Below are 57,313 nucleotides of genomic sequence, written 5' to 3'. Positions count from 1 at the left end.
AAAGCGTGGCGCGTGAAACACCCAACTCGGCCGCCGCACTCGACAGGCTGTAGGCATGACGCGCAAGCGCTTCGCGTATCGCCGCGCGTTCCGCTTCGCAGCGCACTTCAGCAAGCGTGCGCCCTGCCCTCGGGCCTGCGTCCGGGAGCCCGAGATCGGCAGCGGTAATAAACCGTCCCTCGGCCATGACCACTGCCCGCCGCACGCAATTGATCAACTCACGCACGTTGCCGGGCCACGCATAATTGAACATCGCCGCCACGGCATCGCTCGAAAAACCGCGGATCTTGCGCGCGCCGTCGCGCTTGTGCAGCGCGAGCGCATGGTAGGCGAGCAGCTTGATGTCGTGTCCGCGCTCGCGCAACGGGGGCTCGTCGAGCCGCAACACGCACAAACGGTGAAAAAGGTCGGTGCGGAACCGGCCGTCCTCCATGGCCTGATTCAGATCGACGTGCGTCGCCGAGATGATCCGCGCGTCGACATGGACAGAGCCGTTGCCGCCTAGCCGTTCGATCGTCCCTTCCTGGAGAAAGCGCAGGAGAACGGCCTGGCACTCGTGCGGCATATCGCCGATTTCATCGAGGAAAAGCGTGCCGCCGTCAGCCGCTTCGATGCGGCCGATTTTCCGTTGCAATGCGCCCGTGAACGCGCCACGCTCATGGCCGAACAGTTCGGATTGCAGCAGCGATGGTGGAATCGCCGCGCAATTGATTGCCACGAACGGCTTGCCCGCGCGGGCCGAGCGTTCGTGAATCGCGTGAGCCGTCAACTCCTTGCCCGTACCGGATTCGCCGGCGATGAAGACGGGGGCATCGTTGCGCGCGCACTTTTCGACGCCGCGATAAAGCTGCTGCATCGGTGCGCTGCTCCCGACCATCGTGCAGCAACCGGCCGCGGGCGGAGCCTCCGTCGCTTTCAGACGCAATGTGGATAACCCGTGCGCATGGCCCAGAACGATGGCCAGCCGCTCGTCGCCGCACGGCATCGTCACGAAATCGAAGCAGTAATCGACGATGAACCGTCTCACCGACGGAAGATCGGCCTGCCCACGTCGGACGAGCGCAACCCACGTCGCTTCGGTATGGCAGACGCAGCTTTCGAGCTCGGCCAGTTGGTCGTCGGTGACATCAGGCGGTAACGAGACCACCCCCACCCGGACCGCACCCCGTTCGAGCAGCCGCTCGACCTGCGGTGCCGCCTTGGCATGTACGACGTGCCAGCCCGCCATCACTAGGCCGTCGACGCTGAGCGGATCTGACTTCAGCGAGACGAAAAGAACCGTACGTTCCGCCTTCAGCGGATTCACAACGTCAGGCATGGTGCTGCTCCCCGGTATCGATGCGCATGCGCCTCGCGAGCCCAAATCTAATTGGTTCGCATCGATGCAATATTGACGACGATCAACTTCGGCAACCAGCCGCTCTTGCGCTATATCCGAATTCGTTCGCCATCGCTGCGGCGAGTCGTCTCACGCGACCCTGCCTATTTCATCCCGCCTCGATTGTCGGGACGTCCGATTTCACAGATGCAAAAGCCGGCCCCGCAGATCCATTGGGACCGAACTCATGCCTGTGCCTACCCTTTTATCCTCGGAGTTCTTTCTCTCGTTCGTGCTTTGGAGTACAGCCGTCACGTCTAGAGACGCGCCGTACACCGCACGTTTCAAACCCTCATGCACTGCAACATATACGAGAGTGGACAGAATTTCCATAAGAAAATTACCGGTAGGTCAAACACCGACGGCAATTTCTACGTGTACGGTACCGGACATACTGAATTAGCCGGACTTTTTAATCTTGAAAGCGACGCCTAGGCGGTCGAAACGGCGCGAGCCAGATGGGAGGTGGTGCATGAAGCGGGAAGGGAAAGCACGAGCATACTTTTCAGCGCCTGCAGAAGTATTATTTTTCTGCTAGCTGGCTACAGATTAAAACGCCTGTAATAATGTCTTCCGCGCCGAGTGACGACGCAGTTTCACGCAGGCAAAGGAAAGTCAAATAACAATCGATTGCGGTTGGGAAAACCGGCGGATAATCGGATACTCACAGGGGTAAAGCATGGCGATCGCATCGGACGCCCATCGCGGCATAAGCCGAATAGAGCTTTACACCGCCACCGCGCTGATGGCGCAGTTGGTGCTGCTCGCGATCTGGATGACGCGCTATTTCGTCCTCGACCCATTGCACACTCCGATGGTCGGCTGGGACTTTGCGGTTTTCTGGTCAGCCGCACGCGTCGCGCTACAACACGGTGCGCCGATGGTGTTTTCGCGCGATCTCATGGCTGCGATGGAGGCGAACGTAACCAACTTGGGCGGTGTGGGGTTATGGCCCTACCCGCCTACATTCCTGCTGGCCGTCATCCCGCTCGGTCTGCTGCCATTCGCCGCTGCATATGTCGTTTTCGCAATTGCCGGGGTCATCTGCTACACCCTCGCGGTGAGATATTTGGCCCGGGGCGTCGATCGAACGCAGCTCGTCTTTCTGGCCGCGTTCCCCGGGGTTGCGGTCACGTTGCTTGCCGGGCAAAACTCCTTGTTCACCGTGGCGGCGGCCGGCTGCGCGCTCGCGTTGTTGCCAGCACACGGTTTGCTCGCCGCCGGCTGCATCGTCGCGTTCGCCATCAAGCCACAACTCGGCGTGCTCTTTCCTGTCGTGCTGATCTGCGCGAGACAGTGGAAAACCCTGATCGCGGCTGGCGCTTTCAGTCTCGCTTTCGCTGCAATCAGCGCCGCGGCGCTGGGATTCGAAGCATGGACGTCGTTCGCAGCGTTTCTTCCGGAATTCAACCGCTCCGTCGTCGAGCTAGGCGGCCGGCTCTGGAACGGTATGCCGACGGTTTTCGCCATGAGCCGCATCGCGGGCCTGTCCACGCATGCGGCGTATCTCGCCCAAGCGATCGTGGCGGTACCGGCGATCGCCGTCGTAGCGTTTCTGTGGGTGCGGCCTGCACGGCATGACCTGCGCGCCGCGGCGTTCGTCGTCGCCACGATGCTGGTCCAGCCGTATTTCATGTACTACGAGCTCTGTTGGCTGGTGCTGCCAATCGTTTTCCTGATTCGCGATGGCAGGACCGTTCCGCTGAATCGCGTGGAGTGGGCCATTCTCCTCGCGGCATGGCTCGCGCCCGCCCAGGGCATGCTCGCCGTCGCGCTAAAGACGCCCGTTCAGATCGCACCAGCCGTCATGATTGCCATGCTCGCAGTGGTCGTCCGGCGGCATGCGCTCACGGATGCTCACACTGCTTGACGCTCAACGGGCGGCGACCCGGGTTCGCAGCGAGAGGGGCTTACGCCCGTGGTCGGCGCGCGTCGCGTTGCGCATCACGGGCAGGGTGCTGATCTTCTTTCGCGCTTGATAACGTCGCCGTACGAGGTAAATCGGGCGCTCCTTCGTTTCATGGTAGATGCGCCCGACATATTCGCCCACCACCCCCACGCCGATCAGCTCGATGCCGCCGAGGAAGAGCATTACCGAGAGCAGCGACGCATAGCCGGGCACAGGATTGCCGAAGATGAGTGTCCGACCAATGACGAAGCCGCCATAGCAGAACGCGAGCAATGCAATCGCGCTACCGATGTAAGTCCAGCTGCGCAGCGGTACCGTACTGAAGCTGGTGATGCCCTCCAGGGCAAAGTTCCAGAGCCGCCACCCCGAAAACTTCGAATGGCCAACGCTACGCGCTTCCCGCTCGTACTCGACGATGACCGTCTTGAATCCGACCCAGGCGAACAGGCCCTTCATGAACCGTCTGCGCTCGGGCAAGCTGCGCAGTGCGTTGACGACTGCGCGATCCATCAAGCGGAAATCGCCGACGTTCTCGGGAAGTTTGACTTCGGAGAGCATGTTGTGAACGCGGTAGTAAAGGCCCGCCGTCACGCGTTTTGCGAACGTATCGCTGGCGCGCGAGCTGCGCTTGGCCGCAACGACTTCAGCACCGTCGAGCCAATGCTCCACCATGACGGGAATGAGTCCCGGCGGGTCCTGCAAGTCCGCGTCGATCGGAATCACCGCATCGCCGGCTGCTTCGTCGAGCCCGGCGGTCAACGCAGCTTCCTTGCCGAAGTTTCGCGTGAGATCGATCACACGCACGCGAGCGTCGCGCGCGCTCGCCCGAACGAGCTTGTCGAGCGTACCGTCGCTGCTACCGTCGTTGATGCAAACGACCTCGAAGCGTATCGTCTCGATCGTTTCGAGCACGGCAACGAGGGTGGAGAAAAACGTATCGACGGCCGGCTCTTCGTTGTAGAACGGCACAACGATCGAAACCAGCGGCTTGAAGGTTCGAAAAGACATGATTCCCCCGTCATGCGCGTGCTGTCGGCGCGCAACATTTCATTTGGTTCAACCGTGTGCACCCGCCGGCCCTTCTTCGCGCACATTCGCCCAGCACGCCCCACGCGCAGCGCGAGCCGCATGCCGCTGCGCCGCGATACTGCGAATCAGCACGAAGAGCGTCGCCGCAAGGATCAACGGGATGAACTGAATGTGCAGAATCTTGACGAGCGAGATCCCGAATATCGGCGTGAGCCAAAGCACGATCAGCCACTCGCGTTCGAGCGGCCGCCATCCACGCGCCATGCCGTACTTCGCGTACCACGCGACAACGACGCCGAGCCACGCCAGGTCGTAGTCGTAGAGATAGGGGCTCACCATTAGCGATGCGCAAACGAGCGTCGCCGCCCGTAGAGACTGCGACGCCTCGCGCGACCATGCGTACCATACGGCCGCGATAGCCGACAGCGCAGACACAGCCTGCGCCGCATTGGCCAGCATCGTCGGTCCACGCATCAGTTTCACGAGTGAATAAGCGGATGGAACGCGATGCAGCGCTGCACGCCCCGACTCGACGTATCCGGCTGCCGTTCCCATGTTGTGGAGAAAAGCGTAGAGCGTATCGATACCGAAGAGGGCAACCGAGAGCGCGAGCATCGAAAGCGCCGTCACCGCAAGCGCCCCCAAAGCCCGCCACGACCTCGCGCACAGCAGTGCAAACGGCACCAGCACGGCCAGTTGAGGCTTCATGCATAGGACACCGAAACAGATGCCGGCGAGCACGGGGCGGCGCGGCAGCAAGACGAGCCCGAACGCCACGAGCGACGCGGTCAGGAGTCCGTTTTGCCCCGTCAGCACGGCAAGTGCGGCGCCGGGAAACGCCACGGCGACGATCCAGACTTCGCGACGCCCGACGATGAGATGCATGGCCTTGACGAACGTCGCAAACGTGCCACCGAGAAAAATCGCTGCGGAGATTTTCCAGGGCAGCAAGGCGAACGGAGACACGAAAAGTAGAAAGCTCGGCGGATAAAGCCACGGCAGCACGCCCGGCTCGTGCGATAGCGCGGCGCGCTCGACCTGCTCGAGCACCGCGAAGTTGTATGCGTCGACGGCATGCCCTGCGATCGCGAGATGCGCCGCGCTCCAGAATGGAACGAAGTCGATCGCCAGCGGACTCATATGGCCCGGAGGCCCAATCATCGTTCGTGCGATATAGATCGCGTAGAAGCACAGATAGCAGATCAGCGCACCAACCGAATAAAAGTTGAGGCGGTCCGTGGTGAGCCAATGCGCCCCACGCTGGCCGCCCAATCGTTGCCAAAACGTCGATGCAATGGTTTTCGCTGTCATAGTCATGTCCCCGAACTGATACTTACCGCTCGCTCGCCGCGCCTGAGCGCGCACGCCGCAGCACCGCCCACAGCAAGACGAGCAGAACCAACGGCCCGACTTGCGGCAGCATCGCGATGCGATTGAAGTGTTCGTAGATCGGCAGCAGCCAGCCGGCGAGCCACGCCGGTTGCTCGCCGCGCAGCCAGCCCCCTTCGAGCGCCAGCGCCGCCAGGCAAACGAGTGCGACGCCTAGCCAGACGAGCTCGTAGTGCCACACATAAGGACTCGCGAGCAATCCGGCAAGCGCGACGGCGGCCGCGCGCAGACGTGGATCGGCGCAGCGTTGCCAGACATCGCAAGCGGCAACCAGTGCCACCGCAGTGACGCATGCCTGGCCGGCGTAGGCCGCACCGAGCGGCACACCGGCAAGACGCAGGGCGGACAGCGTCGTCGGCGAAGCAAACCAGAAATGCTGGCCTCCGTGGTCCAGCAATGCATCACGCAGGACACCCGCGTTGGTGAAAAATGCGGTCAACGATTGGATGCCGTACATGAGGGTGCCGGCGGCGGTCGTGACGACCGCGGTCAGTGCGGCCGCAACGAATGCTTTCCAGGCGCGCGACGCGATCAGTACGAACGGAAATACGAGAGCCACCTGCGGCTTGATCGCCAATAGACCGATGCACAGTCCCGCCACGACCGGCTTTTCCGCGACCCAGCATACTGCCAAGGCTGCGAGCGCCGCCGTGATCAGCGAATTCTGCCCAACGATGGCGGCAACGAACGCGCCAGGCAACGCTGCCACCAGGAGCACGGCGACACGCTTGCTGCCCAGGCCTCGGTGGACCTTCGATACGCTCGTTGTCGCCCACACGTAGCAGCCCGCACTAACTGCGACAAACAACAAATAGGCAGTCGAGAACGGTAATAGCCCAAGCGGAGAAACGAAGAGTAAAAACGCGGGCGGGTAAACCCATCCGAGCGAATGGACGTCGGCAAAATCGCCGAACAGATCCTTTTGCGCGTCGATGAACGCAACGTGTTCATAGACCTGCGCGGGATGACCCTGGAGTACCAAATGCGACGCGGCCCAAAAAATCGAAAAGTCGATGCCGGGACGCCCCGCGTTGCCGCTCGCAAAGCCGTGGCTCACCCACCCCCATGTGGCGAGGAATGCCACGTAGACGCAGACGATCACACCGCTGCATCCGAGAAGCCGCTGCGGCGTAAGCCAATTCACCGGGCCGCTCACAGCGCCGCCCGCCCCCCGACTCGATAAATACATCGCACCACCCTGGGTCGGCCGTTTCGCAATCCGGTCCTACGGCCTTGTCGTCGATCGTCGTTATCTGCACGCTCGGTCGTACTGCTACCGCCGCACATCACATAGGGGCATTGTTGAGATAAATCGAAGCGACTTGCAAGTCGTACTTGACCTCTAAGCGAGCCTCGATGTGCGCGAACGTACGCCACCCCACATATCGTCCTGTCGCCGTTTGGAGGTCAATGCAACACGCGTATCAAGGTTGAAACGCTTCGGATCGAATGCACCCGTGAATTGAGGCCGGTTACTGGGCCTGGGCTACGAGATGTGCGACAAACATGACGTGTCCCATAGGCAACACGAATCACGGCGAGCGCGATATGCGGCGCGCGTTTGGTCGAATTGCACACATCGCTGAGCGCGCTATCGGGCGTCTCACGTATGAGACATCTGGTGCGCCGCCGGCGTGTTTTCTCCTTCGCGGGAATCGGACATCGCTTGGCGGATAAGGCGATGACGCCCATTGGCATAGCGCTTGCGATGTGAGCCGCACGGAAATCGACGTAGCACGCCCGGTCGCCAATCGGAGTTCCCTACGAGGATCGTTGGAAACGGCGAACGGGCATAGCGCAGGGGGGAAACCCGAGTTTGTGTCGCCGCCAATCGACGCATCGGTACATGCAAGGGAAGAAGAATGCAGTCGATGGACCGTGGCGTCGTCATTCATGACGACGCCTGAAAAGCAACGATAAGCCGGGGGGCTTAAGCATGAAAAACGACATTTGGATGCGGCATCTCGCGTGCCGCAACACAGGACCGGCCGCCTCGTCACGACCCGCCGTTGGACGTGCATCGAGGCCTCGCCCGGCTCTCTTCCGTCAAGCCCCGACATTGAAACCGGCATCGCGTTTTGCGCGGGTACATCCGAGAGCCTCCGGGCTCTCGGGCGTACGCCTCTTGCATATCTAGTCGCTTTGACAGAAACGCAACGTACCCGCTGCAAGGACGCCTTTTGTCTTTTTTGCATTTCCGTGCAGTACCGGCAGTACCGGCAGTACCGGCAGTCCAGTCCCGAAACCACACGGCCAAGGGAATTTGTTTAGTTATCCTAAAGGAGATATCCAAATGAAATTCATCATCGATCAAGCCAAGCGCTTTGTACGGGAAGATGAGGGTGCAACGATGGTCGAGTACGGCCTGATGGTTGCGCTGATTGCGATCGTTTGTATCGGCGCGGTCACCACCATCGGCACGAACCTCGACGCCGTGTTCGTCGATATCGGGGGCTCTCTCTGACGAGCGGTGCGCAGACGCGGGCGGTTCGATCTTTCGATTCATCCGCGTCTATCCCGCTTTCAGGAGTTTGAAACACACAGGGATGGGAGCCCGCCATGACTCCACGGATTGATTCGCTTCTGTCACGTGTCGCTGGATCGACCGCGGGCTTCGTCCTTGAAGACGAAGGCGCGACGATGGTCGAATACGGCTTCATGGTGTCGTTGATCGCGCTTGCGGCATTTGCCTCTGTCGTCTACTTCGGCACGCAATTGCAAGCCCTCTACGAAAACATCAGCAACGAAATTACTGCCGCGCTCTAGTCAGCGCGGGTCATCGAACCAGCCGAGGCCAGCATGATGCTCCCGACTCTTCCGCATCAACCGATTCCGCTTCTCGTCGCCGTCGTCGTCGTGGCAGCCGCGAGTACGGACATCGTCGCGCGCAGAATCCCGAACCCACTGATTCTGCTGGGACTGTTAGCGTCGCTCCTCGTACATGGATGCCTGGACGGAATAGTCGCCGGCACCGGCAACTGGCTCGCGGGCGGCCTCACCGGCTTCGGATTGCTGATCCCACTCTATCTCGTTCGCGGTACGTCTGCCGGGGACGTGAAGCTGATGTTGATGGTCGGCACCTGGGTCGGCCCCGAGATGATCGTCGCGATCACGCTCGCAACCTTCGTGATCGGCGGCGTCTGGTCGATAGGCCTGGCGGTGCTGCGTCGCCGGACGCAGCAGTTGTATCTGAACCTCGCGACCATCCTTCGAGGGGGCTTCGGTCCTGCGCGAGTCGCACGAGCTGGTGTCGCTCTCGCACCCGGACAGATTGCCTCGATCGGCTCTTTACCTTACGGCGTCGCTATCGCGGCCGGGACATTGGGAATGCTGTTCATCGCTACGGCATGACGCAAAAGGTGCAAACCATGGGCTTTTGGCGGATCAACGGATTCTTGGCAAGTTCGAAACCAAGCCATCGAATCGATTGGCCGGCTCACGGTGACTCAGATGTCGAGGCGGGCAGGAGACGAAACATGAGCGACTTCAATGTCGAAGAGCAAGACGAAGTGCGGGTGACCAAGGCGTTGCGCCCGCTCTCGGCGCGGGAGGCGAAGGACACTGCACATGAGCTGCCGCGGGCTCCACGCTCCATTGCCGACACCGGGTTGCCGCCGATTTTTGTCGGCAGGCTCGTACTCAAGTCGACGATGCTGAACGGCAATTCGAGCTTTGCGGATCTCTCCCGGCGCCATTGCCTTCCCGTCTCCGTTCTAGAGGACGTTCTCGCGTTTCTCGTTCGGGAACACCTCGCCGAGATCACGCATCGCGGCGCGACCGACATCGATGTCCAGTTTCGCCTCACCGACGCCGGGCGGAGCGTCGCAGCCGACGAGCTCGCGCGATGCTCGTACTGCGGCCCAGCCCCTGTCGCCTACGAGCAGTATGTCGAAGCGGTACGCACGCACGCGATTCGCAACCAGCATGTCAGCCGCGACTACGTACGCGCAGCGTTCGCCGACGTCAGCGTCGAGCCCTCGCTGCTCGATGCCGCCGGCGCGTCGCTCAACGCAGGCCGCCCGCTGATGCTTTACGGCCCTGCCGGCAGCGGCAAGACGTATATCGCCGAGCGTCTCGGCAAGTTGTTGCGAGGTGACGTCCCGATTCCCTATGCAATCTATGTCAGTGGCGAAATCGTTCAGCTCTACGACCCACTGCTGCATCACGACGCTCCTTCGCAGCCGTACGGAACCGCTGGCGACAAGCGCTGGCGCCTGTGTCGGCGCCCCGTTGTCATTTCGGGCGGCGAATTGACGCTCGACGGCCTCGATTTGCGCTTCGACGCCTCCGCCGGCTTCTATCAGGCGCCACCGCACCTGAAGGCGAACATGGGCCTTTACATCGTCGACGATCTGGGCCGTCAACGCGTCGCCGCGCAGGACCTGCTCAACCGCTGGATCATGCCGCTCGATCGCGGGGTCGATCTCTTCACGCTGCATTCAGGCATGCGCTTTTCAGCGCCATTCGAGGTCTGGCCCGTGTTCTCGACCAACCTCGATCCGGCCGACATCGGCGACGAAGCGTTCCTGCGCCGGCTGGGCTCGAAGCTCCATATGGGACCGATGTCGCTCGAGAACTATCGAGCCGTGTTCGAAGGATGCTGCCTCACCTACGGTCTCTCCAGCTCGCAGGACACCTTCGACTATCTGATCCGCGCTCTGCACGAACTAAGCGGCAAGCCACTTCTCGCCTGCTACCCGCGCGACCTGCTGAGCCTCGTCAGCGCGTCGGCCCGGTATCGCGACGCGCCGCTCGAGGCAACCCCGGAAGGATTGCTCGAAGCCTGGCACAGCTATTTCGGCTCGAACGCCGGAATCGATCGCAGCCATCCGCCCCTACCCGCGACTCCGGCCACGGGCAAACGGCATGCCGCCGGCCAAGCGGCCGACATTTGACGAATCGTTAGGAGTCCTCTCATGAAAAATTCGCGCGCTCTCATCATGTTGGCGATAGCCATGCTGGCTGGCTTGGCCGCCGTCGTGTTCGCCTCCCGCTGGCTCATCCATACCTCATCGAATGCAGTGAGGCCTGTGGCAGTCGCCATCGACGATATCAACCTCGGTCAGCCACTGAACACCAATCTGATTCGTATCGTCGACTGGCCAAGCGGCAGCGTGCCGCCTGGTACGTTCAAGGACATCAAATCGCTTGAGGGACGCGTCGTCCGCTCGAGTCTCATGCGCGGCGAGCCGGTGCTGGAGTCGAAGCTCTCGCCCATCGGCACGAAGGGAGGGCTCTCCGCCGTCATCAACAAGGGCGATCGCGCGATCACCGTGCGCGTCAACGACGTGATCGGCGTTGCGGGATTTGCGTTGCCCGGCAACTACGTCGACGTGATCGTGAACACGCAGGAGCCCGGCGGCACCAACGATCAACGCAGCATTTCGAAGATCGTGCTCGAAAAAATTCTCGTGCTCGCGGTTGCGCAGCAGGTGAGCCGCGACGACACGCAGCCGAAAGTCGTCAACGCGGTGACGCTCGAAGTGACGCCCGACCAGGCGGAAAAACTCGACCTCGCGCGCAGCGTAGGCACGCTGTCGCTCGTGCTGCGCAGCCAGGTCGACAACGACACGCTGCTGACGAAAGGCGCGACGAAGAACACGTTGCTCGGCACACCGGCTGCGACGGTCGCGGCATCGGCGCCCGCACCGGTCAAACCCGCTCGCGTGCACTACAAGACAGCGGCCGCGCCGGTCAAGCGCGACTGCGTCGGCGTGCTGTCGGGCATTTCGGGCGGCGTCGAATGCTTCTAGTGTCGAGGGGCGCGCGTGAGGATCGGCACGCACCGCCCGGGACCCAAAACGACACGTAAAAAGCGGAACTCACGAGGTACAGGCATCACAACCGGGGGGCATCACCAAATGAATACGAAACTGAAACACTCGGCAGCCCACCTGCCGCGGCGCTGCAAGATGAGCAGCGCGATCCTGGCAGCACTGCTGGGTGCAGGCCTTGGCATTGCAGCTGCGCAAGCCGCGGCGGCACAGCCGAATTCGAACAGACAGCAGGCAGTGCCTGGTGCGCCGATGCAGATGACCATCAGCATGGCGCCGGTGCCGGCCGCCGGTGCCGCCGGCACTGCGGCAGCTGCCGCGCAACCCCTGCGTGGCCCGAACTGCAAGGGCGATATCGCCAAACAGACGAATGTCTCGGTGGCGGTCGGCAAATCCACGCTCGTTCCCCTCGCCGAGCCCGCCCGCAACCGCTCTCTCGGCAACCCGGGCGTCGTCATGGCAACGCTCGTCTCGCCGCGCACGCTCTATCTCGTCGGCATGTCCGTCGGCACGACGAACATGATCGTGCAAGGCGCGAGCGGCGCCTGCCAGATGATCGACGTGTCAGTCGGCGTGGATGCGGCGGGCCTGCAGCAATCGCTCGCGCAGTTGCTGCCGGGCGAGCGCGGCATTCGCGTGTCGACGGCAGCTGGCAACCTCGTTCTTGCGGGCAATGTCTCGAGCGCCACGGCCGCGCAGCAGGCGACGGAAATCGCGCGCGCCTATGCCAACGCGCAGCCGTCCGAGCAAACCCAGTCCACCTCGAACGCAGTGGGCAACGGTATGTCGGGCGGGAACTCCCAGGTTTCCAGCTCCGGCAACTCGTCCGGCATCATCAATATGATGACGCTCGATTCGCCGCAGCAGGTCATGCTCGAGGTGAAGGTCGCGGAAGTATCGAAGACCGTCATGGATCAGCTCGGCTCGGCGTTGAACCTCCAAGGCGGTTTCGGGTCGTGGACGGGGGCGTTGGTGACGAGCCTGCTTCAAGGCGTGAACACCATCGTGGCGGCCAGTAAATCCAACAGATTGCCGTTCAAGATTGCCGCGGACGCGCAAAAGAGCGACCAGCTCACGAAGATTCTTGCCGAACCGAATCTCGTGACCATCAGCGGTCAGGAAGCTTCGTTCCTCGCCGGTGGCAAGGTCTTCATCCCGGTGCCCCAAACCAATGTCGGAAACGTGACCACCGTCACGCTGCAGGAAGAAGAGTTTGGCGTCGGGCTCAAATTCACGCCAACAGTGCTCGGCAACGGCCGCATCAATCTGAAGGTCGCGCCCGAGGTCTCGGAGCTCTCTCCCACTGGTGTCGCGGTCAGCGCCACGGGTGTCAGCACATCGGCGATTCTGCCGCTCATCACGACCCGGCGTGCGTCGACGACGGTCCAGATGAACGACGGTGAATCGTTCGCGATCGGCGGCCTCATCAGCAACAACGTCACAGGCGCGCTGAAAGCCTTTCCGGGCCTCGGCGAAGTGCCCGTCATCGGCGCGCTGATGCGCAGCACTGATTTCCAGCAAGACCGGACCGAGCTCGTATTCATCATCACCCCTCACCTCGTGAAACCGCTGCCGGCCGGCCAATATCCGTTGCCGACCGATAGCTTCACTCAACCGAAGGATATCGACGTCTACGCCACCGGCAACATGGAAGGCCGCGGCGCGAAGGCCATGCAGCCGGCGACGGCGGCACCGTCCGCCGCGAATACGCCCGCGCAGCCGAGCCTGCCCGCAGCCCCGCCCGCTTCGCAGACTAGCGAGCCGGCCACCGCGCCCGCGCCGCGCAAGCTGGCGCCGCAGGCCGCCCCGGTCGAGACGACTTCAGTGCTGCACGATGCGCCCGCGCCTGTCTCGACGACGCCTGTTGCCGCAACGGAGATCGCCACGGCGCAGATAGCCGCGGATCCGGCGCGCACGCCGGCAGAGGGCGCGCAGGCGGCACGCGTAGCTCGAATCGAGGCCGCGGCGGCGCGCATCGCGGCTCGTGACAAGCAGGCGGTCGCGATGTCGGGCACGTCGAAAAGCCCAGTGCGGCACTGATGCGATATCAACGTACGAAAGTACGAAGGGGAAAATCTCATGAAACGCGATTACGTTACTTCGTTGCGCCGTGTGCTTGCCATCGCGCCGGTCTTCGCGGCGCTCGGCGGGTGCATGACGAGCACGCCAATCTGGGATGCGCATTTCGGCGAAGCGGCCCGCTCCGTCGTCCAGGCGCAGATCATCGATCCGCAAGCGGCTGAGCACCACCCGTCGACACAGGGTGTAGACGGCAGCGCCGCAGTCTCCGCGATGCGTCGCTACGACAAATCGTTCAGCCCCGCGCAGCAGCAGTCGGGGAACCCGTTCGTCATCGGCATAGGCGCCGGCGGCGGAAGCAATCAATGAGACAGCACCTGCGCGGGAGACGATCATGAATTGCAATGGTCAAACGGGGATGCGCGGCGCGCCGAGACGAAAAGAGCGCGGTGCTGTCGCAATCATGGTCGCTCTCGCGCTCGTCGCGCTCATCGGGTTCGTCGGGCTCGCGCTCGATCTCGGCAAGCTCTACGTCGTCAAAAGCGAGCTGCAAAACAGTGCGGATTCGTGTGCGCTCGCGGGTGCCCGTGACCTGACCGGCGCAACGATCGACCTGTCCGTGCCGGAAGCGGCCGGCATCTCGGCCGGCCACTATAACTACGCGTTCTTCCAAAAAAATCCCGTTCAGTTGTCGGTCGAGAGCAACGTGACGTTCAGCGATTCGCTGAGCAACCCGTTCTTGCCGAAAAGCTCCGTTTCGAATCCGAGCAAGGTGAAGTTCATCAAGTGCACGACCGCGCTCACGAATATATCGAACTGGTTCATCGAGGTGCTCGATATGCTGCCTGGCGTGTCGATCGCCAATGCAGACGTATCGGCGTTCGCAGTCGCGACGATCAGCCCAGCCCAGACGACCTGCGCGATTCCAGTGTTCGTTTGCAAGGCAGGCACGCAAGTGAACCCGCCCATCGCCGGACAAAGCTACTCGGTTGGACAATGGATCGCATCCAAGACGGGCTCGCCCCCCAGCTATGGCGCGGGCAACTTCGGATGGGCAGCACTCGACGGAAGCAACAACGCGGTCTCGATCAGAAACGAGTTGACCTCGAACTACTGCAGCATGCCTGCCACCGGATCGTCCGTCGGCTCGCCCGGCAACAAGCTGACCGACGACGGTGCATGGAACAGCCGCTTCGGCCTCTACCAGAACCCCTACAAGCAGGCGAGTGCAACGCCTGACTTCACGGGCTTCGCCTACACGTACCCCAAGACTTGGCCAACCCCGTCCAACGCATATCCGGACTTCGTCAAGCAGCGCGCAAAGTTCTCCGCCTATCAAGGCGATGCCATCACGGGGCTCAAAACAGCGGGTTCGTCGTCGACAACCGCCTATACGGCGGGCGCCGATCGACGGCTGGCCCTCGCACCCGAGGTGGACTGCACGCAATTGCTGAGCGGCCACAAGGCATCGATTCTCTGGTGGGACTGCGTCCTGATGCTCGATCCGATGGAAAGCGGCGGCGGCGCAGGGCCCGTTCACCTCGAATACGAGGGTAAATCGACAGACGCGAGCGTGCCATGCGCGACCCATGGCGTCCCCGGCAACAGTAATTCCGTCGGGCCTCTCGTTCCCGTGCTCGTGCAATGAGCGAGGCCGCCATGAAAGCACGCCAGTTCAAACAGAGATCCCACAAGCGCACCAGCGGCGCGGCCATGGTCGAGTTCGCCATCGTCCTGATTCCGCTCATCGTATTGGCGATGGGCGTGGCGGAGTTCGGCCACGCCATCTGGCAATACGATGCGCTGACCAAGGGGACCCGCGACGCGGCGCGTTATCTGTCGACCTATCTGCCGACCGATCCCACCTACCCGATCTCGGAAGCGAAGTGCCTCGTCGTCTATGGCAGTACGACATGTGGAGGGGCGCCGCTCGTCAGCGGCCTGACGACCGCGATGGTGACCATTTGCGATGCGAGCAGCTCGGCGGGATGCACCGATTCGACCGACCCGCCAGCGTTTTCAAACGTGCCGACCTACGACACGAACAACGGTGCTGCGGGCGGCACGCAATCGGGCAGCATCAGCCTGGTCGAGGTGAAGATCTCGGGCTTCCCGTACACCCCGATCGAGCCGTACTTCAAGCTCGGGACCTTCAATTTCGACAACATATTCACCGTCATGAGGCAGGTGTCATGAACGCGCGCGCTCATCCCCGTGCTGCATCGCGCCGCCGGCAGCGCGGTGCGGCAATCGTCGAATTCGCCATCGTCGCCGCGGTGTTCTGCACACTGCTCATCGGCATCTTCGAGTTCGCCCGCGTCCTCTATTACTGGAATACGGCCAGCGAGGCGGTGCGCCTCGGGGCGAGGACCGCAGTCGTCTGCGACGCCGATGCGACCGTCGTCAAGCAGCGCATCACTAAGCTGCTGCCACTGCTTTCCGCCGCGAACGTCGATCTCGCGTATACCCCGTCAGGCTGCGACTCCGACTCGGACACCGCGCGCAACAGTTGCACTTTCGTCACGGTCAGCGTCACCAATGTCAGCGTGCAAACCATGATTCCATTCATTCCGCTCACGCTCACCATGCCACCGCTCACCACCACGTTGCCACGCGAGAGCCTCGCCACCTCGACGGGCGGCACGGTTTGCCAATAACCCCTGACAGCTTTACATACGATCATGATCGACATACTCAGCATTTCGAAAGACGCCTCGCGCCTCACGGAGATCGTGAGATTGATCGGCACATGTGGCAGCTATCGAACCACGCGGACCGTCGGCAGCCCTTCTCAGCTTGCACAGCGCGGCGACGGCCTCGATGCGTTCGACGTTCTCATCGTCGACGCGATCTCCCTCGACGACGCGGAGCTTACCGTCATCGCGGAGCTCAACCAACGATACGACCGGCTCACGTGCGTGCTGCTGACGCCCGACGCATCGCCGCAGACGCTGATCGCCGCCATGCGCGCGGGCTTCCGCGATGTGCTCGGCTGGCCGCTCGATCAGCACTCGCTCGGCGAAGCGCTGCTTCGCGCCGAGAGCAAGCGTTCGCTCAGCGGTGGCCGCGAGACGCGCATCGTGTCGTTCATCGCGTCCAAGGGTGGCAACGGCACAACGCTGATCGCGGGCAATGTGGCTCACGCGATCTCCGCGAGCCGGCAAAAACGCGTTCTATTGATAGACCTCGATCAGCTTTACGGCGACGCGGCATTTCTCGTGACGAACGAGACACCACCGTCGACGTTGCCGCAGATGTGCGGGCAGATCGAGCGGATGGACTCAGCGTTTCTCGACGCAAGCCTGTTACGCGTAAGCGAGACGTTTCATGTGCTGGCCGGTGCGGGCGATCCCGTGAAAGCGGGTGAGCTGCACCATGAACAACTGGAATGGCTTCTCGGCATCGCCGTCCCCCGCTACGACTTCGTCATATTCGATCTTGGACAGTTGGTGAACCCCCTGTCGATGCTCGCGCTCGATAAAAGCGACGAAATCCACATGGTGCTCCAACCGGGAATGCCGCACGTGCGCGCCGGCCGACGCCTGCGCGAAATCCTGGCCTCGCTCGGCTATGGGTCCGACAGCCTACGGCTGCTGCTGAACCGCCACACGCGCGATGCCGAGCGCGCGCGCGCAACGCTCGAAGAGGTACTCGACATGTCGCCCTATCAGGTGCTGCCCGAGGACGCCGACGTCGTTCGGGCAGCGCTAGAAGAAGGCGTACCCGTTTCAAGCGTCAAGCGTTCGAGCGGCATCGCGCGCGCCCTGCAGCAACTGGCGGACAACATCGTCGATCGCGTACCCGCGGCCGCGCGCGGGCGCGTTCGCACCGAAGCGCGTTCCCTGCGTTTTTTCGGGCGTAGCGTGGCGCCGAAGCTCAAGACAATGTAAGCAAGGATGGGGAGAAGATCATGTCGTTACGTGAGCAGATATCCGGGCAATTCGTGAAATCGTTCGGCGAACGCAACGGTGCGCCGGGCAACGGCATGGCCCGTTCCGCCTACCAGACGCTCAAACGGGACGTGCACCATGCGGTGCTCGATCGCGTCGAACTGGAGCGGCTCGCACGCATGCCGACCGAACAGGTGCGCGACGAAATCGGCGCACTGATCGCTCGGATACTGGACGAGGAACGGGTGCCGGCCAACGACCAGGAACGCAAGCAGCTCATCGTCGACGTCTACGACGAAATGTTCGGCTTCGGCCCGCTGGAAGCGCTGCTGCGCGATCCGACCATCTCCGACATTCTCGTCAATACGTCCAGGCAGACTTACATCGAGCGTAAAGGCAAGCTCGAGCTGACCGATGTGACTTTCTACGACGACGCTCATCTGATGAAGGTGATCGAAAAGATCGTCTCTCGTGTCGGCCGCCGCATCGACGAATCGAGCCCGATGGTCGATGCCCGGCTGCCGGATGGCTCGCGCGTCAATGCGATCATTCCCCCTTCGGCTATCGACGGCCCTCTGGTCTCGATCCGCCGTTTTTCGGTCAATCCCCTGAAAATCTCGGACTTGATCGACCTGCAGACCCTCACGCCGCCCATGGCGGAGCTGCTCGACGCACTCGCCCGCGCAAAGGTCAATATCCTCGTCTCGGGCGGCACCGGCAGCGGCAAAACCACGCTGCTCAACATTCTGTCCGGATTCATCCCCGAAGACGAGCGCATCGTCACGATCGAAGACGCCGCCGAATTGCAGCTGCGGCAACCGCACGTGCTGCGGCTCGAAACGCGGCCGCCGAACATCGAGGGACGCGGCGAAATCACGCAGCGCACACTGGTGCGCAATGCACTGCGCATGCGTCCGGATCGCATCATCCTCGGCGAGGTGCGCGGCGCGGAAGCGCTCGACATGCTCGCCGCAATGAACACCGGTCACGAGGGTTCTCTCGCGACCATCCACGCGAATACGCCTCGCGACGCACTGACCCGGCTCGAAAATATGATCAGCATGGCCGGCATGGGATTGCCGCCCAAAACGATGCGCCAGCAGGTCGCCTCCGCGATTTCCGTCGTCATTCAGGCCACGCGGCTCACCGATGGCCGTCGCAAGATCGTCAGCATTCAGGAACTGACGGGGATGGAGGGTGAGATCATCAACATGCAGGAGATCTTCACGTTCAAGCGCTCCGGGGTCGACAAGAACGGCTCGGTGCGCGGGCACTTCTGCGCGACGGGTGTGCGGCCCAAGTTCGCCGAGCGGCTGCAAGCGTTCGGCGTCCACTTGCCCGACGAGCTCTACGATCCGGCCCGCCGCTACGAGACGACCTGACCCGTGCCCAAGGAGGCCGAGATGGACCCGATTTTCTACGCGTTTATCGTCTTGCTGTTCGTAGCCGTCGTGCTTGCGCTCGAAGGCGGCTACCTTTGGTGGAATAGCCGTCATGGCCCTGCTGCGCGCCGCATTGAATCCCGCATCCGCACGCTCTCGGCCGGCGGACAAGTGCAAAAGGAACGCCTGACGATCCTGAAGGACCGGATGCTGCGCGAATCGAACACGCTCGAAAAGCTTCTGGTGCAGTTGCCTCGCATGCAGACGCTCGATTTATTCATCCATCAATCGGGCATGAGTTGGTCCTGTTCCCGGCTCATCGCAACCAGTGCGGCCTTGCCTGTCATCGTGTTGTTCGTCGGCTTGCTTCTCCCGGTGCCCGTTCTCTTCGTTCCGCTGGTTGCGCTCACAACGGGTGCATTGCCCTACCTCCATGTCCGCCGTCGCCGAGCCAAGCGGCTCGCGCAGATCGAAAAGCAATTGCCTGAGGCTGCCGATGCCATCAGCCGCGCGCTGCGCGCCGGCCATTCGTTTCCGAGCGCGCTCGACATGGTGGCCACGGAGTTCACCGAACCCGCAGCCGGGGAATTCCGCATCGTGTTCGATGAAATCAACTACGGGGTTCCGCTCAACGATGCTTTGCTGAACCTCGCCAAGCGCGTTCCGATACGGGATTTACGCTACTTCGTGATCGCCGTGCTGATCCAGCGCGAAACGGGCGGCAACCTCGCCGAAGTGCTCGACGGCATCGCGTTTCTTATCCGCGAGCGGTTCAAGCTCTTCGACAAGGTCCGCGTGCTGTCTGCCGAAGGCAAGTTATCGGCATGGGTGCTCGGCTTGCTGCCCTTTATCACGGCCGGCGCCATGTCGGTCCTCAACCGTTCGTTTCTCGAAGTCCTGTGGACCGACCCCGCAGGCTTCAAAGTGATCGGCGTGATGGCCTTTTTGATGGTGGCTGGCATCTATTCGATGCGCCGCATCATTCGCATCCGCGTATGACATCCGCGCCAGTGAGGCGCGGTCGATGACAGCAAGGAGGATCCATCGTGCAATCGCCCAACTCCATGAACATACTGCTTTTTATCGGCCTCTTTGCATTCGTGTCTGCGGGCGTTTTAAGCGCCATGCTGATCATGTCGCCTCGTGACATGAAAAAGCGCATCGAGCAGGCTGGAGGCATCTCCCCGTCTGGGCTGTCGGCTGCCGAAGAGACGACCACCGGCGCCTGGCTGCAGAAGATCGCCGATATCTCTCAGCCGATCGCCAAGCTCTCTACCCCCAAGGAAGGATGGGAAAACTCTGCCCTGCGCGTCCTCCTGATGAATGCGGGCTGGCGCTCGCCGAATGCCGCGGCCCTCTATTTCGCGGCGAAAACAGCCCTTGCCCTACTGCTTCCCCTGGCGGCGTTGCCGTGGCTCACCCGCACGTCGCTCGCGAGTACGCCGATGGAAATGGCGGGGGTGCTCGTCGTGCTCGGCGCCTGCGGCAACTATTTGCCCAATACCATCCTCAGGCGGCGCGTGAAGTCGCGCAAGCGCACGATCTTCGAGGACTTTCCCGATGCGCTCGATCTGCTGACGGTCTGCATCGAAGCGGGTCTCAGTCTCGATGCGGGGCTCATGAAGGTCTGCGAGGAAATCAAGATACGCAGTGTCGTCGTCGCGAGCGAGCTCGAGCTAATGCTGATTGAAATGCGCTCCGGATTCACACGCGAAAAAGCGTTGCGCAATCTGGCGCTGCGCACCGGTGTCGATGACATCGATTCATTCGCGACCATGCTGATTCAGGCCGAACGCTTCGGTACGAGCATCGCGGATTCGCTGCGCGTGCTCTCGGATACGCTGCGCACGCGCAGGCGCATGCGCGCCGAGGAGCAGGCCGCCAAAATCGCACTGAAGCTCCTGATCCCGCTCGCGTTCTGCATCTTCCCGGCGTTGCTGACCGTATTGCTGGGACCCGCGTTCATTCACGTCTATCGGGTCCTCCTGCCGACCATGACAGGCTCAGGCGGTTGAATACATTGAGCGAAGGGCAGATCACGAGACCCCAAACGCTAACGCCGAGCCACCAACCCAACCACATCGAAACGACTTGGCCCTTCGCGGCACGACATGGTAAACAAACATTCAACCCATGCGTGCATCGAAGGAGCCAGCCGTGATTCGTAAAACGCTCAATGCTTCCCGCTTGCGGGATGAGGTGTCCCGTCGGATCCACCGCATCCACGAAATCGTAGAGGACGGCGTCAAGATAAGCGTGCCCCGGCCGCACAAACAAGAGCCCGATGCTTCAGGCTGTAATTGGACGATGAAGCATTTCGGCAATGCGGTGGGTTACGAACGGTTCGTCGCCGAGGTGCTGAAAGCAGTCCGCTCCGAATACAACCTATTCGACGACAGCGAGGCGAAAGACGTCCGCGATCCTTTCGGCGGTTAGCCCCGCGCCGGCCGGCGATCTAACGGCCACCTGCCCGACCGGACTCCGCTTGCAGGTTGCGCGTTCTCGAAGCATCGCCTTCGCCGGGGATGATTCCGGCCGCGTCGCGCGCGTCGCGCACCTGGCGCGGCTGTTCGCCAATATCGGGAGCCGGTGTCCGCATGAACGCCTGCAAAAGCAGCTTCGCCGCGGCGCGGATCTGCCCGAGGCGATGCCGATACGAAAGCGCACGCCATAAGCGGGCCGGATCGAATTCGGCATAGCGCGCCTCGCGTTCGATGAGCGCCTTACTGCCGGGCAGGTGCAGGAACTCGCACCGGCTGAACCAATAGAGATTACGGTGTGTATTGCCCGGCCAATGGCGACCCACGGCCTGATAGGCTCCGACTTCCACGACCGATTGCCCCTGTTCCACGAGCAGGCAAAGCGCCGCCGAAATGAACGCTTCGTCGCCATGATGATTGAGGTGGCCGATTTCGTCGATATAACGGCGGAAACAAGGCCGCGCCTGATCGACGAGGCGCTCGAGAAATGTCGCGGTACACAGTAAAAACTCGCCGCCGTACCAGCGCGGATTGACCAGGGACCGCCCCGCCGCAATCTCCAGATCGGCAATGACGCGCGGACTGCCATACGCCGGAAACACCTGATCCGAAATATCGAAGACACCCGCGCCGAGCGTCGCCGCCCGGTCCACGATCCCGCGTGCAAGCGGGCGTAACGCCACCATATCGGTATCGAGCAATAAAAACAGCGTGTCGCGCGGCATGCGCTTCGCCACTTGCGCCATCAAATCGAGTTTGAAATGCGCCGCATAAAACGGCGTGGTCTTGGGCAGAGCCGTATGGGTCGTCTCCAGCTCATGCACGACAGGCCGAGCGTCTTCGGGCGTCGCCGCAAGCACGGCGTGAACCGTATCGACAGCATTCGTATAGATATTGAGCCGGGGCATGCCGGCGCGCAGCAGCGACCTGTTCAGGCATACGGCCTGCCGCACATACGAAGTGGGATCCTTGCCCCGCCAGTTCGGGCTCGCAGCTGCCCCGCTGTCGAGATAGACGAGCGAGCACGGCATGATCTGCCGGGATGCTGTGCGCTGCAAATCTGCGATGCGCCAAGGATCAGAGATGTGTCGTCTCGTCATTTGCGGTATCCGCCGCCCTGAAACACGACCGCCGACGCAATCCCCGTGCCCGCCAGGGCGGTACATATGCATCGAGCGGCGCGGCCCCCGTACCGGATTCGCCGACCCGGGTCCGATGGCAATGCAGGCTCTCTTTGGTTGGTTTCACGATTATCTTCACTATTACCCTGCCGTTTTCGCCATGTTGGCGTCACCGTGCGCCCAACGATGTGAGCCATCGAACGCTTTACCCGCGTTTCATCGTTCGAATCGCGGGCTGGGGGCGATTTGCGCCACAATGGCGAGACCGGCCCAACGCCTTTTGTCCCTTTTCCGCCATGCCGCTTTCCACGTTTACACCGTTTACGCCCGGTACGCTTTGGCCTTCGATCGTGCGCCGAACGAAACATGCCATCGAGTCGGGTGCGTTGCATTCGATCGATACCGTCGCGACGACCGTCGAGGCTTGCGGCGTGCGCTTCGTGATACGGCAAGTGTCGAGCCTCGCGCATAAGGCGGGCGAACGCGATGCGCCTTCGGCCGATCCGTTCCTCCCTTACGATCCGGATCTATTTGTGGCCGATGTATCGGCAACGCATGTCGCGCTGCTAAATAAATTCAATATCGTCGAGCACCACCTCGTGATCCCCACGCGTGCCTTCGAGGAGCAGGAGAACCTGCTCGGCTTGGCCGATTTCGAAGCGTGGTGTGCCTGCCTCGCCGAATTCGACGGCCTCGGCTTCTATAACGGCGGGGATGCAGCCGGAGCGAGTCAGCGGCACAAACACATGCAGATCTTGCCGTTGCCGCTCGGCCTGGACGGCACGGGCGTACCGATCGAAACGCTTTTTGCCGATGCGCAGCAGGGCGAGCAGGCCAGTACGCTGCCGCACTTGCCTTTCGAGCATGCATTCACCTGGCTTACGCCCTCGGCGCCCGAGCATGCCGCATGGGTGGCGTTCGAGCGCTATGAGGCACTACTTGACGCGCTCGAACTCGGCGTCGAGCGCCACGACGCTTCGGCTTGCCCGCCGCAGCGCGCGCCCTATAGCCTGCTGTTCACTCCGCGCTGGATGCTGCTCGTGCCGCGGACGACCGAATGCGTCGAAGGCATTTCGATCAATGCGCTGGGCTTCGCCGGTTCGCTCGTCGTACGTGATGCCGCACAACTGGATACGATCCGGCAGCTCGGCCCGTTGGAAGTGCTGCGCCGCGTCGCGCGTGCACCTCGGTCCGGTGTATCGTCGGCATGAGCGTACGCGCCGATTCTCCGGACTGCTTGACGATGTCGAAAACCTGTCTTTTCCGCGGCGCGGCTCGCATGGCGATCGCGTCGCTGTGTATTGCGCTCGCGGCATGTGCGTCCCTATCGCCGAGTTCGCGCGAGGCGGTCTATCGCGATCCCATCGCGCTGTTCCCGCTCGCGGCTTACGACCAAAATGTCGACCGCTGGATCGACCCCTCGAGCCCCAACTACGATCAGCCGTTTCTGAACTCGCGCGAGCAACGGGCCCATCTCGACGCGCTCTACGCGCGCTACTTCGGCACGCAAGCCAACGCTCCTTCGCCGTGGAACGGCGCGTTCATCGCGGCGCGGCTCTACGGTCAGGGGGGAACGGATATCGCCGATCTCCAACGCAGGCACATCGCGCTTTACGACAACACGGGCAAGAGCGAACGGCGCATCGGCTATGGACAGAACTATCGGCCGCATACCGCCGCGTGGATCGATTCCATCGAAACGAACATGGATATCGCACAGTTCACGCAAGCCCCGAGCTACCGGGACGCGGCGCGCGCGATCGCAACCGACAATCTATTCGTGCGCGAACTCCCGACGACCGACCCGTCGTACTACTCGCACCAGATCGCCGGCGAGGGTTATCCGTTCGATAACCTGCAGGTGACGGCCGTCAGGCCCGGCACGCCGCTCTATGTGATCGGCCGCAGCGCGGATCGCGCCTGGGCTTACGTCCAGACACCCGATGTGCAGGGATGGGTGCAGGCGCCGGGTGTCGCGAGCGTCGACGAAGCCTTCGTCACGCGATGGCGTGCGGCCGCGCGCGCGGCATGGGGCGCGGTCATCGCCGCGTCGGTCCCGGTCAGCGACGACACCGGCGCGTTCCGCTTTTACGCCCCCGCAGGCACCCTGCTGCCGTTGGCGACGCCGAGTTTGCCGGCTGCTGGCGTGGCCCAAACGGGCGCTTATCCGGTATGGGTCCCCGTGCGCGACATCGACGGTCATGCCGTCCTCCATCGCGCCACACTGCGCACTTCCGAGATCGCGCCGATGCCGTTCGCCGCAACGCCGAGACATTTGGCGCTGCTCATGAAAGCACTGATCGGGCGCCCGTACGGTTGGGGCAACGTCGGCCTTTATAACGATTGCTCGTCGGAACTGCAGAGCATCTTTGCCGCGTTCGGCGTATGGTTGCCGCGCCATTCATCGACCCAGATGGGCGCGGGCCGCATGACCGATCTATCCGACGCGACGCCCGCCGAGCGCATTGCATTCCTCGTCCAGCATGGCGCGCCGATGCGCACGCTCGTCTATATCGGAGGCCACGTCATGCTCTACCTGGGCAATACGGTTCGAGACGGCCAGACCGTTCCGCTCGTCTATCAGGACATCTGGGGCCTGCGGCCGGCCGATAACAGCCGGCGCGCCGTTATCGGCGGCTCGGTGATTTTTCCGCTTTTATTGAGCATTCCGGAAGATCCGCTTCTGCAATCGCTTGCGGCCACCCCGGTGTTCAAAATCAGCATCCTCGGCGAGCCGAGGAGCGCAACAACCGCCCCCGAGGAGGACAACGCGGCGGGTTGACGGGCGCGCTCCTGCCTCTATTGCGGCAACGTCTCGCCACGCGTCTCCGGTGCGAACGGAATGATGAAAAGGCCGACGACGAACGCAATCGCCGTCAGCGCAACGGGCACGCCCAGCGTGTGCGTCTGCACGACGGCGGCGCCGAGCAGAAAATTCACCCCGGCGCCGACGAAACGGCCGAACGAAGTACAAAAGGCGAACGCCGTTGCCCGGACGCGCGTTTCGAACTGCTCGGGCAACCACAGACTGAACAGCGCGAAGTTTCCGCCAAAAAAGCCCAGCGCAAAAAGCCATGCAATGAACGGCGCAAGGCCGTTCGGTAAATAGAAGGCCCAGCCGAAGCTTCCGACGATCGAAACAGCCATGCCGCTAAAGTAGAAGGCGAGCGTCTTTTTACGGCCGATGCGCTCGGCGAGCGGCGGCAACGCGAGGCAGCCCAGAATCGTGCCGATCGACAGGAGACCCGTTGCGAGCGATGCCGTCTTGATCGCATCGGCCTTGCCCATCCCGGCCTTGACGGCGAGCTGGATGACGGCCGACGGCTCATAAACGGCACCGGCCCAGAGCCCGACGATGGCAATGGTCAGCAATGCGCAGGCCACCCAGGTTCGGCGCCGATAGCCGGCGCCGAGAATTTCACGCAGCGGGTGCGAGTGCACGACGCGCGCTTCGACCTTCTGCCACTTCTCCGGCTCTTTCACGCGCAGCAGGATCAGAATGGCGACGACGACCGGGACAGCGCCCGTCAAAAACATCGCGCGCCAGCCGAAATGCACGCCAATGGTGTAATTGAGTGCGGCCGCGAGGAAAAAGCCCGCATAGTATCCGGTCTGCAGGTAGCCCGCGCCCATCTTGCGGCGATCCTCGGGCCATGCTTCGGCGACGTACGTGCCCGCAAGCGCCCATTCGCCGCCGATGCCGACCCCCGCCAGGAATCGATAGAAGCCGAGTTGCCATACATCGTGTGCGGTGGCGGAAAGACCCGTGAAAATAGCGAACGTGAAGATCGTCCCGGCGAGCACCTTGGTGCGCCCGAAGCGGTCGGCGAGCGGCCCCCAGATGAAGGACAACCCCCAGCCCACGAGAAACAGAGCAAAGAGAATCGAGCCCGCGAGCCCGATGTTGGCCGGCGTTGCCGCGTAGCCGGAACGCGGCAGCAATTCCGTCAGCGCGGGCGTCAGCACCAACGCATAGATGAACGAGTCCATCCCGTCCAGCGTCCATCCGGCCCACGCGCCCCAGAAGCCCGCAATCTGCGAACGGTTGAGCGGCGTGCGACGTCGCGCGGCGCGCGCGCTATCGGTTATCGAATTCATCAAACTCCTCCTAAGGTACCGTTCGACGGTTCAGCCCCGCGGAACTCCCCCTGCATACCGCAAGGGTTTGTCCCATTCCTATATCGAATATTTTGTATATAATATCGAGCATGATGAACGAAGCAATGGATCGTTTACCCTCGGGCACCGGCGACGCGCTGCCGCGGGGCACCCTGTCGATCGCACCGCGCACGAGTGCCGCGAAAATGGTGGCCGACGCGTTACGCGCGGCCATCGTCGACGGCACGCTTGCACCCGGTGCGCCGCTCCGGCAAGACGCGCTCGCGCGTCACTTCTCTGTCAGCGCGATTCCGGTTCGCGAGGCGCTGCGCCAGCTCGAAACCGAGGGCTGGGCGAAGGTCGAAATGAACAAGGGCGCGACAGTGGCTCCGTTGAGCGCCGACGAAGCACGCGAGATCTACGAGATCAGGGCCTCGCTGGAAAGCCTCGCCATCGCCTGCGCGATTCCGGCGCACACCGACGCTACACTGCACGACGCTCAAGCGCTTTGCGAAGCGGCGCGCCTGGAGCCCGATCCGGCGCTCTACGTCGCGCGCAACGAAGCGTTTCATATGAGCCTCTACGCGCCGTCGCGGCGCCCGCAGCTCATCGAACTCATCACCACGCTGCATCGCCGCGGCGAGCGCTACCTGCGCGTCAAGTTCGGCCTGCCCGATCACAAAAGCGTGTCCGACCGCGAGCATGCGGCGTTGATGCGGGCGGTGCGCAAGCGCGACGTCCCCACGGCGCAGAAATTGCTGAGCGCGCATTTGCTCGGTACCGGAGAATTGCTCTACCGCCTCCTGAGCGAAAGCGGGAACGAGAGCATGAACGCATCTGGCGTCGCTACAACGAATGCCAACGCGGCACGCAAGCGCCGCGCGGCGGCGCCAAATTTGCTGAAAGACTGATCGCCGTGCGCTCCCTCACCGAGCGACCCATTTCGAGCCAACCCGAGCCGACTTGCCGATGAATTCCGTTGCCGACACGACCGCCAAACGCTCATGGACCACCTTGCGGGACGAAAAGGCGCGGCGCATGGCCGTCGTTTCGCCGTGGCTCGCCGACGGGGTGTTACCTCGCGAGCGCATCGTCGACGCACTCGAAGCGCTGATTCGCCCCGGCGACCGCGTGGCCCTCGAAGGGGACAACCAGAAGCAGGCGGACTTTCTCTCGCGCTCGTTCGCGCAAGTGGATCCGGCGACGGTCAGCGGGGTGCACCTGCTGATTTCGAGCATCAGCCGCCCCGAGCATCTGACGCTGTTCGAGCGCGGTATCGCGCACAAGGTCGACTTCTCGTTCGCAGGGCCGCAGAGCCTGCGCGTTGCGCAACTGCTCGAAGACGGTCAACTCGAAATCGGCGCCATCAATACCTATGTCGAACTCTATGCGCGCATGTTCGTCGATCTGACGCCGCACGTAGCGCTGCTGTGCGCCGAAAAGGCCGACCGTCACGGCAACCTCTATACGGGACCGAACACCGAGGACACGCCGACGATTGCCGAAGCGGCCGCATTCCGGCACGGCATCGTGATCGTTCAGGTCAACGAAATAGTCGACGTCTTGCCGCGCGTCGACATTCCCGGCTCGTGGGTCGATGTCGTAGTCGTTGCGGACCGGCCGTTTGCCGTCGAACCGCTTTTCACACGCGATCCCCGGCATATCGGCGATTTGCAGGTGCTCACCGCGATGATGACGATACGCGGCATCTACGAAGCCTACGGCGTCACGTCGCTGAATCACGGCATCGGGTTCGACACGGCTGCGATCGAATTGATCTTGCCGACCTATGGCGCCGAGTTGGGCCTGAAGGGCAAGATCTGCCGTAACTGGACGCTGAACCCGCATCCCACGTTGATCCCGGCGATCGAATCCGGCTGGGTCGAGAGCGTTCATTGCTTCGGCAGCGAAGTCGGCATGGAAGCCTATATCGCCGCGCGGCCCGACGTATTCTTCACCGGCAGCGACGGCAGCCTGCGCTCGAACCGCGTGCTGTGCCAACTGGCGGGGCAGTACGGCGTCGATCTCTTTATCGGCTCGACGCTGCAGATCGACGCCGATGCCAATTCGTCGACGGTCACGCGCGGGCGGCTGGCGGGATTCGGCGGCGCGCCGAACATGGGCCACGATCCGCGCGGGCGCCGTCATGCGACTCAACCGTGGCTGAAGCTTCTGACGGCGCAGGCGCCGGCCGCGGGCGCCGAACGCGCGGAGATCGCGCGTGGCCACAAGCTCGTCGTCCAGCTGGCCGAGACGTACAAAAAAGGCGGAGAGCCGACTTTCGTCGACGAACTCGACGCCGTGGCCGTGGGTGCAAAAAGCGGCATGGCGATCGCGCCCGTCATGATTTATGGCGACGACGTCAGCCACGTGGTCACGGAAGAAGGCATCGCCTATCTGCACAAGGCCCAAGGTATCGAGGAGCGGCGCGCCGCGCTCGCGGCCGTGGCCGGCGTGACGCCGATCGGCCTGCGCGCAAAGCCGGAGCGCACGGCCGAGTTGCGGCGGCGCGGCATCGTCGCCTATCCGGAAGACCTCGGTATCCGTCGCGCACAGGCGAAACGCTCTCTGCTCGCGGCACGCAGCATCGACGATCTCGTGGCATGGTCGGGCGGTCTGTACGCGCCCCCTGCCCGTTTCAGGAGCTGGTAACCCGTGCCCCCCGCCCCGATGCGCGTCCCGGCGAACACCGCCCGAGAGCTTCGCGACAGCGCGGCCAATCCGGCGTCCCTGCTCGCCGCGTTTGCGCTCGAGTCGCTGATCGAGGAAGCGCAGTTGACGCCGAAACCCGCGCTCGTGGACCGGCGCGGCAGCGGCGCTCACCGCGATCTCGATCTCGCGCGCATGTTGCGCTCGGCGCACGCGCTCGAACCCACGTTCGCCGCATTGGCTCGCGCGACCCGCGGGCAGCGGCCGTCCGCCGCGCTGCGCAGCGAGCTCGCTGCACTCGGCCGCGCGGGCGAGAGAGCGATGATGGAGGCCACCGACGGCAGCAATGCGCATCGCGGTGCAATCTGGATCATCGGGCTGCTCGTTGCGGGCGCAACGATCGCGCACGACACCGAACGCGCCTGGCAGCCTCGCAGCATCTGCGCATACGGTGCGCGAATCGCCTGCTTCCCCGATTACGCGGCGCCGTTGCTGCCGGCTGACAGCAACGGTGCGCGCGTTCGCCAGCGGTATGGCGTGGGCGGCGCGCGCCGCGAGGCGCAAGACGGCTTTCCACACGTCATCGAGCATGGACTGCCTGCGCTCGAGGCGGCGCGGCGGCGCGGTCACGGCGAAAACGCCGCGCGCATCGACGCCCTGCTCGCCATCATGGTCTCGCTCGACGACACCTGTTTGCTGCATCGCGCAGGCCGGCCAGCCCTCGAGACCGCCCAACGCGGCGCACGCGAAGTGCTCGCCTGCGGCGGCAGTGCGAGCCTCGCGGGCCGAGCGGCGCTTTACCGGCTCGATCGCCGCCTCGTCGCGATGAACGCATCGCCGGGCGGTGCGGCCGATCTTCTCGCAGCCACCCTCTTCATCGACAAGCTGGTGCGGTACGGCACCGGCAGGAGCCCAGACGAATGGAGTATTTAACGTTCGAGTATCCCGCGCAACATGCCGTGACATCGCGCGCACATGTTGGCGTGGTCGGTTCGGGCGATCTCGAAGTGCTGTTGTCGCCGAACGACGCAATGCGCACGCAAGTCGCCGTTCAAACGAGCGTCGACGGTTACGGCCATATATGGAAAAGCGTGCTCGATCGCTTCTTCTCGCGCTTCGACGGCGCCGTGCGCATCGAAATCAACGATTTCGGCGCGACGCCGGGTGTCGTTTCGCTGCGCCTCGCCGAAGCGGTAGAGGCCGTGCAAGCGGCGCGTGACGCTGGCGACGCGGCTGACCCGGGAGCCTCGCGATGACCGATCAGGCAATCACGGCCGCGCCCTTCGTCGCGCGCGAGAGCTTCATCGAACTGGGTGCGCGCGAACGCGCTCGTGCCTTGCTCGACGCGGGCACATTCCGCGAACTCCTGGGACCGTTCGATCGGCTTACTTCCCCTTGGCTGCCGTTGCAAGGCATCGTCTGCCAAGCCGATGACGGTGTCGTCATCGCGCGCGGCACCATCGACGGCGTACCGGCCGTCGTGGCGGCGATCGAATCGGCGTTTCAAGGCGGCAGCATCGGCGAGGTGGCGGGCAGCAAAATCGCCGGGGCTCTCGAGCTGGCGCTGCGCGATTGCGAAAACGGGCGGCCGGTGCGCCCCGTCATCGTCTTCGAAACCGGCGGCGTACGTCTGCAGGAAGCCAACCTCGGCCTGGCCGTCATCGCGGAGATACAGTCCGCCATCGTCTCGTTGCGCCGCCACGTCCCTGTCGTCGGCGTGATCGCCGGTATGGTGGGGTGCTTCGGCGGCATGTCGCTCGCCGCCGCGCTCTGCACGCGGCTCGTCATGACGCGGCAGGGGCGCCTCGGCATGAATGGCCCGGAGGTCATCGAACAGGAAGCGGGCATCGACGAACTCGACGCCAGCGATCGTCTGCGCATCTGGCAGTTGATCGGCGGCGCCCAACGGGTCGCTTCGGGTTTCGCGGATATGCTCGTCGAGGACGACGCCAGCGCGATCGCAACGGCGGTGCATGTCGCCTTTTCGCAAGGCGTGGCGCGTCCGCACCGCAGCGAGGCGGTCCAGCGCTATCTGGACAGCCTCGCGCGCATCGATCCGGCGACGGTCGCACCCGAGGCAATGCGCGCGTTGTTCCGCCCGTGCGGCCGGCAAGACGCATGCGATGACCCCGCTTGCGAGCCGAGCGCCGCGCCACAAGCGAATCGTGAGGAGTCCCAATGAACGAAGCCCCCATGACCCGCGGCGAGCGCTGGATGCGGGCACTCGCGGGCGAGCCGGCGACACCGGCCCCCGTCTGGTGCGCCGATGCACCGCTTGGCGGCACGCGCACGCGCTTCATCGCCGTCGTGCCTGACGAACACAACCGCTTCGTGCGCGCGCGCGACAACGTGGTCGGACTGGAGCAGGGATGGCTGCTCGCTAGTGCGGTGCGGCAGGCCATCGACGAAGATGCCGCGGGCGCACGGCCTCGCCCGATCGTCGCCATCGTCGACGTCAAGAGCCAGGCCTATGGCTATCGCGAGGAAATGCTCGGCATTCATCTCGCCTGCGCAGCAGCCGTCGATGCCTATGCGAGCGCGCGTGTAGCAGGGCATCGTGTCGTCGCGCTGATCGTGGGCCCGGCGATGTCGGGCGCATTCCTCGCGCACGGGTATCAGGCGAACCGGATCCTGGCGCTCGATGCGCCCGGCACGATGGTCCACGCAATGGGCAAGGATGCGGCGGCGCGCGTCACGCGCCGCTCGGTCGAAGCGCTCGACGCGCTCGGCGAGACCGTCACGCCGATGTCGTACTCGTTGTCCGCTTTCGCCAAACTCGGCCTGCTCGATCGTCTCATCACGGATGTCGATGCCGATGCGCCCACCCCCGCGCAGATCGACCGCGTGCGCGACGCGCTGGTCGAAGCCATCGCCGACATAGGCAGTAGCGAACGCGACCTGTCCCGACGGCTCGACAACGAAGCGGCCCGATCGACGCGCGCGGCCTCCATCGAGGTACGACGTCGGCTCGCAGCGCAATGGGACGCGGCGTGAACGCGGGAGTGGCATTCACGATGGTCCGCCCTCACGACCTGCTGAAACTGAATCGCTCATCGCTGGCGAGCGACGCGCCGGCTTGGGCGCACACGGCGCTGAGCCGCATACCTTTTGCCGTGGTGCGCCGGGCGGTCGGCGCGGACGATGCGATTCCCATCGGCATCCGCGGCGACGTGCGCACGCAACGCTATGCGGCTTACGCGAATCGTCAGGACATCGAAGCAATCGTCGGGCCGGAGCAGTTATTGGCCGCGTCTCCTTCGGCCGACCGCCGCAGCCTCGGCGCGTTTGTCGCCCTCGCCAGGCTGTGCGCGGTGCGCCGCCTCGCGCGTTACGAATGGGGGCCGACCGGCAGCGCGGGTTTCGAGCTCGCGACGCGTCGACCCACCGTCAGCGCATCGAGCGACCTCGATTTACTCGTGCGCGCACCGGACGAAATGGCGCCGGGCGAGGCGGCCGCCCTCATGGCGGACATTCGAGCCGAAGGCGCCATGGCCGGCGCACGCATCGACGTTCAACTCGAAACGCCGGCGGGCGCGATCGCGCTTTCGGAGTGGGCCGCGGCCAAACCGCGCACGATGCTCAGGACTCCAAACGGCCCGTGCCTGGTCGACAATCCCTGGTCGGCACAGCCGCTCGACCTCTCGCCCGTTGGGGGCGCATGATGCTCGCCTGTCTTTTTCCGGGCCAGGGAGCGCAAAGCCCGGGCTTCCTCCACCGGCTGCCTGAACATCGGGTCATCCGGGAGACCGTCGACCAGGCATCGGCGGCGCTTTCGATCGATGTCCTCTCGCTCGATACGTCCGATGCGCTGCGCTCGAGCGTAGCCGTGCAGATCGGCCTCGTCGTGGCCGGTGTGGCATCGGCGCGCCGTCTCGCCGATGAGGGCTTCGACATCGCAATGTGCGCCGGTTTGTCCGTCGGCGCGTACGCAGCCGCGGTGACCTGCGGCGCGCTCGGGTTCGAAGACGCGCTCGCGCTCGTGAAGCGGCGCGCCGAACTGATGGAAGCCGCCTACCCGAGCGGCTACGGCCTTGCCGCCATCGATGGGCTCACCGAGCACGAAGTCGAGGCACTGGCCGATCGGATGGCACAGGAGCATGCAGTGCGCGTCTACGTCGGCAACGTCAACGCGCCCCGGCAGATCGTCGTCGCGGGCTCCGATGACGCGCTCGAAGCATTCAATGCGCGTGCGATCGAAGCGGGCGCGCATCGTGCCAGACGACTCGCGGTCAGCGTCCCGTCGCATTGCGAGCTGCTTGCGGCTCAATCGGACGAGCTGTTGTCGCATGCGGCCCCGATTCCATTTCATGCGCCGCGCGCACTCTACATCGGCAATCGCCGGGCACGGCCGCTGCGCGCCCCGGACGCGATCCGCGAAGATCTGGCGACCAACATGCGCTATACCGTGCGTTGGTTCGACGCACTGACATCGATTGTCGAACTGGGGGCAACGGTGCTCGTCGAAGCGCCTCCCGGCCAGGTGCTGACATCGATCGCACAAATCGCCTATCCGGAGGTCCCCGCGCTTTCGGCGTGCGCGATGCCCGACGCGCGGCTCATTCCGGTGTTGCGTAAACGCCTCGCCCAAGAAACCAGATAGACGCATCGGCGATGCACATTCTCGATTGTGCGAGAATGCCCGGCCCTACGCGCTTCGATCGAACGGACCGCTTGACGCAAGAGCGTATATATCCATATCGTAGGGTCAATCCGATCGAATCTCAGCGAAGTCCGAGAATGCACCCCAATGGTGGAGACAGATGGCGGTAAAACGATGCGCACGCGAATCAGACGAGTAAGAAGCGTCTTCTCGCGCTGGGGCGGGCCGAGCGGGGTCGTACTCGGCGCAATCGTCATCGCGATGATCATGGTTGCACTGTCGGTGGTCTCGCTCTATCAGGGGCGGCTCAGCGCATTCGAGCGCGCCGAAGACATTTCCAAAAGCCTCGCATTGATTGCCGAGCGGGACATTACGCGCAATTTCGAAATCTACGCGCTCTCGCTGCAGGCCGTCGTCGACGGTGTAAGCAATCCGGTGACGATGGGCTTGCCGCCGAAGGTGCGCCAGGACGTGCTTTTCGACCGCGCGACGACGGCCCAATATCTGGGTTCAGTGCTGGTGCTCGACGAGAAAGGTAAGATCGTCCTCGATGCGGCCGGTCCCGTGCCCCGGCACGGCAACTTTTACCACCGCGAGTATTTCCAGATCCATCGGAATCGCCCGGACGTCGGGCTTTACATCAGCGACCCGTTCGAGTCTCAGTTGCGAGGCGGCTCGCCGAGCATTGCGCTGAGCCGCAGGATCTCGCGCCCCGATGGCTCGTTCGCCGGCATCGCGCTCATGGCGATCAATCTCGAGTACTTTCACGACTTGTTCGCCGGGCTGGCTCTGGGGCCGCACGGCTCGATGTCGCTGATCGGCGAAGACGGCGTGATGGTGATGCGCCAACCGTTCGATCCGAAGATCATCGGCCGCAATATCCGGTCCGCCAGCACGTTTCGCCGCTTCATGTCGGCGCCCGAGGGCACTTTTACGGACACCGCTTCGATCGACGGCGTGCGCCGGCTCTACTACTTCAAGCACCTGAAAGGGTTGCCGCTCATCATCATGACGGCACAAGGCGAAGACGATGTCTACGCCAGTTGGCAGCACCGGGCATTGCCGGTCCTCGGACTGATGGTAGTGCTCGCGCTGGCGTTCGTCGCAATCGCCATCATGTTGAGCATGCAACTGCGGCGGCGTTTGCTTGCCGAATCCGAATTGAAACTGCTTGCGCGCGTGGACGGGCTTACCGGGTTGAACAACCGCCTCATGCTCGGCGAAATCCTCGAGCGCGAATGGCGTGAAGCGCGGCGCGAACGGCGTGCCCTTTCGCTGCTCTTCGTCGATATCGATCACTTCAAGGCCTACAACGATACCTACGGGCATCAGGCCGGCGACAACGCGCTGCTCGAGGTCGCGCGCTGCATCAGCGCGAACATCCGTTTGCCGAGCGACAGCGCGGCACGCTACGGCGGCGAGGAATTCCTGATCGTGCTGCCCGACACGCCGGCGAACGAGGCTGCCGAAATCGCCGAACGGATTCGCAATGCAATTGCGAACCTCGACATCGCCCATGCGAGTAGCGAGTTCGGCCGCGTGACGGCGAGCATCGGTTTTGCGACGTGGGATCCGGATCGGGATGTCGACGAGCAAACCGATGCGGCCAAAGTGATCAAGGCGGCCGACGAGGCGCTCTATCACGCGAAGGCCGCAGGCCGCAACAAAGTGCTGCCGGGCGAGGCCGCCACGGCGAACTGAAAGGCGCGCAGCCGCGGCGTTTTTGATTTCCGGAAGCGGACGACGCCGCTTCCCGAACCGCTGCACGCTGGCGTGCTATGCGATCTCGAACTCGATTTTCCCGAACCCTTCGATCGTGCCGTGCACGCGCGCGGGCTCTTTCGCCATATAAAGCGGCGTGTACGAGCCGGTTGTCAGCACGGTACGCGCGGGAATCGAATGACCGTTGCGCAAGGTCTGCGCGACGAGCCATGCAACGAGGCGGCGCGGATCGCCGGCGGGATGCTTCGCGCGTCCGCTGAAAATCTCGTGCTCCCCGCAGCAAAACGAGACCTGCGGCGAAGCGAAATCGAAGTGCTTGTCGTAGGGCCGCGAGTCCCCGATCACCAGGGCGCCGTTGTTCTGCAAATCCGCCAACTGCAGCAGCGGATCGATCTTGGGCCACCCTTTATAGCGGCTATCGACCACCTCGACGACCACCGACATCGTATCGATCGCGTCCAGCGTGTCTTCGGCCCGCTCGGCGAACGTCCTGTCGATATCCTCGGCAAAGCTGAACGCGATCTCGAGCTCGAGCCCGAGCCGCGTGTAGTCGGCCAGGCGCACGCCCTTCGCCGCGCCGAAAACGCGGCGCGCGGGCAATGGCGCATAGGACGGCTCGGCGGTGGGCGAGGCCGCTCCGATCTTGTAACCGGCGCATCCGCCCAACTCGGCGAGCACCGATTGTTGGACGACGTAGGCTTCGTCGGCATCCGCGGGCGTCAACGCACCGATCGATGCCGCATCGATCAACCGATGCGTGCGATGTGCTTCGATCAGTTGAGCGGCGAGCGTTTGTGTCGGGGTCATGATTCGCGTCTCCTCAATTCGAATGGCCTGCGGTGGCACCGGGCCAGCGTCTCGTCAGCGCGTTCGCAAACAACGGGCCCACCCCGCCCCGACTCCGTCGGAGGATCAGAACTTATGACGAAGGCCGACACGTCCGACCACCTGCCGGGAGCTGCCCGACAAGTCGGCCGCGCCCGGCACGTAGGCATTATCGAGGCTCGAGCCGGTCGCGTCGCCTCCGACTTTTTGGAACGCGCCCTGGATATAGACATCGGTCCGTCTGGAAAGGTTGTAATCGGCCATCAAACCGAACGAATGAATCCTCGGTCTGGCGCTGCCGAGCGCGGTGTTGTACGTCTCCAGCGTATAAACATATTGCGCGCCGACATAGAGCGTGGGCGTGAGCTGATACTTGCCGTTGATCTCGAAGTTCTGGAACCGGATCGAGGTCACGGCCGCACCGGCCAGCGGCCCGGTGACCGGCGCGAGCGTCTCGCCCGTCGTCATCTGATTGAGATAGCCATTGGCAGTCGGATCGCGTACGTCCGCATTCGTGTAGACGAAGCCCGCGGTCGCCGGGCCAAATGTATAGTTGACGCCCGCGCCGAAAATACGCAGCCGGCTTGCTACAAAATTGGAATCGCCGCCATTGCCGATCGCCCCCGTTGCATTGGCGGAAGGATTGTTCGCCTGCAAGTAAGCGGCGGCAAAGAGCAATCCGGCATTCGCATATTGCCCGCCAATGCTGTATTGGCGATTATTGGCGAAGTTCGTACTATTGCTGAAGCTATAAGTACCGCCGAATTGCGCGCCCGCGAAATCGGGGCTCAAATACTTGACGGTATTGTTGACGCGGAACGTGTTGTCGGTGTTGTCGTTATCGAAAGGATGCGAGAACAGCAGACCGCCCCAACTGCCGTTGGCCGTCGTCGGCGCGAGGAAGTCCACGACCGAATCGTATTGGCGGCCTACCGTCAGCGTGCCGTAGGAATCGCTGGCCAGCCCCACATAAGCCTGCCGGCCGAACATCAGGCCGCCCTGGCCCAGACGTCCATTGCTCAGATTGAAACCGTTTTCGAGCTGAAACACCGCTTTGAGACCGCTACCGAGCGATTCGGTGCCCTTGAGCCCCCATCGGCTGCCCTGCACCAAGCCGCTTTGCAACTCGTAGTCGTGATGACCGAGTACGTTGTTCGTAAAGTCGAAGCCTTCGTCGATCAGACCGTAAAGCGTCACACTGTTCTGCGCGAACGCAGGCCCGGCGAATGCCGTCAGCACCGCCAGCGCCACGATATGCTTTTTCATGAAGCCTCCCAACCGTCCGCTTGGGTCATTTTTGTTGCGTTTTTGTTGCGTTTTTGTTGCGTTTTTGTTGCGTTTTTGTTGCGTTTTTGTTGTTTGGCCGGCCTGACGCCGTCAGTCAGTCAGTCATGGGAACGATGGTGGCATGACTGATCCGTTGCGTCTATCGGGAGACGAACGTCGCGCTCGGAGTCGTTGCCCAATCGCCACTCGCCCATCAAACGACCGTTTGACACGGCGCTGCGCGGGCGGTAAACGCCGGCCTCAATCCCGATCGCAAAAAATGGCGGTGATGAACGGCGCGACGTGGTGCACGATCGCATTGCTGTGCGCCGCATCGACCGCGGCCTTGACCTTTGGCGTCGAGCCCCACACCACGGCGCCGTACGCGGAACGCGAAAGACGGGTGCCGCTGCCCTTGCGAAAGATCGGATCGCCCTCCTCGTAGCCGACTATCGCGAACACCGGGTAGCCGAACGCGTGCAAGTCCACCCCTTTGACGAGGTCGAAAGCGTTGATGGAATTCGATTCCACGCGCGTCGGCTCGCTATCGATCTGTCCGGCGTCGATCAGGCTGTGGATAAACGTATGCGCCGATACATTGCAATGGAGCGCGTCGTCGAGCTGCGCGCATGCGCCCGCCCGGGGCAGCGCTACGGCAAAAGCGGCGGCGGTGGCAGTAACGAGATACTTGTTCATGCAAGTGGATGGAGTCGATCGAACCGTCCGGCGAAACGCGCGACGAGGCGGATTGCGCAGATGGACAACGAGCGATCCGCCGTTCCCGGCAACGCGACGAAGCCGACATTGACGCACTCGAAGGCGCCTGAAGGCACGCACTTTACCGTTTTTATCGATCTCTCGCTGAAACAGTCCGTAATCGCGCGATGCAAGGATGAACGCACTGAAAGTGAAAACCGTATATATTTGCACGGATGGATAATTGCGCCGATACGAACGCTCAAGCCGCCCCGACAGTCCCGCCGCCGCGTACCTGGGACGCTCGACTCGCACGCTGGCTCGTCACGCCGCTCAAGGACACGCGCATCGTGCCCAATCACCTCACGACGCTGCGGCTCGTGACAGGCTTGGCCGGGGCGGCCTGTCTCGCCATGGGCGATTTTGCGTGGACCAATGCGGGCGCGTTGCTGATCGTGCTGTCCAATTTCATCGATCACACCGATGGCGAGCTCGCGCGCATCAGCGGCAAGTCGAGCCGGTTCGGGCATCTCTACGATCTCGCGAGCGATGCCCTCGTCACCGTCGCGCTGTTCGTGTCGATGGGCGTCGGGATCGCGAGCCCGGGCGAATCGCCATTCGCGTTGCCCATTGCGCTGGGGGCGATCGCGGGCGTTGCCGTCGCGCTGATTTTCTATCTGCGCATGCGCATCGAATCGATCGCGGGGAAAGCGGGGACGCGCCAGGCATTCGCCGGCGGCTTCGAGACCGAAGACGTGCTGTATCTGCTGCCGCTCGTCACGCTTGCGCATGGGATCGAACCGTTCATCGATGCGGCCGCGATCGGCGCGCCGCTTTTCGCTGTCTGGGTCACGTTCGATTATTGGCGAGTCGTGCGGCGGGGGCGCCCTGCACGTCAAGCGGCCGAGTTGCGGATGTCGCGATGAGCGGGCCCGCCTCCGAAGACGACGCGCTGGCCACGCGCGAAGCGCCCGCGATGCCGCAAGATCCCGCCGATGTCGGCTCGCTCGATCGGCAGTTGGCCGCGCGGCTCGATCGGCTTGCTCCCGCTGGATTGCAGCGCGAGTTCGCGCGACAGGGCGCATTCCTCTATCTAGAGGATTTCTTGCCGGCCGAGGTGACCGCAAAACTGGCCGCGCTCGCACGCTCGCTGTTACCGGCCGTCAATCGCAACTATCTGCCAGGACATAAGCAAGGCGGCAGCGTCAGCCGTCATACGATCGACCGGCTCGCGCCGTTCATCGCCGAGCTCTATCGGTCGCGCGAACTGATGGCATGGCTCGCATCGATCACCGGCGCCCGCCTGCTGCCATCGCCCGAGGGCGACCCGCACGCTTACGCCCTCTATTACTACACGCGCGCCGGCGATCATATCGGTTGGCACTACGACACCTCCTATTACGAAGGCACGCGCTATACGGTATTGCTCGGCGTCATCGACGATTCGTCGTGCCGGCTCGACTACGAACTGCATACTCGCACGCCGAACGTCTCCCCCGTCGCCGGCTCGATTCAATATCCCCCAGGAGCGCTCGTGCTGTTCGACGGCGACAAGCTGCGACACCGGATCACGCCCGCGGGCGCCAACGAGATGCGCGTTTCGCTCACGTTCGAGTACGTCACCGATGCGCGCATGCGCCCCTGGCGGCGCTTCATTTCGAACATGAAAGACGCCGTTGCCTATTTTGGCTTTCGGCAGGTGTTCAGCAAGTCATCGCTGCGCGCGAGCGCGAGCGGGGCACCGGGGGACTCCGCATGACCCGGGCGGCCTTGGCGTTGCTCTCACTCGGCACCGCTGTCTTCATCGCGCTGATTGCGTGGCAGGGATTCGGCGCGGTGGCCGGTACGCTCGCCGCGGCCGGATGGGGGCTCGCGCTCGTCGCGCTCTTTCATTTGCTGCCGCTCGTCATCGATGCCGGTGCGATTCGCGTGCTCGCGACGCGGCATACCACGTTGACCGATACGGTTTTCGCACGCTGGGCCGGCGAATCGGTCAACAGCTTGTTGCCGGCCGGCCAGCTGGGCGGCCCGGTGCTGATGGCCCGCCATCTGGCGCAACGCGGCATGCCGATGCCGAGCGCCGCCGCGGCCGTCACGGTCAGCACCACGATGCAGGCCGTGGCGCAAATCGTCTTCGCCTGCCTCGGACTCGCCGCGTTCGCGGCCGTCGCGGCGGTTCCGGCCCGCTTGGCCACACCAGGCGTGCGCATGGCGATGCTGATCGCGGGCGTTGCGCTCGGCGTCTGCGTCGCGGCATTTTTCATCGCGCAGCAGCGCGGCGTGTTCGGCCGCGTCGTGCGTGCGGCGTCGAAGGTGTTCGGCAAGCGCGATGGCGGCGCGCTCGCCGCGCGGGCCGATACCATCGACGAACACGTACGCTCGCTCTACCTTCGCCCGGGCCGCGTCGCCGCCACGTTTGCCTTCAGCCTGGCCGGCTGGGTCGTCGGCACCGGCGAAGTCTGGCTCGCGCTGCGCTTTCTCGGTCATCCGGTCGGCTGGCTCGATGCGTTGCTGCTCGAAAGCGTGGGGCAGGCCATCCGAGGCGCCGCATTCGCGATTCCGGGTTCGCTCGGCGCACAGGAAGGCGGCTACCTGCTGCTTGCACCGCTCGTGGGGCTGCCGCCCGAAACCGCGCTGGCGCTCTCGCTGGCCAAACGGGCGCGCGAACTCGCGCTCGGCTTGCCCGGTCTCGCTTATCTGCATTGGAGCGAACGCAGATGGCGGCAACGCCGCGCGGCCGCAACGGGCCCGGTCGATGACGACGGGTCGCGGCCCCGGGCATCGATTTTATAGCTTCGACTTCACGAACCGGTCACACCAGCCGGACCTAGGAGACAATCGCTATGCGAGCGATCATTCTCGCTGCCGGGCTCGGCCTGCGTCTGCAGATGCCGGCCGGCGAGCAGCATCCAAAATGCCTGCTGCGCTTTCAGGGCATCACGTTGCTCGAGCGCCACCTGCGTGCACTACGCAGCGCGGGCGTCACAGAAGCGGTCCTTGCGCTCGGTTTCGAGCCGCAACAGGTGCGCGCCGAACTGGCGCGCATCGAGTGGCAGCCGGCGCCCGAAATCGTCCTCAACCCGCGCTACGACCTCGGCAGCGTCCTGACCGTTCACACCGTTGCGGATGCGCTCACGCGCGGCGGCGACGTTTTGCTGATGGATGCCGATGTCCTCTACGACGAAGCGATCCTGCGGGCCTTGACGGCCGGTGCCAGCGCGGACCGCTTGCTGCTCGATCGCGAGTTCGAGGCAGGAGACGAGCCGGTCAAACTCTGTCTCAAGAACGGCGTGCCCATCGAGCTTCGCAAGCAGCTCGCGGTAGGGCTCGACTACGACACGATCGGCGAGTCGGTAGGCTTTTTTCGTTTTCGCGAAGACACGGCGCGGCGACTCGCGCAGATCGTCGCTCGATACGTCGAGGACGGCCGGACCAACATGCCGCACGAGGAAGCGGTACGCGATCTGCTGCTCGAAAGCGGCAATCGTTTCGAGGTGGCCGATGTCACCGGCATGCCCTGGGTCGAAATCGACTTTCCCAACGATGTGAAGCGGGCCGAGCAGGAAGTGCTGCCGCGCCTCGCACCGATTGCAGGAGCCATTCAATGAATGCACGCGACCCGATGAACTCCGCCCCGGCACGCTCGCGTTTTTCGCGGCTGCGCGAGATGCTCGCGAGCCAGGAGCTCGAATTCATCATGGAGGCACATAACGGCTTGTCCGCGCGCGTCGTGCGCGAGGCTGGCTTCAAAGGCATCTGGGCCTCGGGCCTCGCCATTTCCGCGCAGTTCGGCGTGCGAGACAACAACGAAGCCAGTTGGACGCAGGTGGTCGACACACTCGAATTCATGGCCGATGCGAGCGATCTGCCGATCCTGCTCGACGGCGATACCGGCTACGGCAACTTCAACAACGTGCGCCGGCTGGTGCGCAAGCTCGAGCAGCGCGGTATTGCGGGTGTGTGCATCGAAGACAAGCAGTTTCCGAAGACGAACAGCTTCATCGGCGGCGAGCGCCAGCCGTTGGCCGATATCGACGAATTCTGCGGCAAAATCAAGGCCGGCAAGGATTCGCAGTGCGAAGCGGATTTCTCGATCGTCGCGCGCGTCGAAGCGCTCATCGCCGGTTGGGGCATGGACGAAGCGCTCAAACGTGCCGAAGCTTATCGCGCCGCAGGTGCCGATGCGATCCTCATCCACAGCAAACTGTCGCGTCCCGACGAAATCCTGACCTTCGCGCGCGAATGGGCGGAGCGTGCGCCGCTCGTCATCGTGCCGACGAAGTACTACAGCACGCCTACCGAGGTATTTCGCAAGGCCGGCATCAGCCTCGTCATCTGGGCCAATCATTTGATCCGTGCCGCCGCTTCGTCGATGCAGGCGGTGGCAAGAGAGATTCACGACAGCGAAACGCTCGTGAACGTGGAAGAACGCATCGCGACCGTCGACGAGATCTTCCGCCTGCAAGACGCCGACGAATACTCGAGCGCCGAGCGCCTTTATCTGTCCAGTGCGCGGCGCGCCGGCGGCGCCGTGGTACTGGCTGCCAGCCGCGGCCGCGGGCTGGAAGCCGTCACGGAAGATCGGCCGAAAGTCATGCTTCCTGTCGCAGGCAAACCGCTTTTGCGTTGGCTCGTCGACGCGTTCAAGCAGCAAGGAGTCAATGAGATCACCGTAGTCGGAGGCTATCGCGCGGATGCAATCGAGCCGACCGGCATCCGGCTCGTCGTCAACGAGCAGCACGCTCAAACGGGTGAGCTGGCATCGCTCGCCTGCGCACGCGATGCGCTCGACGGCGACACGGTTATCTCGTACGGCGATCTGCTCTTTCGCCATTACATCCTGCGCGATCTCGTTCAAAGCGATGCGCCGTTCACGGTCGTCGTCGACTCGTCGCAAACGCAACCGTCGAACCGTAGTGTGCGCGATTTCGCGTACTGCTCGGCGGCCGACGACCGCGCGCTGTTCGGACAGAAAACCTATCTCGAGCGGATCCGCTCGGGCTCGCATGCGGATCCCGCTGCCCATGGCCGATGGATCGGTCTGCTGGGCGTGCGGGGCGCCGGATGCGCACGGCTGACGGCCATGCTGGACGAAATGCGGCGGCAGCCCGATTTCGATGCACTCGATATGCCGGCGCTGATCAATGCGCTGATCGACGCGGGGGAGCGCATCGAAGTGCAGTACGTTCACGGGCATTGGTGCGGCGTCAACGATCTCGAGGATTTCCGCCGCGCCGGCGATTTTGCGCACGCACAAGCGCCGCTGGGCGCCGCACGCAACGGCGGGGCCAACGGAGGCCCGCGGTGATCGAAGCGCAACAGTTCGTCGAAGCGGCGCGCCGGCATGGGTTCCACTGGTATGCGGGCGTGCCTTGTTCGTTTCTGACGCCGTTCATCAACTATGTGCTGCAAGATCCTGGACTGCACTATCTCAGCGCGGCCAACGAAGGCGACGCCGTGGCGTTCGCGGCAGGCATCGCACTGGGCGCGCGCAACGGCGTGCGGGCCGTCACGATGATGCAGAACTCCGGGCTCGGCAATGCGGTGAGTCCGCTGACTTCGCTGACGTGGACGTTCCGGCTACCGCAACTGCTGATCGTCACCTGGCGCGGAGAGCCCGGCGTGTCGGACGAGCCGCAGCATGCGTTGATGGGTCCGATCACGCCGAAGCTGCTCGAGACGATGGAAATACCGTGGGAGCGCTTTCCTTGCGAAGTGCACGAGATCGAGCCCGCGCTCGGACGCGCCGTCGCCTATATGAACGAGACGGGCCGCCCGTATGCTTTAGTGATGCAAAAAGGCAGCGTCGCGCCGTATCCGCTGAGCCAGCAGCCCCCCGCGCGTGCGACCCACTGCCAGCCCGGCGCGCAGTGGCGCGGGCTGCCGGTCGATTCGCTGCCTACGCGGCACGAGGCGTTAAAGCGCGTCATCGGGCGCACGCCGCCCGATTCAACCGTCGTACTCGCATCGACAGGTTTCGCCGGACGCGAGCTCTACGCGATCGATGACCGCCCGAATCAGCTCTATATGGTAGGTTCGATGGGTTGCGTGACGTTGCTGGCGCTCGGCTTGTCGCTCGCGCGGCCCGATTTGCGCATCGTCGCGCTCGACGGCGACGGCGCCGCGCTGATGCGCATGAGCGCATTTGCAACGCTCGGCGCTTACGGCCGGGGCAATTTGCTGCACCTGCTCATCGATAACGGCGTGCACGATTCGACGGGCGGCCAGGCCACAGTCTCGCCGCACATCTCCTTCGCCGCGATTGCCGCCGCCTGCGGTTACGCGTCGGCCATCGAGGGCGACGATGCGAGCGTGATCGATGCGCTCTTCGACGATGCCGGCCACAATTTGCCCGACGCGCCCCGCTTCGCGCGACTGACCGTGCGCCGCGGCACGCCTGAGGGACTGCCGCGGCCCACCGTCTCCCCGGTCGACGTCAAGACGCGGCTCATGCGCCATCTCGGCACGCCTAACGGAGTTTAATGATGCTGCTGCTCAACCCTGGCCCCGTAACGTTGACGGAGCGCGTCCGCCAAAGCCTGCTGCGGACCGATCTTTGCCATCGCGAAAACGAGTTCTACGACTTGCAGGACGAAGCGCGCGCGCGTTTGCTCGACGTCTATGGTCTCGACACCGCGACATGGTCTGCCACCCTGCTGACCGGATCGGGCACGGCCGCCGTCGAAAGCATGGTTGCCTCGCTCGTACCGCGCGAGGGCAAGCTGCTCGTCGTGCAAAACGGCGTTTACGGCGAGCGGATCGTCGATATCGCGCGCCAGTACGGCATTGCGCACGACGCGCTTGTCCATGAGTGGACGGCCGCGCCCGATCTCGGCCGCATCGCGGCGCAGCTCGAGGCCGATCGCGCGATCACGCACGTTGCCGTGATTCATCACGAGACGACGAGCGGGCGCCTCAATGACATCGACTCAATCGGCAAGCTCTGCAACGAGCGGGGCGTGCGTCTGCTCGTCGATGCGGTGAGCAGCTTCGGCGCCGAGGCGATCGATTTCGCAAGCGGCGCGATTGCGGCGGTGGCGGCCGGCGCCAACAAGTGTCTCCACGGCGTGCCCGGAGCGGCATTCGTCATTGCCCGGCACGATGCACTCGAACACGCGGCGAGCCGGACCTACTATCTCGATCTGAGCCGCTTGGCGCGCTTGCAAGCCGAGCGCAACACGCCGTTCACGCCGGCCGTGCACGCTTACTATGCGCTCGTCGAAGCGTTGCGCGAATTTCGCGACGAAGGCGGCTGGCCAGCGCGTCATGCGCGTTACGCGGCCCTCGCCGAGCAAGCGCGCGCCGGTCTGGCCGCGCTCGGAATCGAGGCCGTGCTGCCGCCCGAACGTTCGTCCGTCGTGCTGCGCGCCTATCGGCTGCCGGCTGGGGTGCCGTTCGAGCCGTTCCACGATGGCCTCAAGTCGCACGGGTTCGTGATCTATCCAGGTCAGCGTGCGCTGTACGACAGCATCTTTCGTATTTCGACAATGGGCGCGATCGAGGCCGGCGATATCGACCGGTTCCTGAAGGCGGTCCGATCGTCGATCAAGTAGCGCGAGCGTATTCGGAGAACAAACGATGACCGCAGTACTGCAGTACGATTTTCGCAGCGACACCGTGACCCGGCCCGACGAGGGCATGCGCGCCGCGATGGTACAAGCCGTCGTCGGCGACGACGTATTCGGCGACGACCCTACCGTCAAGCGCCTCGAAGCGGAACTCGCCGGGCGGCTCGGCAAGGAAGCCGCGCTTTTCGTTCCGTCGGGAACGCAATCGAACCTCATCGCGCTGATGGCTCATTGTGAACGCGGCGACGAATATCTCGTCGGGCAGCAGGCGCACTGTTACCGCTGGGAAGCGGGCGGCGCGGCGGTGCTCGGCAGCATCCAGCCTCAGCCGATCGAAAATCAGGCCGACGGCACGCTGCGTCTGGCCGACATCGAAGCCGCGATCAAGCCCGACGATCCGCACTTCGCCCGCTCGCGGCTTCTGGCGCTCGAGAACACCATCGGCGGTAAGGTATTGCCGATCGCCTATATGGAAGAAGCGGCGGCCTTGGCGCGCCGCCACGGGCTCGCCTGCCACCTCGACGGGGCCCGCGTGTTCAACGCGGCCGTTGCGCTCGGCGAACCGGTCGCCCGGCTCGCGCGACCGTTCGATACCGTCTCGGTCTGCCTGTCGAAAGGGCTCGGTGCCCCCGTTGGGTCGGTGCTCGTCGGCTCAGCCGCGCTGATCGCGAAGGCGCGCCGCCTGCGCAAGATGTTGGGCGGCGGCCTCAGGCAGGTCGGCATACTGGCCGCCGCGGGCCTTTACGCGCTCGAGCACAACGTCGCGCGGCTGGCCGCCGATCACGCGAACGCGAAAACGCTGGCACTGGGGCTGGGCAAGCTGCCCGGGGTGACGGTTGCCGAGCCCGATACGAACATCGTATTCGTCGAGATCGCGCCGCGGTACGCAAGCGCATTCGCCGCGTATCTCGCCGATCACGGCATCGGCATCACGTCCGCATATGGCGCAACGCGCCAGCGTTGGGTGACCCATCTCGATGTGGATCGCGAAGCGGTCGAGCATACGCTCGCCGTCGCGACGGAATTCTTTTCGATGCAGACCTGATTGAGCAGGCAGCAGATCATGGAAGCCACGAATTTTTCCTTGCGCGCGTACTTCGAGCGGATCGGCTACCGGGGTCCGGAAGAGACCGATCGGCAAACACTGACGGCAATCATGCGGCATCAGCTGCGCACTGTGCCGTTCGAAAACCTCGACGTGCAGGCGGGCAAGGTCGTCTCGCTCGTGCCGGAAGACATCGTCGAGAAAATTCTCGGCAACGGGCGAGGCGGCTACTGCTATGAGGTCAACGGGCTGTTCGCCATGGCGGTGCAGGCGCTTGGCGTGCCCTATCGTATGGTGGGCGCTCGTCCGCGCACCTATGCGAGCCGTCGGCCGAAGACGCATATGGCGCTCATTCTCACGTTCGAGGGCGAGCGGTGGCTTTTCGACCTCGGCTTCGGCAGCCACGGTATCCGTGCGCCCATATCGCTCGATCGCCCCGACACAGACGTCGCGCAAGACTTCGATACCTACCGGCTCGAGAAAATCGGCGACGATCGGTATTTGTTACGAACCGTCGTGGAAGGAAAATGGGCCGATCAATACGAGTTCGATCTTTCTCCGCAGGAATGGGTCGATTTCGTGCCGGCCAATTTTCTGAATTCGAAACATCCCGATTCGATCTTCGTCCAGCACCTGGTTGCTGTCCGGCAGACGGACGAAGGGCGCAAGATTCTCCTCGACAATACGTTCAAGGTCATCGCACGGGGGAAAATGGAGTCACGCAGCGTTGCGCCGCACGAACGCGATGCCCTCCTGCTCGGTGAATTCGGGCTCGTCGCGCCACGTTAGCGACGGACGGCGTGGCCGGACGGATGAGCGGCCCCGATGTCACAAAACCGGGGCCGCCCTCGTCTTGAGAGTGTCCCCTCGTCGTCACCGGCGGCAACGCCGCTCATCAGCATGGATACGCCACATCTCAGTTCACCCTCCGATCCGTTCGACGCGCTGCGACCGCGTCTTTTCGCCATTGCCTACCGCATGCTGGGCACACGTGCCGACGCGGACGACGTACTTCAGGACGCCTGGTTGCGCTGGCATCAGACTGATCGCGCCGCAGTGCAGTCCGCCGAGGCCTGGCTCGTCACGATCGTCACGCGCCTGGCCATCGACCGGCTGCGAGCCGCCAAGGCTGAACGCGATCGTTACGTTGGATCCTGGCTACCTGAACCGCTAGTCGAAATCGACGAGCGCACGCCGGAAACGGCTGCGGAGCTCGCAAGCGAGCTTTCGGTCGCCCTGCTCTGGGTGCTCGAGCGACTCGCTCCCGAAGAGCGCGCCGCGTTCTTGTTGCGTCAGGCATTCGATCAGGACTACGAAGAGATCGCCGCGCTGCTCGGCAAGAGCGAAACGGCCTGCCGGCAGATGGTGCACCGTGCAGTGGAGCGGGTCCGGCAAGAGCGCGTGAGATTCGATGTCTCCCAAGAAGCGCACCGGCGTGTCGTGGCGAAGTTCAAGAAAGCCGCGGAAAGTGGGGATCGCAATGCTATCCAGGCGCTGCTCGCGGACGATGTCGAGCTCGTCGGGGATGGCGGCGGCAAAGTGCCGTCGACGCTCAAGATTTTGCGCGGTGCCTATCGCATCGCCAATCTTTATTGGGCGACCCACCGGCGCAACCCGCAAATCGTCTATCGCATGGCACGCATCAACGGCGAGGCCGGCCTTTTACGTTATGTCGACGGCCAGCTCGAATCGGCACAGACGTTCGTCGTCGACGGCGAACGGATCGTCGCGGCGTATCTCGTGCGCAACCCCGACAAGCTTGCCCACATTCCCCCGCTCGAGCAATGACCGCCCGGACCGGCGCCTTGCGCGAGCAAGCGGGCACATCGCACTGTCACAAACGCGCGCGCGATACCGTCTTGGAGATATGGAGGCCGCACGGTGCGGCACTCCGCTTTCATCCAAAAGGGTAACGTCATGACCGCTTCGCCTCGTATCGACTACCGCAAACTCGCACCGAAGGCATTTCAGACCCTGTATCAGCTCTCGACCGGCCTGCGGCGCGACCTGCTGAGCCAACGGCTCATCGATCTCGTATTCCTGCGCGTCTCGCAGATCAACGGTTGCGCATTTTGCATCGACATGCATTGGCGCGATCTGATCGAGCTCGGCGTCGAGCCGCGTCATCTGAACGCCGTAGCGGGCTGGCGCGAGGCACCGTTCTTCGACGCGCGCGAGCGCGCCGCGTTCGAGTGGGCGGAAATCGTCACCACGATCGCGACGAGCGATGCCAGCGACGAAACGTTCGCGAGGTTGCGCGAGCACTTCAGCGACGAGGAAATCGCGGAGCTCGGATTCGTGATCGCAGCCATCAACGCATGGAATCGCCTCAACGTAAGCTTGCGCGTTCCAGTGCCGCAAACGGTCTGACGCCAAGGGCGGACGCTTCGCGTTTCCTTCTCTCGCTTCGCGCGCCGGGTGAAATCGATTCCGCGGCTCGTTACCATCGATGCACGGTTGGTGTCACCCGCTTTTCGAGCGACGGAGGCAGCGTGCATTGCGAGCAGATCAGTTTGCGATCGACCGATCCGGGTCAAACGGCGAGGCGTCTCGTCACGCTGTTAGGTCTCGAGCCCGGCACCGTTGGCGTTTCGGCTGTCGGGGACACGACGGATTTCCTCATAGCCGGAACGCGGCTCGCGATCGATCGAGCCCGCACGTTGGCTCCAGTACGCAACAGTGAAGTGATCGTCGACGATATCGCGATCGCCACCGACGATTTCGACGGATGCTATCGCCGGGCCGTCCGCGCCGGGGCAACGGTACTGCGGGCACCTTCCATTTCACCGGACGCGCACCCTCACGAGATCGACGCGCTCAGTGCACGCGTGCACCCGGTGGGTCTGCCGCCCCATACACTGATGGAACGTGTGCGGAGTACATCGTCGCCCACACGCATGCGATATCGCCCTGCCGTCGAAACGAAGCACGTGCTCGCCAGCATCGATCACCTGGCTTTTTGCTTGCCGCCGGGCGCGCTCGACGCGGCCGTGCGGTTTGCGCAGGAGGTGCTCGGATTCGATGCCGTTTATAGCGACACGATCGAAACAGGCGGCTTCGGACTCGTCACCCGCGCAGTGAGATCGAAAGACGCCTCGATGACCTACGTACTCAATTGCCCGCTCGCACATTGCCGACGCAGCCACATCGACGACTTCATCGACAAGCACGGCGCAGGCGTGCAGCATATTGCGTTCGGCGTCAGCGACATCTTCCGCTTCGCGCAGCGCCTGAGCCGCACACCGTTTCATTTCCTCAAGCCCCCGGAAGGGATCTATGCGTCGATGGCATGCCGCCTGACCGATCGCAGCGCGCTCGCTCAGGCGAGCACATCGAGCATCATGCTCGACGAGGACGAAGATGGACAACTCGCGCAGGCGTTCGTGACGCCTTTCAGCGACGATACGGCCAGTCTCTTTCTCGAGTTCATCGAGCGCAGAGGGTCTCGCGGCTTCGGCGCCGGCAACATCAAGGATCTCTTTTCGGCGGCCGAAAAGAAAATGCGCGCAGCAGGAACAGGCACGGGCATGGGCGTGCCAGCCGCGCCGGAGCCAGCCATGTGCGTCGCGACGCCCCGCCCTATTGCGCCGAATCGCGCCATACCACCGCAAGCGCTGTCATCAATGCGGGGCCGATGAAGAGGCCGACGAGCCCGAAAGTCTGCGCGCCACCGAGAATTCCGAACAGCACGAGCAAAAACGGCAATCGCGCCGTATTGCCGATCATCATCGGGCGCACGAAGTGCTCGGCCACGAATACGACGACCGCGCCCGTCGCCAGCACGGCGAACGCGCCCGTCGCCGAACCGTGCGAGAAAAGCCACAGTGCTGCAATGCAAAAGACGATCGGCGCGCAAAACGGCAACATCGCGGCGACGGCCGTCAAAAGGCTCAGCGCAGCGGCGTGCGGCAAACCGGCGAATCCGTAAGCGATGCCGATCAAGGCACCTTCGCCGAAGCCCACGACAACGAGTCCGGTCACCGTCCCGCGGACCGCCGCGGCCATCCGCACGGCAAGGCGCGCGCCCGCCATGCCGAAAAGACGCCGCACCGCTCTGACCGACTGATCGGCGAGTTGAGGGCCGGTCCTCAGGAGAACGAACAAAACCAGCAGCATGAAGCCCAAGTGCACGATGCCGCGCAACGCAAGAAAGCCGACGTGCCGGCCGACCGTGACGACCGTCGCCGTGCCGTGCAACTGTTCCATGGCCGGAGAACCGAGCAAGGGGCGCGCGAGATTGGCGCTCCACCAGTCGGCGACCTGGCTACCGAACGGCAGCTTCGACAAAAACACGGGCACGGGAATGCCGTTGGCGATGGCGTCCTTGAACCATGCGGCAAGGTCATGCATCTCGCTCACGGTCTGGGCGAAGACGACGACCACGGGCACGACGACGAACAAGCCGACGACGATCGTCAGCAACAGCGCGATCGCGCTCGCCCTGCGCGGCTCGTGCTGCGGGCCGGATATCCGCAACAGCAGCGGCCACAGGGCGATGGTGACGACAGCAGCCCAGACGACAGGCCCGATGAAATCGCGTATCACCCAGAGCGCAAGCCCGATGAGCACCACATTGAGCACGAGCCATGCGATCCGCTGCGCCTTGCGGGTGTCGCGCATCGGGGAAAGGAGAGGATGATTGGATGACATCGGACACGCTCGCATCTGGGGGACGATGGGACCACATGTTATAGGATCGATTCCACGATCTATGCTGCTTTGACTCCGTCAGCGTTCGCCTACGAGTGCGACGCCCGACGGGGCTCACTTTTGTCGGGAGTCTCCATGCGTCCTCGCTGCATTCGCTTGCCGCATCGCCCTGCCCTGAGCACCGCGTGTCCGAGCCGCCGTGCTCGCGCGGCGAGCGCCCTAGTTGCCTGCCTATTGACGGCGCTTTGCCTCGCTGGTCCGCTCGCGCGCGCGGCCGACGACGACGAGGCCGCTTCGCCCGATACGCCCGCCAGTGCACATGCGGCGTCGGCACCGGTGTCGACCGCGTCCGGGGCCTCCGCCGCCGTGGCGACATCGACCGCAGTGCAGGCGCCGAAAGAAACATCGAAGGTCACGGAGCACACGGTCGGCATCGACGGCCACCGGATCGCTTATCGCGCAACCGCGGGCACGCTGCTGATACGCGATGCAAAAGGCGAGCCTGATGCCAGCATGTTCTACGTCGCCTACACGACGCGCGGCGGCGACGCCGCACATCGACCCGTGACGTTTCTCTTCAACGGCGGCCCGGGCGCGAGCAGCCTCTTTCTGCTCATCGGTTCGCTCGGGCCGAAACGGGTGCATACGCAAAGCCCCGCGCCCACGCCGGCCGCGCCCTACCTGCTCGCCGACAACCCTGATTCGCTGCTCGACAAGAGCGATCTCGTGTTCATCGATGCGGTGGGGACGGGTTTCTCGCGCCCGATCGGCCACGGGAGCGGCAAGGAGTTTTATGGCGTCGACGGCGATCTCGATGCGTTCGTCCGCTTTATCGACCGGTATCTAACCGTCAACCAGCGGTGGAATTCGCCGAAGTTTCTGCTGGGCGAATCGTACGGCGCGACGCGGGCCGCCATGCTCGCCTACCGTCTGGGCCAGCATCAAATTGCGCTCAACGGCGTCGCTCTGCTTTCGTCTGTGCTGAATGCGAACGTGCATGCACCCGGTTACGATCTCGCCAGCGTGCGCTATCTGCCGTCGTACGCAGCCGTCGCGTGGTACCACGGCAAAGTCCGCGATACGGGCGCGGCTGATCTGCCCGCATTCCTCGACGAGGTGCGCGCATTCGCGGCCGGGGCCTATTCGGCCGCACTGGCCAAGGGAGACGCCTTGCCGGACAGCGAGCGCGATGCGATCGCAGCGAAAGTCGCGCACTATACCGGACTCGACGAGCAATACGTGATCGCTGCCCACCTGCGCATTCGGCCATCGCACTTCCGCCAGGTACTGTTGCGCGACGAGGCGCGCAGCGTCGGCCGCTACGACGGGCGTTTCAAGGGCGTCGAAGCGGATTCGACATTCGATTCGCCCGACTTCGATCCATCCGAGAAATACATTGTCAGCGCCTTCGATGCCGCTTTCCATGAACATCTCGCGCGCGACCTGAACTACCAGTCGCCACTGTCCTACCTGGTCTTCAACAACAAGGTGCTCAGCGCCTGGAACTCGAAACACCGCACGTGGTGGGGCGAAACGCTGGCAGTGCCCTATGCCGCGGGCGACCTTGCCGAGGCCATGCGACAGGACCCTGGCTTGCGCGTGCTGTCGGCCAACGGCTACTTCGATCTCGCGACCCCCTTCTTCTCGACCGAATACGACCTGGCTCATCTGGGCCTGGAACCCTCGCTGCGCGCGCACATCGAGATCACGCATTATGCGAGCGGTCACATGATCTATCTCGACGATGCGGCGCTGCACGAGCTCAAACGAGATCTGGCGCGTTTCTACGATACGGCGACAAGGAGCGATGCCCGCCGATGACCGGCAGCGGCGGGCATTTTCCTTGCGTTGTCTATTGCAATCCGAAAGCCAGCATGACCTGCCGCGAATCGGGGTCGACGGTGAGGAGCCAATATTTGTCGGCGAAGCGCGTCAGCGCAGGAGTGATGCGACTCCTTAAAGGATGACCGTCGGAACTGACAACGCTATCGACCAGGAATTGTGGAACGTTCGACTGCTTGCCCTGGTATTGGGCGACGGAAGAAAGGCTCCCGTCCGAGTGCGCGGGAAACACCATCAGCGACCGGTTCGTTGCGCCCGCTGAGGCCGCCGCCACTGCACCGGTCGTCGTGGGCTGCCACCCGTCGGCGGTTGCGACGGGTTCATTGCCGAAAGTCGACAGCGCGCCGTCGCTATAGTCCACGAGTGTCAGCCAGTACAACGAATAACCGTTGTGCGACCGGTAGTAGAAGTACGCATTGCCGGGCGTATACACCGCAACCGGTTGATCGTCGGTTCGCGCGGCGTAGGGGGGTTGCCCCACCCCGTACATGTTGTCGAACGGCGACCAGCGCGAGTCCGGCCCCTGACGCCAGGCGCGGCGCAGCAAACTGTCGCCGCGCGCTTTCCAGACCAGCCATAACTGATTGCTGAGCGCGAGCGAAACCGCGGCCGGCATGGCGTCCGTCAGAGCCATCTGTCCCTGCGCGGTCACCGGCCCCTGGGACGACCATGCGCCATCTTGATGCTGCAACCATTGAATTGCTCCGCTTGTATCGGCATAAAAGCAATTGAGCACGCCTTGATGAGCGACGAGGCAACCGCCCGTCGACGCGTCGGCAACCCCTATCGGCTCAAAGTCGCTCCACTGACCGGTATGAGTCCCGACAAGCAACCGCCTGCCCTGTTTCACGCAGACCCAAAGTCGGCCGCCGTGTTCCAGCAACGACGGCGTCGCGTCGGTCAGTAATGGAACGCCTTGCGATTGCAGCAGGCCTCCCTGCGCGAGCCAGGCGACCACGTCATCGCGGTCATGCACATTCGGGCCGCTGCTTTCCCCGGTCTTCGGCGGCGCGCCTCGCATCGCGATTTTGAAAATGCTGTGGAAGTCGAGCAAGGTACCCACCCAGCGTCGATAGCTGTCGCCCACTTTCAGCCATCGGTAGCCTTTGGGGTCCGTCGGAAATTCCCGCCGATACGCCATCTCCCCCGGTTTCACGACGGTGAAGAGTGGCGAGTAATTGTCCTTGTCATCGGCCCTGAGCGGCAAATCTGGAAGGAGGCGGTGCGACCGGGCGGAGGCCGGCAATGCGCCGCTCTCGAATGCCCCGTAGACGTCGCGAATCGCTTCTCGCAGAGCCGCGCGCATTACGTTTCGGTTCGCCCGATTGACTTCGTCGAAGTACCGGCCATCGCCGAAGGCGATCCAACGGTCGCCCGCCGGGTTGCGCACCCAAAGGCCGTTATAGCTGTCCTCGTTGTGCATCAGGTTCGAGCACGCATCGGGCGCGAAATGAACACTGGAAGTATGCGCTGCGTCGAAATCATGCATATGCCGGCGCGGCGTACGCAGATGACCGGCGGAATAGCTGTCGGTCAGGTAGTGGCACGCGAACGCGAGGTACATGTAGGCTCGCAGCAGCGCCGTGTTGCCAGCGGGACCGGACTGCCCGTGGCCTTCGGCCGCCGTCTTCATCGCGAGCGAGAGCCCTGCGGAATAGACTATACGAGCATGCTCGCCGAAATGATCCCAGTTGTAGGAGACCAGCCACATAAAGCGGCCCCAGTCGCTGACGGATTGGTAGTAGTTCGATTTGCCGGAGCCACCCGTCGCCTCGTTGTACTGGGCATTCCATTTATCGCCGAACTTCTCGTAGGCGACGTGGGCCGGATCGCCCGAAAGAATCGCTTCTGTCAACGCCTGGAACTCTTCCTGCATGATTGCGAGAATCCGCCCGATCTCGCCCGTGTCGCCATGGTCGAGGGTATCGAACGCATCCTTGAATGCGCGCTCCTTGTCGGATTGGTCCGAAATCGGCTTGGTGGGAATGGCGTAGAAGTCGCCGGCCAATGCGAGAATCTGTCCGAACTTGAGCTTGGCACCATTGCTCAACTTGAATTCATAGGAAGCGGCATCGGCGGATGAGCCATCTGCCATCGGCAGCGATATACCGTCGACGATGGACCAATGTTCGGCGCTGTCGAAAAAGCGGGTGCCCACTGGCCGGCCCCCCGCGAGTGCAGAGCGAATGCGAAAACGAACCGGTCTATATGGTGCGCCGAGGTCGTCGGTATCAGCAGGTGCGTCGGTAACGTCATGGCTTGACATGGTTGGCCCCCTCGTGAGTGATTTCGTTGCGGGTCGAAGCGTGCCAATGATCGGACGACGAGCAAGCGCGCAACAAGTCCAAACTTTGCATGTATTGCGCTACGCTCACGAAAACATGAGGACCTTATGATCGACGACGATCGTTATGCCCGCGCCGTGCTGCGCCACACCGAGCATGTGCTCCAACTATTCGTCGGCGAGCGGCTGATCAATAAGATTTTTGCGCGCGTGTTCCAGTCGCACGCCATGGGACGACTCGTCATTGCACATTTCGACTGGAGAGCCGGCGTGGGGCCGCGTCCCACCGTGGCCGGCTTGCAGGCTCAAACGGGGAGCGGTCGTACCCTGGCCGCTTTCATCGCCATTGCGAAGGTGGCACGACTCGTGTCAGTCGAACCGGACCCCACGGACCGGCGGCAGAAATTCCTCGTCCCCGGCCCGCGGATCGTCGAGGGACTGAGGACTTGGCTGCGGCATCATCTCGAACTCGCGCACGCCATCGGCATCATGCCTGCCGGATGCGCGAGCCGGCTGTATGAGGACAACGCTTACTTCGAGCGCTTCGTCAGGGCATCGATCATTGTCATCGACGGCGTGGCCGAAGCAGGCAAGCGCTTTACGCAGTGGCAGTGGTTCGAGGACCACGAATGCGGACAACGCATTGCTTATGCGCTGCTGCGTGCGCACTATCAGGCGTGTCTCGCCGCGCACACACCGGTTGACGAGCCGTTGGACCTCGCGATCAGCGGCGCGGCTGTGGCGAACATGCTGGGACTGTCGAAGTCGCACGTGCGCAACGTGCTCAATGGCGCGGAAGTGCGCGGCGCGCTCTCGCACGACCAGTCGCGCAGGACCATGCGGTTGACCAGCGAGTTTCTGCGCGAGGCCCGCGCTCAATTCGCTCACGTGTTGACGCTGATGGCGCGTACGCATGCCAAGGCGGAAATGGAATCAGGACGGCCGCCGGCCTGTCCGAGCGAGCATGTCGGAACGCTCGGAATGACAAGCGCACCCGCGATCGGCAATGCGGCCTCATATCGACAGCACGCCCGGCGCTGACTCGCCAACGCTACCCTGCCGAAATTCAAAAGACGCGTTTCGCATGTATCAAGCGATATTCCGAATTTATATGGGCGATAAAAACCACGGAATTCGCATACGCGTCTATCGATAACACACACGCTCGCTGCAGTCTCCATAGCCCTCCGCGAGGAGCGCAGGACACTCCCTCACACATCTGACAGCTGTACGGCCAACCTTTTGTCTCTTACGTTGGATGCGCTCATCAAAATCGATCGAGCAGCTTGAAACGAATGCCGGCTTTTTTCTGGCAAAGCGCAATCCATTAGGAGGTCGAATTGAAATCGAGAGCAAAATTAATGCGGTCGATATCGCCGCTATGCCTCGGCGCGGCGCTTGCTGCCGTGTCAGTGTCGGTCGAGGCAACGGCGGCCGTTATCGAGGCAGCGTCCGATGCGAACCCTGCTGCGCGTACCGCCGCCTCGCGCGAGAACACCCAATGGGTTGCCACCGCCACGCGCGGCTTTCTCAACCCGCGCCAACTGCATACTTTCGCCGTCGAGCCCACGTAATCGGTAATTGACCGACGTCGTTGCGATCTCAGGCGATCTGATGCAGTGGCGAGCGCAGCGGGTTGTCGGCGAAGAGCGATTTCCAGATTCGCGGCGTGAGTTCGTGCACGCGCGAAGCCGGAT

Annotated in this window: 53 protein-coding genes (1 of these 53 cut by a window edge); 42 read left to right on the top strand and 11 right to left on the bottom strand. The window is 63.5% G+C overall.

The genetic code is table 11. The features are described 5' to 3' along the window. Positions 1 to 1,318: the 5' portion of a sigma-54 dependent transcriptional regulator gene (locus tag GWC77_RS08325; protein WP_173256427.1), read on the bottom strand. 119 nt of this gene lie to the left of the window's left edge; only the first 1,318 of its 1,437 coding nucleotides appear in the window; its start codon is at positions 1,316 to 1,318; its stop codon lies off the left edge, out of view. Positions 1,319 to 2,057: 739 nt separating this feature from the next. Between GWC77_RS08325 and GWC77_RS08320 the strand changes: the two genes are divergently transcribed. Further along, complete coding sequence (locus tag GWC77_RS08320; protein ID WP_173256426.1) at positions 2,058 to 3,248, top strand: glycosyltransferase family 87 protein; 1,191 nt, start codon at positions 2,058 to 2,060, stop codon at positions 3,246 to 3,248. 3 nt (positions 3,249 to 3,251) lie between these two features. On the opposite strand, the gene GWC77_RS08315 is transcribed toward GWC77_RS08320, so the two are convergent. From GWC77_RS08315 to GWC77_RS08305, 3 genes are read right to left on the bottom strand one after another with little or no spacing between them, the layout of a single operon-like run. Continuing rightward, positions 3,252 to 4,295, bottom strand: coding sequence for a glycosyltransferase family 2 protein (locus GWC77_RS08315; RefSeq protein ID WP_173256425.1), 1,044 nt, complete (start codon positions 4,293 to 4,295; stop codon positions 3,252 to 3,254). Positions 4,296 to 4,343: 48 nt separating this feature from the next. Next, entirely contained in the window at positions 4,344 to 5,627 is a 1,284-nt protein-coding gene (locus GWC77_RS08310; protein WP_254366876.1) for a glycosyltransferase family 87 protein, read from the bottom strand. A gap of 22 nt (positions 5,628 to 5,649) precedes the next feature. Next, positions 5,650 to 6,849 carry a glycosyltransferase family 87 protein gene (locus tag GWC77_RS08305; RefSeq protein ID WP_367949021.1) on the bottom strand — a complete coding sequence of 400 codons (1,200 nt, stop codon included), beginning with the start codon at positions 6,847 to 6,849 and terminating at the stop codon, positions 5,650 to 5,652. Positions 6,850 to 7,998: 1,149 nt separating this feature from the next. On the opposite strand from GWC77_RS08305, the gene GWC77_RS08300 reads away from it, so the two are divergent. From GWC77_RS08300 to GWC77_RS08230, 15 genes are all read left to right on the top strand, one after another. Further along, entirely contained in the window at positions 7,999 to 8,169 is a 171-nt protein-coding gene (locus tag GWC77_RS08300; RefSeq protein ID WP_173256422.1) for a Flp family type IVb pilin, read from the top strand. 95 nt (positions 8,170 to 8,264) lie between these two features. Then, positions 8,265 to 8,471: a Flp family type IVb pilin gene (locus tag GWC77_RS08295; RefSeq protein ID WP_173256421.1), complete on the top strand. Its 207-nt coding sequence runs from the start codon at positions 8,265 to 8,267 to the stop codon at positions 8,469 to 8,471. Positions 8,472 to 8,507: 36 nt separating this feature from the next. Next, on the top strand, positions 8,508 to 9,056 hold the full coding sequence (locus tag GWC77_RS08290; protein WP_173256488.1) for a prepilin peptidase: 549 nt from the start codon (positions 8,508 to 8,510) through the stop codon (positions 9,054 to 9,056). Positions 9,057 to 9,181: 125 nt separating this feature from the next. Further along, a complete protein-coding gene (locus tag GWC77_RS08285) occupies positions 9,182 to 10,600 on the top strand; it encodes an ATP-binding protein (protein ID WP_173256420.1) in 1,419 nt (472 codons plus the stop codon). Between the two features lie 21 nt (positions 10,601 to 10,621). Further along, the gene (gene cpaB, locus GWC77_RS08280) at positions 10,622 to 11,458 is read left to right on the top strand and encodes a Flp pilus assembly protein CpaB (RefSeq protein ID WP_173256419.1); all 837 of its coding nucleotides are present in this window, start codon (positions 10,622 to 10,624) and stop codon (positions 11,456 to 11,458) included. Positions 11,459 to 11,566: 108 nt separating this feature from the next. Further along, on the top strand, positions 11,567 to 13,519 hold the full coding sequence (locus tag GWC77_RS08275; protein ID WP_173256418.1) for a type II and III secretion system protein family protein: 1,953 nt from the start codon (positions 11,567 to 11,569) through the stop codon (positions 13,517 to 13,519). A 39-nt stretch (positions 13,520 to 13,558) separates the two neighbouring features. Next, a complete protein-coding gene (locus GWC77_RS08270; protein WP_173256417.1) occupies positions 13,559 to 13,867 on the top strand; it encodes a hypothetical protein in 309 nt (102 codons plus the stop codon). A 25-nt stretch (positions 13,868 to 13,892) separates the two neighbouring features. Continuing rightward, complete coding sequence (locus tag GWC77_RS08265; protein WP_173256416.1) at positions 13,893 to 15,146, top strand: pilus assembly protein TadG-related protein; 1,254 nt, start codon at positions 13,893 to 13,895, stop codon at positions 15,144 to 15,146. 11 nt (positions 15,147 to 15,157) lie between these two features. Continuing rightward, on the top strand, positions 15,158 to 15,694 hold the full coding sequence (locus GWC77_RS08260; RefSeq protein WP_173256415.1) for a TadE/TadG family type IV pilus assembly protein: 537 nt from the start codon (positions 15,158 to 15,160) through the stop codon (positions 15,692 to 15,694). Then, on the top strand, positions 15,691 to 16,155 hold the full coding sequence (locus GWC77_RS08255; RefSeq protein WP_173256414.1) for a TadE/TadG family type IV pilus assembly protein: 465 nt from the start codon (positions 15,691 to 15,693) through the stop codon (positions 16,153 to 16,155). The genes GWC77_RS08260 and GWC77_RS08255 overlap by 4 nt, the downstream gene beginning before the upstream one ends. 24 nt (positions 16,156 to 16,179) lie before the next feature. Beyond that, a complete protein-coding gene (locus tag GWC77_RS08250; RefSeq protein ID WP_173256413.1) occupies positions 16,180 to 17,388 on the top strand; it encodes an AAA family ATPase in 1,209 nt (402 codons plus the stop codon). 20 nt (positions 17,389 to 17,408) lie between these two features. After that, the gene (locus GWC77_RS08245) at positions 17,409 to 18,770 is read left to right on the top strand and encodes a CpaF family protein (RefSeq protein ID WP_173256412.1); all 1,362 of its coding nucleotides are present in this window, start codon (positions 17,409 to 17,411) and stop codon (positions 18,768 to 18,770) included. 21 nt (positions 18,771 to 18,791) lie between these two features. Further along, positions 18,792 to 19,769: a type II secretion system F family protein gene (locus tag GWC77_RS08240; protein ID WP_173256411.1), complete on the top strand. Its 978-nt coding sequence runs from the start codon at positions 18,792 to 18,794 to the stop codon at positions 19,767 to 19,769. A 47-nt stretch (positions 19,770 to 19,816) separates the two neighbouring features. Next, a complete protein-coding gene (locus GWC77_RS08235; protein ID WP_173256410.1) occupies positions 19,817 to 20,785 on the top strand; it encodes a type II secretion system F family protein in 969 nt (322 codons plus the stop codon). 142 nt (positions 20,786 to 20,927) lie between these two features. Then, positions 20,928 to 21,206, top strand: coding sequence for a hypothetical protein (locus GWC77_RS08230; protein ID WP_173256409.1), 279 nt, complete (start codon positions 20,928 to 20,930; stop codon positions 21,204 to 21,206). A 19-nt stretch (positions 21,207 to 21,225) separates the two neighbouring features. Here GWC77_RS08230 and GWC77_RS08225 read toward each other — a convergent pair whose 3' ends face one another. Next, the gene (locus GWC77_RS08225) at positions 21,226 to 22,350 is read right to left on the bottom strand and encodes a hypothetical protein (RefSeq protein WP_173256408.1); all 1,125 of its coding nucleotides are present in this window, start codon (positions 22,348 to 22,350) and stop codon (positions 21,226 to 21,228) included. Between the two features lie 317 nt (positions 22,351 to 22,667). Between GWC77_RS08225 and GWC77_RS08220 the strand changes: the two genes are divergently transcribed. Continuing rightward, on the top strand, positions 22,668 to 23,582 hold the full coding sequence (locus GWC77_RS08220) for a phosphorylase (RefSeq protein WP_173256407.1): 915 nt from the start codon (positions 22,668 to 22,670) through the stop codon (positions 23,580 to 23,582). A gap of 32 nt (positions 23,583 to 23,614) precedes the next feature. After that, positions 23,615 to 25,153, top strand: a complete 1,539-nt coding sequence (locus GWC77_RS08215; protein ID WP_173256406.1) for an SH3 domain-containing C40 family peptidase — start codon at positions 23,615 to 23,617, stop codon at positions 25,151 to 25,153. A gap of 17 nt (positions 25,154 to 25,170) precedes the next feature. On the opposite strand, the gene GWC77_RS08210 is transcribed toward GWC77_RS08215, so the two are convergent. Continuing rightward, positions 25,171 to 26,469, bottom strand: coding sequence for an MFS transporter (locus GWC77_RS08210; protein WP_173256405.1), 1,299 nt, complete (start codon positions 26,467 to 26,469; stop codon positions 25,171 to 25,173). Positions 26,470 to 26,594: 125 nt separating this feature from the next. On the opposite strand from GWC77_RS08210, the gene GWC77_RS08205 reads away from it, so the two are divergent. From GWC77_RS08205 to GWC77_RS08165, 9 genes are all read left to right on the top strand, one after another. Next, positions 26,595 to 27,380, top strand: coding sequence for a GntR family transcriptional regulator (locus GWC77_RS08205; RefSeq protein ID WP_254366875.1), 786 nt, complete (start codon positions 26,595 to 26,597; stop codon positions 27,378 to 27,380). A gap of 58 nt (positions 27,381 to 27,438) precedes the next feature. Then, positions 27,439 to 29,121, top strand: coding sequence for a malonate decarboxylase subunit alpha (gene mdcA, locus GWC77_RS08200; protein WP_173256404.1), 1,683 nt, complete (start codon positions 27,439 to 27,441; stop codon positions 29,119 to 29,121). 3 nt (positions 29,122 to 29,124) lie between these two features. Beyond that, the gene (locus GWC77_RS08195; protein WP_367949020.1) at positions 29,125 to 30,051 is read left to right on the top strand and encodes a triphosphoribosyl-dephospho-CoA synthase; all 927 of its coding nucleotides are present in this window, start codon (positions 29,125 to 29,127) and stop codon (positions 30,049 to 30,051) included. Next, positions 30,039 to 30,374 carry a malonate decarboxylase subunit delta gene (locus GWC77_RS08190; RefSeq protein ID WP_173256403.1) on the top strand — a complete coding sequence of 112 codons (336 nt, stop codon included), beginning with the start codon at positions 30,039 to 30,041 and terminating at the stop codon, positions 30,372 to 30,374. The genes GWC77_RS08195 and GWC77_RS08190 overlap by 13 nt, the downstream gene beginning before the upstream one ends. Then, the gene (locus GWC77_RS08185) at positions 30,371 to 31,300 is read left to right on the top strand and encodes a biotin-independent malonate decarboxylase subunit beta (protein ID WP_173256402.1); all 930 of its coding nucleotides are present in this window, start codon (positions 30,371 to 30,373) and stop codon (positions 31,298 to 31,300) included. The genes GWC77_RS08190 and GWC77_RS08185 overlap by 4 nt, the downstream gene beginning before the upstream one ends. Further along, complete coding sequence (gene mdcE / locus GWC77_RS08180; protein WP_173256401.1) at positions 31,297 to 32,112, top strand: biotin-independent malonate decarboxylase subunit gamma; 816 nt, start codon at positions 31,297 to 31,299, stop codon at positions 32,110 to 32,112. The genes GWC77_RS08185 and mdcE overlap by 4 nt, the downstream gene beginning before the upstream one ends. After that, positions 32,109 to 32,780: a malonate decarboxylase holo-ACP synthase gene (locus GWC77_RS08175; protein ID WP_367949019.1), complete on the top strand. Its 672-nt coding sequence runs from the start codon at positions 32,109 to 32,111 to the stop codon at positions 32,778 to 32,780. The genes mdcE and GWC77_RS08175 overlap by 4 nt, the downstream gene beginning before the upstream one ends. Beyond that, positions 32,780 to 33,718: a malonate decarboxylase subunit epsilon gene (gene mdcH, locus GWC77_RS08170; protein ID WP_173256484.1), complete on the top strand. Its 939-nt coding sequence runs from the start codon at positions 32,780 to 32,782 to the stop codon at positions 33,716 to 33,718. Before GWC77_RS08175 ends, mdcH begins: the two co-directional genes overlap by 1 nt. A gap of 174 nt (positions 33,719 to 33,892) precedes the next feature. Beyond that, positions 33,893 to 35,419: a sensor domain-containing diguanylate cyclase gene (locus GWC77_RS08165; protein ID WP_173256400.1), complete on the top strand. Its 1,527-nt coding sequence runs from the start codon at positions 33,893 to 33,895 to the stop codon at positions 35,417 to 35,419. Between the two features lie 75 nt (positions 35,420 to 35,494). Here the strand turns inward: GWC77_RS08165 and GWC77_RS08160 are convergent, their stop codons facing one another. The 3 genes from GWC77_RS08160 to GWC77_RS08150 all read right to left on the bottom strand — a co-directional run bounded on the left by GWC77_RS08160 (position 35,495) and on the right by GWC77_RS08150 (position 38,227). Then, a complete protein-coding gene (locus tag GWC77_RS08160) occupies positions 35,495 to 36,247 on the bottom strand; it encodes a 2-keto-4-pentenoate hydratase (protein WP_173256399.1) in 753 nt (250 codons plus the stop codon). Between the two features lie 105 nt (positions 36,248 to 36,352). Then, the gene (locus tag GWC77_RS08155; RefSeq protein ID WP_173256398.1) at positions 36,353 to 37,531 is read right to left on the bottom strand and encodes a porin; all 1,179 of its coding nucleotides are present in this window, start codon (positions 37,529 to 37,531) and stop codon (positions 36,353 to 36,355) included. A gap of 261 nt (positions 37,532 to 37,792) precedes the next feature. Next, complete coding sequence (locus GWC77_RS08150; RefSeq protein ID WP_173256397.1) at positions 37,793 to 38,227, bottom strand: hypothetical protein; 435 nt, start codon at positions 38,225 to 38,227, stop codon at positions 37,793 to 37,795. 236 nt (positions 38,228 to 38,463) lie between these two features. Between GWC77_RS08150 and GWC77_RS08145 the strand changes: the two genes are divergently transcribed. From GWC77_RS08145 to GWC77_RS30275, 12 genes are all read left to right on the top strand, one after another. Further along, positions 38,464 to 39,153: a CDP-alcohol phosphatidyltransferase family protein gene (locus tag GWC77_RS08145; RefSeq protein WP_173256396.1), complete on the top strand. Its 690-nt coding sequence runs from the start codon at positions 38,464 to 38,466 to the stop codon at positions 39,151 to 39,153. After that, entirely contained in the window at positions 39,150 to 39,986 is an 837-nt protein-coding gene (locus GWC77_RS08140; protein ID WP_173256395.1) for a 2OG-Fe(II) oxygenase, read from the top strand. The genes GWC77_RS08145 and GWC77_RS08140 overlap by 4 nt, the downstream gene beginning before the upstream one ends. Continuing rightward, positions 39,983 to 41,020, top strand: a complete 1,038-nt coding sequence (locus GWC77_RS08135) for a lysylphosphatidylglycerol synthase domain-containing protein (RefSeq protein WP_173256394.1) — start codon at positions 39,983 to 39,985, stop codon at positions 41,018 to 41,020. The genes GWC77_RS08140 and GWC77_RS08135 overlap by 4 nt, the downstream gene beginning before the upstream one ends. Positions 41,021 to 41,070: 50 nt before the next feature. After that, entirely contained in the window at positions 41,071 to 41,835 is a 765-nt protein-coding gene (locus GWC77_RS08130) for an NTP transferase domain-containing protein (protein ID WP_173256393.1), read from the top strand. Beyond that, on the top strand, positions 41,832 to 43,535 hold the full coding sequence (gene aepX / locus GWC77_RS08125; RefSeq protein ID WP_173256392.1) for a phosphoenolpyruvate mutase: 1,704 nt from the start codon (positions 41,832 to 41,834) through the stop codon (positions 43,533 to 43,535). The genes GWC77_RS08130 and aepX overlap by 4 nt, the downstream gene beginning before the upstream one ends. Continuing rightward, the gene (gene aepY / locus GWC77_RS08120; protein WP_173256391.1) at positions 43,532 to 44,710 is read left to right on the top strand and encodes a phosphonopyruvate decarboxylase; all 1,179 of its coding nucleotides are present in this window, start codon (positions 43,532 to 43,534) and stop codon (positions 44,708 to 44,710) included. The genes aepX and aepY overlap by 4 nt, the downstream gene beginning before the upstream one ends. Positions 44,711 to 44,712: 2 nt before the next feature. Next, positions 44,713 to 45,780 carry a 2-aminoethylphosphonate aminotransferase gene (locus tag GWC77_RS08115; RefSeq protein WP_173256483.1) on the top strand — a complete coding sequence of 356 codons (1,068 nt, stop codon included), beginning with the start codon at positions 44,713 to 44,715 and terminating at the stop codon, positions 45,778 to 45,780. 25 nt (positions 45,781 to 45,805) lie between these two features. Next, positions 45,806 to 46,840: a low-specificity L-threonine aldolase gene (gene ltaE, locus GWC77_RS08110; RefSeq protein WP_173256390.1), complete on the top strand. Its 1,035-nt coding sequence runs from the start codon at positions 45,806 to 45,808 to the stop codon at positions 46,838 to 46,840. A gap of 18 nt (positions 46,841 to 46,858) precedes the next feature. Next, on the top strand, positions 46,859 to 47,629 hold the full coding sequence (locus GWC77_RS08105) for an arylamine N-acetyltransferase (protein WP_173256389.1): 771 nt from the start codon (positions 46,859 to 46,861) through the stop codon (positions 47,627 to 47,629). Positions 47,630 to 47,740: 111 nt separating this feature from the next. Next, positions 47,741 to 48,628 (top strand): RNA polymerase sigma-70 factor, encoded by an 888-nt coding sequence (locus GWC77_RS08100; protein ID WP_173256388.1) that lies wholly within the window; start codon positions 47,741 to 47,743, stop codon positions 48,626 to 48,628. 129 nt (positions 48,629 to 48,757) lie between these two features. Continuing rightward, on the top strand, positions 48,758 to 49,210 hold the full coding sequence (locus tag GWC77_RS08095; protein WP_173256387.1) for a carboxymuconolactone decarboxylase family protein: 453 nt from the start codon (positions 48,758 to 48,760) through the stop codon (positions 49,208 to 49,210). A gap of 122 nt (positions 49,211 to 49,332) precedes the next feature. Next, on the top strand, positions 49,333 to 50,478 hold the full coding sequence (locus GWC77_RS30275; RefSeq protein ID WP_173256386.1) for a VOC family protein: 1,146 nt from the start codon (positions 49,333 to 49,335) through the stop codon (positions 50,476 to 50,478). On the opposite strand, the gene GWC77_RS08085 is transcribed toward GWC77_RS30275, so the two are convergent. Continuing rightward, positions 50,420 to 51,490: an AI-2E family transporter gene (locus GWC77_RS08085; RefSeq protein WP_254366874.1), complete on the bottom strand. Its 1,071-nt coding sequence runs from the start codon at positions 51,488 to 51,490 to the stop codon at positions 50,420 to 50,422. The two genes, GWC77_RS30275 and GWC77_RS08085, sit on opposite strands and share 59 nt — an antisense overlap. Before the next feature lie 135 nt (positions 51,491 to 51,625). Here GWC77_RS08085 and GWC77_RS08080 point away from each other — a divergent pair, with 135 nt between their 5' ends. Further along, positions 51,626 to 53,311, top strand: coding sequence for a S10 family peptidase (locus tag GWC77_RS08080; protein ID WP_173256385.1), 1,686 nt, complete (start codon positions 51,626 to 51,628; stop codon positions 53,309 to 53,311). Positions 53,312 to 53,342: 31 nt separating this feature from the next. Here GWC77_RS08080 and GWC77_RS08075 read toward each other — a convergent pair whose 3' ends face one another. After that, positions 53,343 to 55,490, bottom strand: coding sequence for a hypothetical protein (locus GWC77_RS08075; protein ID WP_173256384.1), 2,148 nt, complete (start codon positions 55,488 to 55,490; stop codon positions 53,343 to 53,345). A gap of 234 nt (positions 55,491 to 55,724) precedes the next feature. Here GWC77_RS08075 and GWC77_RS08070 point away from each other — a divergent pair, with 234 nt between their 5' ends. Together GWC77_RS08070 and GWC77_RS08065 are read left to right on the top strand one after the other, a co-directional pair. Then, positions 55,725 to 56,657 carry a hypothetical protein gene (locus GWC77_RS08070; RefSeq protein WP_173256383.1) on the top strand — a complete coding sequence of 311 codons (933 nt, stop codon included), beginning with the start codon at positions 55,725 to 55,727 and terminating at the stop codon, positions 56,655 to 56,657. Between the two features lie 320 nt (positions 56,658 to 56,977). Continuing rightward, positions 56,978 to 57,190, top strand: a complete 213-nt coding sequence (locus tag GWC77_RS08065) for a hypothetical protein (RefSeq protein ID WP_173256382.1) — start codon at positions 56,978 to 56,980, stop codon at positions 57,188 to 57,190. Positions 57,191 to 57,313: the final 123 nt, after the last annotated feature.

It is taken from the genome of Paraburkholderia sp. NMBU_R16 (assembly GCF_013282575.1).
In the GTDB taxonomy this organism is placed as follows: Bacteria; Pseudomonadota; Gammaproteobacteria; order Burkholderiales; family Burkholderiaceae; genus Trinickia.
Note: the sequence above shows the minus strand (reverse complement) of the source record. Positions and strands in the feature narration are given on the sequence as shown.

What these genes read in the sequence shown, in the direction of transcription:
- GWC77_RS08320 (WP_173256426.1), top strand. Translation starts at nt 2,058, where the DNA reads ATGGCGATCGCATCGGACGCCCATCGCGGCATAAGCCGAATAGAGCTT.
- GWC77_RS08315 (WP_173256425.1), bottom strand. Translation starts at nt 4,295, where the DNA reads ATGTCTTTTCGAACCTTCAAGCCGCTGGTTTCGATCGTTGTGCCGTTC.
- GWC77_RS08310 (WP_254366876.1), bottom strand. Translation starts at nt 5,627, where the DNA reads ATGACAGCGAAAACCATTGCATCGACGTTTTGGCAACGATTGGGCGGC.
- GWC77_RS08300 (WP_173256422.1), top strand. Translation starts at nt 7,999, where the DNA reads ATGAAATTCATCATCGATCAAGCCAAGCGCTTTGTACGGGAAGATGAG.
- GWC77_RS08295 (WP_173256421.1), top strand. Translation starts at nt 8,265, where the DNA reads ATGACTCCACGGATTGATTCGCTTCTGTCACGTGTCGCTGGATCGACC.
- GWC77_RS08290 (WP_173256488.1), top strand. Translation starts at nt 8,508, where the DNA reads ATGCTCCCGACTCTTCCGCATCAACCGATTCCGCTTCTCGTCGCCGTC.
- GWC77_RS08285 (WP_173256420.1), top strand. Translation starts at nt 9,182, where the DNA reads ATGAGCGACTTCAATGTCGAAGAGCAAGACGAAGTGCGGGTGACCAAG.
- cpaB (WP_173256419.1), top strand. Translation starts at nt 10,622, where the DNA reads ATGAAAAATTCGCGCGCTCTCATCATGTTGGCGATAGCCATGCTGGCT.
- GWC77_RS08275 (WP_173256418.1), top strand. Translation starts at nt 11,567, where the DNA reads ATGAATACGAAACTGAAACACTCGGCAGCCCACCTGCCGCGGCGCTGC.
- GWC77_RS08270 (WP_173256417.1), top strand. Translation starts at nt 13,559, where the DNA reads ATGAAACGCGATTACGTTACTTCGTTGCGCCGTGTGCTTGCCATCGCG.
- GWC77_RS08265 (WP_173256416.1), top strand. Translation starts at nt 13,893, where the DNA reads ATGAATTGCAATGGTCAAACGGGGATGCGCGGCGCGCCGAGACGAAAA.
- GWC77_RS08260 (WP_173256415.1), top strand. Translation starts at nt 15,158, where the DNA reads ATGAAAGCACGCCAGTTCAAACAGAGATCCCACAAGCGCACCAGCGGC.
- GWC77_RS08255 (WP_173256414.1), top strand. Translation starts at nt 15,691, where the DNA reads ATGAACGCGCGCGCTCATCCCCGTGCTGCATCGCGCCGCCGGCAGCGC.
- GWC77_RS08250 (WP_173256413.1), top strand. Translation starts at nt 16,180, where the DNA reads ATGATCGACATACTCAGCATTTCGAAAGACGCCTCGCGCCTCACGGAG.
- GWC77_RS08245 (WP_173256412.1), top strand. Translation starts at nt 17,409, where the DNA reads ATGTCGTTACGTGAGCAGATATCCGGGCAATTCGTGAAATCGTTCGGC.
- GWC77_RS08240 (WP_173256411.1), top strand. Translation starts at nt 18,792, where the DNA reads ATGGACCCGATTTTCTACGCGTTTATCGTCTTGCTGTTCGTAGCCGTC.
- GWC77_RS08225 (WP_173256408.1), bottom strand. Translation starts at nt 22,350, where the DNA reads ATGACGAGACGACACATCTCTGATCCTTGGCGCATCGCAGATTTGCAG.
- GWC77_RS08220 (WP_173256407.1), top strand. Translation starts at nt 22,668, where the DNA reads ATGCCGCTTTCCACGTTTACACCGTTTACGCCCGGTACGCTTTGGCCT.
- GWC77_RS08215 (WP_173256406.1), top strand. Translation starts at nt 23,615, where the DNA reads ATGTCGAAAACCTGTCTTTTCCGCGGCGCGGCTCGCATGGCGATCGCG.
- GWC77_RS08210 (WP_173256405.1), bottom strand. Translation starts at nt 26,469, where the DNA reads ATGAATTCGATAACCGATAGCGCGCGCGCCGCGCGACGTCGCACGCCG.
- GWC77_RS08205 (WP_254366875.1), top strand. Translation starts at nt 26,595, where the DNA reads ATGGATCGTTTACCCTCGGGCACCGGCGACGCGCTGCCGCGGGGCACC.
- mdcA (WP_173256404.1), top strand. Translation starts at nt 27,439, where the DNA reads ATGAATTCCGTTGCCGACACGACCGCCAAACGCTCATGGACCACCTTG.
- GWC77_RS08190 (WP_173256403.1), top strand. Translation starts at nt 30,039, where the DNA reads ATGGAGTATTTAACGTTCGAGTATCCCGCGCAACATGCCGTGACATCG.
- GWC77_RS08185 (WP_173256402.1), top strand. Translation starts at nt 30,371, where the DNA reads ATGACCGATCAGGCAATCACGGCCGCGCCCTTCGTCGCGCGCGAGAGC.
- mdcE (WP_173256401.1), top strand. Translation starts at nt 31,297, where the DNA reads ATGAACGAAGCCCCCATGACCCGCGGCGAGCGCTGGATGCGGGCACTC.
- mdcH (WP_173256484.1), top strand. Translation starts at nt 32,780, where the DNA reads ATGCTCGCCTGTCTTTTTCCGGGCCAGGGAGCGCAAAGCCCGGGCTTC.
- GWC77_RS08165 (WP_173256400.1), top strand. Translation starts at nt 33,893, where the DNA reads ATGCGCACGCGAATCAGACGAGTAAGAAGCGTCTTCTCGCGCTGGGGC.
- GWC77_RS08160 (WP_173256399.1), bottom strand. Translation starts at nt 36,247, where the DNA reads ATGACCCCGACACAAACGCTCGCCGCTCAACTGATCGAAGCACATCGC.
- GWC77_RS08155 (WP_173256398.1), bottom strand. Translation starts at nt 37,531, where the DNA reads ATGAAAAAGCATATCGTGGCGCTGGCGGTGCTGACGGCATTCGCCGGG.
- GWC77_RS08150 (WP_173256397.1), bottom strand. Translation starts at nt 38,227, where the DNA reads ATGAACAAGTATCTCGTTACTGCCACCGCCGCCGCTTTTGCCGTAGCG.
- GWC77_RS08145 (WP_173256396.1), top strand. Translation starts at nt 38,464, where the DNA reads ATGGATAATTGCGCCGATACGAACGCTCAAGCCGCCCCGACAGTCCCG.
- GWC77_RS08140 (WP_173256395.1), top strand. Translation starts at nt 39,150, where the DNA reads ATGAGCGGGCCCGCCTCCGAAGACGACGCGCTGGCCACGCGCGAAGCG.
- GWC77_RS08135 (WP_173256394.1), top strand. Translation starts at nt 39,983, where the DNA reads ATGACCCGGGCGGCCTTGGCGTTGCTCTCACTCGGCACCGCTGTCTTC.
- GWC77_RS08130 (WP_173256393.1), top strand. Translation starts at nt 41,071, where the DNA reads ATGCGAGCGATCATTCTCGCTGCCGGGCTCGGCCTGCGTCTGCAGATG.
- aepX (WP_173256392.1), top strand. Translation starts at nt 41,832, where the DNA reads ATGAATGCACGCGACCCGATGAACTCCGCCCCGGCACGCTCGCGTTTT.
- GWC77_RS08115 (WP_173256483.1), top strand. Translation starts at nt 44,713, where the DNA reads ATGCTGCTGCTCAACCCTGGCCCCGTAACGTTGACGGAGCGCGTCCGC.
- ltaE (WP_173256390.1), top strand. Translation starts at nt 45,806, where the DNA reads ATGACCGCAGTACTGCAGTACGATTTTCGCAGCGACACCGTGACCCGG.
- GWC77_RS08105 (WP_173256389.1), top strand. Translation starts at nt 46,859, where the DNA reads ATGGAAGCCACGAATTTTTCCTTGCGCGCGTACTTCGAGCGGATCGGC.
- GWC77_RS08100 (WP_173256388.1), top strand. Translation starts at nt 47,741, where the DNA reads ATGGATACGCCACATCTCAGTTCACCCTCCGATCCGTTCGACGCGCTG.
- GWC77_RS08095 (WP_173256387.1), top strand. Translation starts at nt 48,758, where the DNA reads ATGACCGCTTCGCCTCGTATCGACTACCGCAAACTCGCACCGAAGGCA.
- GWC77_RS08085 (WP_254366874.1), bottom strand. Translation starts at nt 51,490, where the DNA reads ATGTCATCCAATCATCCTCTCCTTTCCCCGATGCGCGACACCCGCAAG.
- GWC77_RS08080 (WP_173256385.1), top strand. Translation starts at nt 51,626, where the DNA reads ATGCGTCCTCGCTGCATTCGCTTGCCGCATCGCCCTGCCCTGAGCACC.
- GWC77_RS08070 (WP_173256383.1), top strand. Translation starts at nt 55,725, where the DNA reads ATGATCGACGACGATCGTTATGCCCGCGCCGTGCTGCGCCACACCGAG.
- GWC77_RS08065 (WP_173256382.1), top strand. Translation starts at nt 56,978, where the DNA reads ATGCGGTCGATATCGCCGCTATGCCTCGGCGCGGCGCTTGCTGCCGTG.